This window comes from Sporanaerobacter acetigenes DSM 13106 (genome assembly GCF_900130025.1).
GTDB lineage: Bacteria > Bacillota > Clostridia > Tissierellales > Sporanaerobacteraceae > Sporanaerobacter > Sporanaerobacter acetigenes.
The window spans coordinates 1-57,671 of sequence record NZ_FQXR01000002.1; the positions used below are offsets into that span (position 1 = coordinate 1).

Sequence of the window (57,671 nt, forward strand, 5' to 3'; positions counted from 1 at the left end):
TGAAGTTTTTTATTTTGTCTGTGTTTCTTAAATTTAAATTTTCTTTTAGTTTTCCTATTACTTTTATTCTTTTATTTTCTTTATTTATTCCTAAGGATATTTGTAAATTTTTATTCCCTATTAGTTTAAAACCTTTGTTTGGTTCATCATAATATAGTGAAAACCAATGTTTTTTCCATGATTTGAATTTAGGATATCCTGTTTCATTGTTGAAAAATTTTTTGTATGTTTCTTTTAGTCTTATTGCTGTGTTTTTGAGTGGTGATGAATGTACTGAATTCAAAAAAACAAACTCTTGTTTTAGTATTGGAACTTGATTTCTTAAGTTCCTTCCTGCCAAGAGTTTTTTGTCATTATTATTTTCTCTATAATCTTTTATTGTCATTTCCAAAAGATAATTGTATAGCCAATTACATATTTTAGATTGTCCATCTAGAATTAACTCATCTTCTTTTGTAAAGATAACTTCTATTTTTCTATTGAATATCATTACATTCATACACCGCCTTCGGCTATTTGAATAGTTCATCTTCCCATCTTCTTAGAGTTGATTTTGAAACTCCTAAATATTCACTTGCTTCTTTTATAGTAAGTTTTATAATAATCACCTCTTACTTATAAAGTATAGTATAAACTTATTTAATATGCAAAGTTTTTAAGTAACTTTAATTAGTTTTAGGTATACTGTTTTATTGCCCCAAACTTTTAGCTATTCTAATTGATGGAATATTATTCTTATCCACTAAATATATAGGTAATATATCATTATCAAAACACCACTTGATTGCTTCTAATGTAACTGATTTTCCATAGCCTCTTCCAGCATATTCTTTGGATGTTCAAACAAAAATATTTCCACAATTAAAATCAATGTCTGATATTACTGCATATGATACTATCTTTTTACTATCTACAATATTATACTAACACCACATTATTTGCTGGCAGAATAGATGAAGTCAAAAGCAGCAAAGAAATAGCTATTAGAGAAAGAGCAAAAAATTTGAGATAAAAATAAATAAGTCAAGGAAATATTCCTTGACTTATTTAGATAAAAGCAAAATTACCACAATGATTATAAATGGAAGTATCATAAAAAACATTCCCAATGGTCTTCCTACATTGACAGTCCAACCTACCCCAAATCTCTTTTCAATAAATATAGCTGGATCATCTGGATTGTAATATATCGAATTTCCAAGTTTCCAAAATACATCATCATCTCTATTCTTTTCTTCATACTCACCTTCACCATCAAGCTTAAGTCTACTGCCACCTTGCCCCACTTTTATGGAGATGACAATACTATATACTATTATAATTCCTGTAAATATAAAGAATAGACTTACAATAGTATTCACACTTCCACCTATTATCCCAAAAGAGTACAAACTAGCCAGTGTAAAAAGAAAATTCATACCTATACCCATAACTAACATATATATGGACCAAGTTCTTCTAAATATAATATTTCTCTTCACTGATTCTTCTGGATTTTTAGAACTTATTTCTTGTTTTGACCAACCTATGGTTTTATACATAAAAAAGTACAAAATTCCCATTCCGAATTGAAGTAAAGGCATGAACCATATAAAAGAAGTTTTATCCATATATCCATTTATATTGCCTTGGATATCCCAGTGGCTAGGAATTTTTTCAGGCAAAGTAGGAGCTAAACTTAGTCCAACCGCTAAATTCAATAGAGCTATAACTATTGGAATCAAAAACCACCAAGGCGATATATTGCCTGCTTTAACTTTTTCCTTGCTAAATTTCATATCTACTACTACTTCTTCTTTTAGTTTTTCCCAATTTTCTTCCTGTTTCAATTTCTTCACTTTACGATTTGCACGTAAATAAACTAAAAATAGTACTGCTATATAAATAAAAATAGGCAAAGAAGAAACAACAACTATATTGTCATAAAAATATGCCCAAAGAGAAAGCAACATTATTGATGGAATACTTGCTATTATGTTTTCAAATACATACTCCTTATATATTTTCTTGAGTTCTGTATTTTCTAATTCTTTTTCTGGTATCCTAATTCCAAAATATATGTTTTTTCTAGTCATTTTAGGTGTAAGTATTTGCAAAACCAACAAAATAATATAAAAAGACAAGTTCATAATTAGAATATAAATCCTATCTTCCATTTTCTCTCTCCCTCCTGCTTTCAATATACTCGTCAAAATAAATTTCGCATTGTTTTAAAAATTCATCTTTTCCCATTCCCCTACAATAAGCATCAGCAACAATAAATTTAAGTTCCTTTTCCAAACTATCATAGTATTCTTTAGTTGCTTTAGGAAATGTATCTTTGACCATAGCACCTTTTCTTCTATCTATAACTAGATATCCCTCATCTTTTAAAACATTGTATGCTTTGTTCACAGTATGCAAATTTATGCCAATATCTTCTGCCAACTGTCTAACTGAAGGCAATTCCTCTCCTATATTTAATTCTCCCCTAGCTATACCTTCAATTATTTGTCTCCTCAGTTGCTCGTAAATGGGCATTTCTGATTCAAAGTCAATTTTTAGAATCATATTGTTTCACCCTTTCTATTTGTTATATATATTATATAACAGCAATGATGACATTGCAACTATTTTTTTCATTTTTTTGAAGGATTTTATTAACTATTGTAGAATATACTACTAGTAGGTGATAAAAATGAAAAGTTTAGCTATTGACTTTTTAGAAAATTTTGAAATCAGGACAAATATCAAATTCTCTAATAGAGAGCTACTTACTTCTTACAAAGTAAATAAAGATATAAATGCAAGAAATGAACTTATAACAAACAATATGGGTCTTATATACACAGCAGCTAAAAAAAGAGCAAATTTAAATTCTTCTTTCACTTTTGAAGATTTAGTGCAAGAAGGAGTAATAGGAATGATAAAGGGAATAGAAAAGTTTGACTTAAACAAAAATACCAGCTTCTCCACATACATATATTATTGGATTACTCATCAGATGGATAGAGCTATTATGAACAATGGTAGACTCATAAGACTTCCTGCCCATATATGCGAAAAGGTAAATCAAATTAATCAAATAGAAAATGAAAATCAATCTCTAAACAAAGAAATCAGCCCAAAGTGCATACATCAAGAAGTAAAAATGAACGAAAAACAATACAATGATATAAATTACTATAGAAAAACTTATTATAGTTTTGTTTCCCTAAATACCACTATGAATTTAGATAATGAAGATTCTTATGCTGAACTTCAAGACTTTATTCCTTCAGATGAACCTTCTATTGAAGAAATAACTGTAGAAGAAGACTTAAAAGAAAATTTAAATAAGGTGTTAAATACCCTATCTCCTAGAGAAAAAGAAATATTAGAGCTTAGATTTGGTTTCAATGACAATGAGCCAAAAACTCTAGAAGAAATAGGAGAAAAATATCATCTCACAAGAGAAAGAATACGACAAATTGAATCCAAAGCAATAAATAAAATAAAATGCTCAAGCAACAAAAATATCCTTCAAGAATATTTAAGCTGCCCTTAACTAAGGCAGCTTATTTTCATATTCATAGTTTAATGCAAATTTTACTCTTTCTTCACAAGATGGATGGCTATAATACCATATTTTATATATATTACTTGGTCTAGGAAGTGCTAGACTTCCTTCATGAAGCTTTATAAGCGATGAAGCAGTAGCTTCTTTGTTCCTTGCCAATTCCAATTCAAACTTATCTGCCTGCCATTCCAATTGCCTAGAATAAGTACTCACAAAAGGTGAAGCAAAAAACATATAAAAGTTCAACACAAATATTAAAAGAGGAAGACATGCAATATCGTAGAGATACCTGAAACCAAAATCCCCATTGGAACCCCTTAGCATCCAAAGAGCAGTCTTATCTACTAAAAATAGCAACAATATAGTAGAAATCCCCCCTAAAATTATGCTTTTCCAAATATGTCCCTTTACATAATGACCTATTTCATGAGCTGTTATAGCTACTACTTCTTCTCTTTCCAGATTCTCTATGGTAGTATCCCAAAGTACAATTCTTTTAGACTTTAAAACTCCTGTCATATAGGCGTTCATCTCTTTTGTATCTGTACTTTTATCTACTTGATAAATTTTTGCATTTCCCACTTTAGCCTTCTCAAGTAAACCTTCTATATCTCTTTCAAGTTCCTTATCTTCCAATGCAGTGTATTTGTTAAATAATGGATCTATATACATAGGGCTTATGAAACTTGAAAAAAAATATACAGGAATTGATATGAGTCCTAAATACAGCCACCATCTATTTGGGCTCTTGTATATAAGATAAAATGGAAACCATATAAAAAGTAAGGATAAAACTAAATTTAGACCAAATCCTTTAAATACAACTTCAGCCCATCTTCCAATAGATTGATTTGAAAGGCCAAATCTATGCTTAACTACAAACCCGCTATAATAACCAATAGGAAGAGTCAATACGAAATCTATGAGAATATATAAAACTAAATATATGAGTATTATGTAGAATCTATTGTTAGCCCTATGTTCAGCAAATATTTTGATTTTACTTGACAATCCAGTAGTTAAGATTAAAAATGGAATCAAAAAACTTACAATTAAATTTACTGCCCAAATTTTCAAATTGGTTTTTCTGTAAGCATAGGCTTCCTTTGAAATATCGGGATATTCCAATTTTAACTTTCCCATATTCTTGTTTTCATTGACAAAAACTAGTGTTATGAAAAGTATTAGAAATAAAAAAAAGAAAACAAAAAATAATACTATTTTTTTATCCAATTTATCACTCCCTCTCTTATATATTATAAGTAACAATAAGGTCTCCTATTACATATTTTATATTAGAAACATAAGGAGGTGTATCTTCTATGATACAAAACAATATTGAAGCATCTGGATGTACTCCAGATCAACAATCAAGTCTACTATTTTTCTTTCTACTATTAGTAATCTTGTTCCAAGGACCATTGGATTGGTTATTTGGAAGTGACGATAGCTTATTGTTTTTCTTCTTGCTATTAGTTATTCTATTTTGTAACCCTTGTAGTTTTTGGTAATTTTCTAAATAGCCCTTGTGAAAAACAAATTTCACAAGGGCTTCTCATCATAAACCAAGATTATAGATCAATTTTGTTTTCTATCAAATATCCAGTACTCAAGAAAGCAGCTACTCCTATGACAATGGTATAAACCAAAGAACCAATATTCATAAAAGTTCTACCTCCAGCTGAAACTATCATACTTGCATTGTTAATACTCATAAAGTTCATGCTTCCAAGCATACTCATTTGATCTATAGCTCTTTGAGTAACCACCTTGAAACTGTTTAAATCTAAATAGTATGGAACTGCTTGGGTTATTTTTAAAGTAGTATATCCTATTAGACCATTTAAAATTAAAAATATTACAAACCACATTCCACCGATTTTTTTATTTCTAAAAGTAACTCTACCTAGTGCCATGGAAAAATAAATAAGTATCAAAGTCACTACTCCACTAATAAACATAGTCATTCCAACAGCTACAGTTTCCGTATTAAATACAGAAACTATTTCCCTAAAGCTTATATCAAATTCTATAAATCTTGAAAGCATAAATCCATTATATAATAGTATTACAACTCCTAATATAATGAACCACATAAGTGCCACCAATAATTTTGAACCTAATATCTGATTTCCTGTAAGAGGCAATGTAAAAGTTAAATATCCTCTGTCTTCATATAGTTCTTTTCTAAAAGAATCTACTATATATAAAAATGCTGCAAACAATGCTACAAACATGATGAGATAAGCCACACCACCTATAACTCCCATATTGGCCTGCTTAAATTGATAAGAATAGAATACTGTAGTAAGTATCAAAACTATTGCCAAAACTCCCAAAATAAATTTATAACTTCCTTTTATCTCATATTTCATATATCTGCCCATAATTATCCCTCCTATTCTCCAAATACTTCTTTATAGATTTCATCAATAGATTTGCCTTTTTCTTCTCTTAAAGCTTCCGCATTTCCCTTAAGCGCTATTTCTCCTTCCCTCAAAAACACTACATCATCAAATAAATTTTCCATATCTCTAACTAAATGAGTAGTTATAAGCATTGAACTACCTTCGTTGTAATTGTTTATTATAGCGTCTAATATTTTATCTCTAGCTACAGGATCTACTCCTGCAATTGGCTCATCTAATATATATAGTTTAGCTCTTCTAGACAATACTAAAGTTAAATTTAATTTTTCATTCATACCCTTTGATAGAGAGTTTATCTTCATATTTTTTTCAAGCTTCATAAAATGGAGAAGCTCTTCTCCCCTTTTTTCATCAAAGTCAGAGTAAAAATCCTTGTAAAATTCAAATGCATCTTCTATCGCCATCCAATTGTATAAAAAGTTTCTATCTGGCAGATAAGATACTATAGATTTTGTATATACTCCTACATTGTGCCCATCTATAAGTACTTCTCCTTTAGACTGCCTTAAAAGTCCAGTGAGTATTTTTATAAGTGTAGTCTTTCCACTTCCATTAGGTCCAAGTATTCCTACTACTTTTCCACTTTCAATATCTAAACTTAAATTGTTTAGTGCTTTTTTATTCAAATAATTCTTTGACAAACCCTTGATTTCAACTAAGTTGCCCATTTCTATTCCTCCTTTTCTTTGTTGTCCAATATTATTTCAACTATCTCTTTATATTCAAAACCCAGTTCCTTCATTTCGGAAATAAAGTTGTTGACAATATCTACTGCCATATCGTTTTTCAAACTTTTAATTATTTGGGCATCTTCTATGACAAAAGTCCCCATTCCTCTTTGAGTAAACACTAAATTTTCTCTTTCAAGTTCCTGATAAGTCCTCTGGACTGTATTTGGATTTACCTTTAATTCTGATGAAAGTTCTCTAACTGATGGCAATTTACCACCTCCGTTTATTTCCCCTGAAACTATTTTCTTTTTTATATAGTTCATTATCTGTATATAGATAGGTAGCTTATCATCAAATTCCATTTTTTCACCTCCATAAACATTACTGTATGTTAGTGCACTAACAATATAGTACACTAACATACACCTACTGTCAATAGGAAAATAAAAAAATGTAAGGGATTTTTTACCCTTACATTTCATCTATCTTGGATAATATCCATACCTCCAAGAATTATATGAGCTAATCCATAGCCAATCAAACCAGTAGCTACCATTGGCAATATTTCTTCTTTATCCATTCCATTCTTCTTCACATCTGGAACTCTCATTGCTATTCCACCTGCTGTAACTATTGTTCCAAGTATCATTGGAATTGTTCCTTGTCTCATAAAATCACCCTTTGTGAATTTATTTAAATCTTTATTTATTATATTTCAATATAGTTTATATATACCTGTTGCACTATCGTCACATTTATGAATTTAAGCTAATTTTTTCTTTAAAATAATATTAACACAATAGTATTTTAAGCATATTTTATAGTGAGAATAATTTCTTATTTCCTTATTGGGAGGTGTAAACAATGGCTGATAAACAATGTGGTCTATTTGGTGGAAGTTCTGATGATTCTCTACTATTTTTCTTCTTGCTTTTAGTTGTATTGTTCTGTGGTTCAGGATTTGGATGTGGCCGCTAAACGGCTAAAATAAATTAAGGAACCAGGTTTCGGTCCTGGTTCCTATTTTATTTTTTGTTTTTCTGCTCTTGGATCAGATACCACTTCATAGCCACCCATAGCGGCAAATGAAATCAATATAGCATTGATTAAAGTAAGTATCACTCCCTGAACTCCACTACCTGATTTTGCAAATACAAAAGTCAAGATAAGAGATATTATAAAAGTATAAAATCTTACAGCACCATCTCCAAAGCCTTTTTTTATAAAGCTTTTGGTAAACTGTACTATAATGCTGGTAGCAACCACCAGACCTGTAAAAGTGCCCAAAACATCTGGAGTCATAAAATTGTCATACATATCTTCACCACCATATTTTCATTATATATAAATAATATTTTGGCAAAGACCTCAATATGACAACAATTATATAAGATATTGACAAATTAATAGTTTGGGAGTAAAATAGAGATTAATATTTGTTAACTTAATACTGTAAAGTGATGAGGGAGATAAAAATACTAGTCTTCTAACTACAGAGAGCTGATATTTGGTGGAAATCAGTGTTAGAAATGTATATAATGATCACTCCTTAGCTTCCGATTTGAAATATTTTAAGTAAATGACGACGGTTTCCACCGATAAATGGATAGAGTTCAAGTAATTTTAAATTTATATTTACTTCGACTTGATTAAAGGCGATTATTTTAATCGTAAAATAGGGTGGTACCGCGAAAAGCTTTCGTCCCTATGAATATTTATAAATATTCATAGGGACGAAAGCTTTTTTTATATTTACTATTTTAGAGGAAGTAAAAAATAACTTTACAATAATTATGAAAGGAGATTTAAATTATGAAAAGAGACAGTTTTAGTTCAAAATTCGGAGTAATAGCAGCAGCAGCTGGCTCTGCTATAGGATTGGGAAATATATGGAGATTCCCATATATTGTTGGTAAAAATGGAGGAGCCGCATTTTTATTTGTTTATTTGATTTGTATAATTCTAATAGGTACTGTCATAATGATTTCAGAATTATCTTTAGGTAGAAAATCTCAGTCAAATCCATTTGGAGCATTTAAGATGCTCAAATCATCAAGCAATTGGAAATATGCTGGATTTCTAGCCATAGCTACCTCATTTATAATACTATCTTTTTACACAATCATAGCAGGATGGGTATTTTCTTATTTCTGTAGTTCCATAACTGGAAAGTTAGCAACTATAGCACCAGAAAATTTGGCCCCATACTTTCAAAACATTGCAAGTAATACTCCTGTTGTGCTTCTTTTTAATCTATTAATTATAGGTATTACAGCTTTCATAGTAATATCAGGTGTACAAGATGGAATAGAAAAATACAGCAAAATATTAATGCCAATACTGTTTTTTACCTTAGTGATACTAATTATTAGATCTGTAACTCTTGATGGTTCAATAGAAGGATTGGAATTTTTATTTAAGCCCGATTTCTCTCAACTTACTACAAAATCTGTACTAGAAGCTTTGGGACATTCTTTTTATTCTTTGAGTTTAGGAATGGGTATAATTATTACTTATGGAAGTTATACAAAAAATGAAGAAAACTTAGTTTCTCTATCATTGAAAGTCATAGCAGCAGATACAATTATTGCACTTATGTCTGGAATAGTTATTTTTCCAGCAGTATTTGCTTACGGTTTTGAACCAGAAATCGGTCCTCCACTTATATTCATCACCTTACCTGCTGTATTTCAAGAAATGCCCTTTGGTACAATTTTTGAGACTTTATTTTTCTTGTTGGTAGGTATTGCAGCTATAACTTCTACTATTTCACTTTTAGAAGTATCTGTGTCTTTCTTGACAGAAGAATTTAATTTAAGTAGAAAAAAAGCTACCTTATTGTTATCTATAGGACTATTTCTTCTATCAATTCCTAGCACATTGTCTTTTGGAGCATGGAGTGAGTTGAAAGTATTTAGTTTGACTTTATTTGACTTATTCGACTACGTAGCATCTTACATATTTTTGCCAGTAGGTGGCATACTCACCTGTATTTTTGTTGGATGGGTATGGGGTACAAAAAATGCCTTCAAGGAAATTTCAAGTAATGGAATGTATTCTTTCAAAGGCTATAATATATATAATATTATAATTAAGTATCTAGCACCTATAGCAATTTTTATTATTTTACTATATTCAACTAATATAATTAAACTTTAAATTGACGTATGACATGGGACGGTTCTTTGTAAAATCTATTCATTGTTATCGCAAACTTCTTCCAATTTTTCATACTGAATATTTTGCTCAATACCCCATTTTTTAAGTACTTCTTCCGTCCCAATCCATACTTTTGTTTTTATAGGTATATATTCATATAATTCTTCTACATCTTGATTTATCATTCTAATACATCCATGAGATATATATTCTCCAATGGAAAAAGGAGATGAATTTCCATGTATGCCATAGCCCTTGTGTTTCTCAGTGGAAAGACCTAACCATCGCTTTCCTAGAGGGTTGTTAGGTGCTCCACCTTTTATAGGCTTATACTTGCCACCCATTCCTCCCCAGTAAGGATTTTGGGTTTTATTAACTATAGTGAATTTATAATCTGGAGTTGGAGTTTTGGATTTTCCCAATGCCACTGGGTATTTTTTATATACTTCTCCCTTGTTATATACCGTCAATATCTTTTTAGTTTTATTTATGACAATGAACCATTCAGCTTTCTCCATCTCTTTTGGAATTGTATCTATAACCTTTTTTTCTGTTTCTTCCAATGCCTTTTTGGTATCATCTCCAATAATTGGATTTACAATTATATTATTTTCTGCTTGAAATCTCAATAATGCATATCTCTCATCCAGCTGTTTGGCATTAAATTCTTTTCCAATATAGTTCTTTAATATATCTTCATTTTCTAAAGTTTCTCCATAACAAACATTACAGGACAACAAAAAAATAATTATGATTGCTCCCGTTCTCTTTAGAATATTATTTAACATAGCAACAATTCCCCCTTTATACATTCTATTCACTTTCCCTAAAAAAGACTCCTATTGAATAATTAAAACACAAAAAATGCTTCCATTGGAAGCATTTAAAATCAAAAATTAAATTTGGCGCGCCCTGAGGGACTCGAACCCCCGACCAACTGATTCGAAGTCAGCGACTCTATCCAAACGTGTATATATCAACGTTTCTCAAGGTTTTTTGGTCTATAGATACAGTGATTATCAATCATTTTCAGTATCTATATTATACCCATATTACACAAAATAAGTCAACTTATATTTACCTTCCACACATTAATATTTCTTTTTCAATTGCAATTTCACCTGTTTCAACATCAGTTGCAATTAATTTTATATTTTTCTTTCCTACAAAATCATTTGCTATTATACTTGCAGAATTATCTGTTGTTTCTGTGATATTTGCAATAGTTGTATCAGTTACTTCGAAGGTAAACTTACCACTTGTTTCTACTCCATCTACAAATTTATGTACAGTATATATTGCAGGTGGGTCATCTAACCATATTTCATTATCAGGAACATCTGCATATGGCATTTTCGCTGTTATTGTGTATGTTATTGGTGAAACTGGTTCTTCTTCTTTTACAGTTAATAATATTGTTTCAATTGTATCTCTTTGTATATCAATTTCTCCTGAAATAATTTCATATCCTTCTTTTTCTATTGTATAAGTATATATTCCTTTTGGAATTTGATAAGATTGATTTGCTATTATATACATTTCATTTTCATCTTTATCTGTTAGTTTTATAATTACATCTGCAATATTTTCTTCTGTTTCTATATCCTTACAAATAAATGTAACCATTGCATCTGTATAACTTTCTTCTGAAGTGTCGAATGGCATTATAGGAATAATGTTTCCTTGCAATCGGTCTTTTTTCAATCCTCCATCCTCTGTCCATCTATCTGCAATTTCATTAATTTTATCGTCAAGATGTGAATTTAATACCCACCATAAACTAATTTCCATGATATTTTCTTTTGTTTCATTCTTTCCCCAAATTTCATATTTATTGTTAAATTTTAATATATTAGTACCTACTGTTATTTTCCTTGAAACCTGTGTAATTGGTAATAGTGCTTTATAATAATCTCCCCTTGTAACCCAAATTTTACTCTCTCTTATTGCCATTTCTGCACTTGTAAAAATTACTGGAAATGCATATAATTTCTCATCAATTATAATTTTTAATATATTATCGCACTTCCTTATTGTTGCCTTATTATATATATTATATCTTTTATCATTTGTCGCTGTAATTATCATCCACCACTTGTCCATATAAAATACATACATACCTTGCCGAATAGGAAATTTTGTTATTATTTCTTTATCATCATCATTATTGTCTACATTTTGCATTAACACTCTTGCAGGTTCATTATTTATTTTAATATCTTTACCAACTTGTTTAATTAAAAAATCCATATCATTGTCTAAATTTATATTAAATATACTCATATAATCATCCTTTCTAATTGATTTATAAAATAGGGGTATGAATAGGTCAAAGAAGAAATAAAAAGCCCTCTAATCGCCTCCTGTGGAAATACCCCTTTTTTGTCATTTTTCCACCCTCTACAAATGGCATGGTTGACACGTTTATTTAAATTGAAAAAAGGGCATATTTTAATAAAAATACACCCTCGACCCCTATATTTTATATGTAATATGTATTATTTAAAAACCCAAACAAATGTTGCATCATTTTCTGATACCATTTCATCTGTAACCATATTTGCAATTTTCTTCCTTAAATCGTCTATCCTGTTTTGTATATTAGTTGCAAAATGTGTAATTGAAATATCATCTGTTTTGTAATTTTTCATTGATTGGGGATTATTTGCAATTGATTCTAAAACATTTAGTGCTGTTTGATATATTGCCTTTTTATTTGTGTTAGATTTTGGATTATATTCAGTTATATCTGTAAGGTCATTCTCCATCAGGTAAACTATTAATTTTTCATCCTCAATGTTAAAACCTTCTATTTCCATTTTTAATCTTTCTAAATTATTCATATTATCATTTCCTTTCTTTTAATTTATTTTCAATCTTCCGAATGATTTTCGGAAGAGATTTTAACGGAATCCTCAAGTTGAGGAAACCGAACTACTACGGTTCTAGTTTTGAATAGACAAATTCTGTCTAAACAAGTTTTCGACAATTCTGTCCATAACGCTAATTAGTGATACCTCTACAGTTACACATATAAAAAAGGACTGGGAAAATTATATCCTAATCCTTTTAGACCTTCCTGTATAGAAGGTATGAACTTATTTAATTAACTGAATACATCATCACTATCTTCATCTTCAGGTGTTTTTTCTATTCCTTTTAATACTCCAATTTGATACTTTTACTATATTATACCATAGTTGGAATATGTAGTGTGGACAATGTGATATTTTTCAAGTCAGGTCAGAGCGACACGAGTTGAATAATAAGGTTATCTGAATATATTATTTCATAATTGGAATTGATATTTTTTTGAATGTGTGTAATAAGGTTTGCTATAATAATATTTTATGGACAATGGGGTAATGACTATATACCCCTGTACAGTATATTATATATAAATGTCATTATATCCCATATATATTATCAGAATATTCATAATAGTTTTAATGTCACAAAACATAGTTTTTATGACTAATATATATATGATACTGTATATAATCTGTGTTATATATACTATTATATACCCTTTTTACCTAATGTTTACCATTTACATAGATATCCTTCACTATACTAAAGTACATTGTTATATACTTATCAATATAATCCCATATATTACCTTATATGCCCTTGTATTATCCATATATTCCCTTATATATAGATGTATATAATTTACATTTATATTACATTTATTGTATATTTACATATACCCCCATAGAGTATAGATATATTACATATATTTACAGGGAAATAATGGTATATAATTGGTATATTTTACCTTATATATTGCCATATTTTAGGTGGTATTATGTATATTATTTTAATTCCTACTGTTTTACTAGGTTATATAGTAACAGGCGAGTTTTTACAACTCAAATATCTCTAACTGATAATCGTTATCAATTAGCCATCCTACACCTACTCAACTGCCGAATATTCGTCACTAACTAACTAAAAAATATAAATCAATCGTCAACCTAACCAAATCTACAAGTTTACAATACAATATATAATACAAACAAACCAACACTATCACTATACACATATACTATATACTATTGTATATACATTAATATAGGTATAAGGATATATAATTACCCTAATACATATGTAAATAGTTTATACACCCTTATATACCTATTTTATGCCATTCTTTAAAACCATTAATAATGTATTATATATTAATCTTCTACATTAACATTAACCTTATCCTTATTATCCTTATTGCTCAACTTCTCTAGTTCTGCATTAACATCTACTGTATATGGATTAACCTCCACTGCCCTTTCTATACTCATTATACCACTTTCTGTTGCTGTAGATAAATTAGTTATTATCTCACCTTGATTTTGTGGTATGTTCATATTAAAGTTGCAATCTATATATGCATCCTCATCAACTTCATATCCCATTACATTAAGTAACTTCTTCATCTTACCCCATCTTTTCTCAAATCCTTGTTTAAGATATAAACTATTCATAGCCCCTTTTATTTCTGCCAAACTATACATCATACGAATAGAAGTTTCACTTAAATTAGATACGTCTTGTGAATTAAGTGCAATTGATGGAGTCATACTAATATCTAACATACTTTGTTTAAGAGTTTTAAATAATTCTTTGAAGGATTGATAATCCATCTTAGCACCTACAAATTCAAAACTTGCATCCTCTGCTAATTGTAGTGCATACCCTACTGCATTTTCATCAATTCCTCCATCCTTAGTGTTTAACTTTGTTCCCTTAAATAAAGGTATGGGACTTAATCCTAGTTTAAAAAAACTGTCCATATATTTACTGATTAAATCTTCCATCGAATCAAGTATATCTATGTATTCATTCAAACTTGCTTGTCCTATTAATTCATCTTCTTCACTACTTAATACATAAGGTATAGGTAACCCACTTAAATTATTGTATTGTCCTGTGCAATGTAAATCTCCACCTATATCAGAATATTCTTCTACAGTTGTATCTGTATATATAGTATAATAACTTACACCATCCCAAATATAATAATGTATGAAACTTATCATTTCCCCTGTATGGTCATATACTGGATAACTGTCCTCTGCATTAAATATCATACTTTTAATTCTCTTATTAGAATCTATATATACATACTCATAACATTCTCCATACTTAGTCATATTAGATAGAATAGAATAATCTAATTGATTGTATTTACCTTCTCTGTACACTGTTTTATATTCATCCAATGCATCTAAATCATTACTAATTAATGTAACTGGATTTTTAAGTAAGAACGCTGTTTCAAATTGTAATAGAGTTTTTGCATAATTAAGACAAATTTTTCTTGTTGTAAATACCTTACCATTATATACTTCATCAACTCTCTGTTTTATCTTATGTTTACCACCCAAATAATCACGATTATCAAGTATATCCCTTACACGATTAATATGCCAATAATCTTTAACCTCATCAGTAAACCAATACATATCATTATCATATTTATCCATAATATATTCTTGTAATTTACTCATCTGTATTACCTCCTTCTTTTAGTTGTACAAGTTTATTCATTAACTTTGTTGGTAAAGGAATACCACATTTTCCTACATTCTCAAGAATAGATATACCTTCATTTGCTATAAAAAAATAACATACAATAGTTCTAAATATCCAACCTTGTCCAAATAATCTATCTAATAGTACTGCAACAATTAAAACCACCATTATTAATAATTTTCTACATATTCCCCTGAATCCTACTCTGCTATCAACTGTTTTATTTATGTATGCAACAATTACACCTGTCACATAATCTATTGTCATAAAACTGATTAATATTTGTATTGCCAAATCCCATCCCCCAAATAAATATGTAAGAAATGTACCTATACAAGCAAAAATACTATTAAATATTGTTTTATTTTCCATTATCATTACCACCTTTCTTATATAATTAAACGGGTCACTTTAAGTTACCTGTTTAAATTGTTTCGTGGTTAATCCCAGTTACCTCGAACGTGTGGGTTAAAACAACACGTTGTAAGTACCCCACCTTAAAATTAAGGACACCCATAAAACATGCGATAATCGCACCTTAACTGGCTGTCCTCTTACACATAATATCTACCTAATTTAAGTGATTGTATTGCTAAAAATAATGCATCACATAAATCATCCCTATTTCCTTCACCTTTTGTATTACCAAATTTACCATTCACCTCTTGATATATCTTTAATTGTTCAAGTGTTTCTTTATCATTTACAATTACAATTCCAGTTTCTATTGCTTCTTTTGCATCATTGACAAGGATTGTTTTTGATACACTATCTTGATACCATCCATGTTGCCATTTTGCTCTACCAGTAATTTTATCTTTTTTCTTTGTTTTAGATAAATTGATATATTGTTTTTCTTTCCATAAACGTTGTAATATGTCTATTCCATAAGAGTTACGTTCTACCATCAACATTGCATAGTTGTAAAAATATCCTATTTCTGCCACTATATCCGTAAATTTATATGTTGGTATATCATTTCTGTTAAATGTTGCCACTTGTTCCCCATTGCTATCTAATATACATATTGTACTATCATCACCTTTTCCAGTTCCTAGTGCTGTATCTACACCACCAAAATACCATTCTTTAGGTTTAGGCAATTTATAGATATTTAATCCATTTCCTATGTACCTTTGTAAACTTAATGGTAAATCAGGTACATTTTTTAATGGTTCAGGTACATAATTCATACGTTCAGTTATTATATTTGCATCAAATACACCAACATTACTTGAAACAAATGCCTGTTCAGGAAATGCAGGATATTCTTGCAAAAATAATTCCTCTGACATTCCTTGTAATTTCCATTGTCGCCACATGAGTTGTTTTAATGTAACTTTAGTTTTTTTAATTAACATTTGTTCATATTTAGTTAATTCTAAAGGATCGTTATGTAATGGTTCGCCATGATTAGTACTTTTATACCATTCTACTGCCAAATCTACTTCATACCTAAATAAATCTAAATGGGCTTTATCTGTCCATCCATAAAAGAATGGTTTATATCTACTTCTCCCTTTAGAACTATCTTGCCAAATTTTATAATGATTATTTTGTACTCCTCTTGCTGTGGATTCTATAATTATCATACTATTTTTGTTTTTTGCAAGTGACTGTTCTACTGTTGATAGCCCTATAAGTTGTTGCGAATCACTATACAGTGCATACTCGGATAAATGTACCATTTGTAATGTCATTCCTGCTCCTAATCCATCTGAAGGACATTGAACTATAATTCTACTACCATTACTTAATCCTAACTCATCTCTGTTGTTTTTATCTTCATCAAGTCGAATTTTATCAGGAATACTATTTTGCATTGTTTTTAACCTATTGAATAATTCCCTTAAACTTGTTTTATTATGACAAACCATTAAATATGTACTATTTGGTATTCTATATGCATAATACAACATAATACCTAAACTTAAAGTACTAAATCCTAATTGTCTTGACTTTAAAATTATATTGTACTTGTCCCTATTCTCTAAAAAATCCTTTTGTGCTTTATTTATTTTAAATGGAATAAGTTTATTTTCTGCATCTAATATCTTAACAAAATTCAATAGCCACAATTCTATATCATCATTAATTATCTTCAATTTTTCCTTTGTAGTCATTTTCTTCTTAGCCATATTACCACCTTCCTATAATATCACCTTATATTAAACATAAAAATAAGAGGTATAATTGGTCTACTGCCATATTAAAACCCCTTACAATCCAATCTGACACGTTACATCTATGTCTATATGATTAGCCCATCATCTTCATCTTCTTTTTCTTCTTGTTCCTGAAAATCATCTATACTCTTTCTATATTTCTTTATTTCCCCTTGCAACATTATTACATTTTTAATTGCTTGACTATCTGTTTCCTCTATTGCTTTTTTCTTTGTTGCAGAATATATTGCTAACAAATCTGTAGCAAATTTATCTTCTTGATATAAAAATAATAACCTTTTATATTCTGGACTACTTTCCCATCTTTCCATATTTCTTAAAAAAAATTCTTTATCTGTGATTTTTCCACCCATCCAACTTTTACTACATTGCTTAATAAAATCATCTTCCGTCATTGCACTATAATCTATTTTTAAATTTTCAATTTCATTTTTCCACTGAAAATAAGCCCTTCTACGCAAATTCTTAACCTTACTTAATTCTTTCCAAAATGTTGTAGTTGCTGTTGCCATTTTATTCACCATCCTTTTTTAATATTTCATTCAAGTCAAGTTTCATTTCATGCAATACACGTAACATTTCCGTCTGAACTTCCTCAATTGTCATGTTATGTAGTCTTTGTTTCTCTTGCTCTGTCAAAACATATCGTAAATTAGATTTTATTTCTTCTAAATCTCTATTCAATTTTGTATAAAACTCCTCATTTTCTTGTTGATAATCTTCTAATGCTTTTAAATTCATCATGTTTAAACCTCCTATGTTTATGTTTTATTTAAAAACATGTTGCTCAAAGTGACCTCGACACATATAAAAAAGACACCTACTTTTGTAAGTGCCTAACTTAATAAATCTAACCATTCATCATCTGTAATATCAGTTATTTCATATCTTTTATCATATTGTTCTTGCTGTTCTTCCGTAAATTGTAAACTTTCTGGTTTATATTTATTTATTACATCTACTGTATCTTCTTTTTTAATATTATGTTTCTTTTCAAATTCATTCCAAAATTCCTCTTTTTCTTCTACACCATTCAACCAATCTAAATTATCATTATCAAGTTCATTTACTGAACCTGTTTTAGTTTCTATTATTTCACCTGTTTCATAGTCAACCTTTTTCATTGGATTAGGTTTGCCAAAATGTTTTGGTTCTTTTTCAGTAGTCATTTCTTTAGTGATTACTTCATCTACCATTGGATTAAACAATACAAATTCATCAATTCTCTTTTCAAGTAAATCTTCATCATTTTTTATTAGATTATAATATTCTTCTTCTTTTTGCCTTAATTCTTCAACCTCATCATCAGAAATAGAATCTTCTTCAAATAAACTAACTAAATAATTTATTCTACCTTTTATACTTCTTTTCTCGTTTGCTGTTTTATTTGTAGTAATTTTTATACCATCTTCAATTAATTCTTGTTTGTATTCTTCTTTCTTTGTTTTTAGCAATTCTTTAGAACCTTTATAATTTAGTGCATACATATAATTACTTTCCTTAACACTACCATCTTTAAATTTCTTTGTACCTACATTATCAGTAATTATTAATTTTAATTCCTTTTCTAATACATCTACCATTCTACTAACTACTTTTCTACTTTTTAAACCAATTGAATATGCAATATCTGTTTGGTTCCAATAACAATATCCCTTAATGCCAATTCTATACTTTAAAAATGTAAATAAATTAAATAGATTATATACATTTTCTTCTTTACATTTTACTATTGCATCCAATTCAAAATCATAAACAACTGTATAATTAGTTTCTGGAATATCAATATTAACATAAATTAATTGATTATTATTTGCTTTAGAAATATCTACATCAGAAATAATAATATTATCCTTTTGTAATTGTACAAGGCAATCTTTAATTTTCTTTTGTTGTGTACTATTGTTTTTCTTAATATCTAACACATCAAATAAATATTGTAGATTATATATATATTGTCCTCTAACGAGTAAATTTTTCTGTATAAGTGCAAGAATTAATATACTTGCAATTCCATATTGTTCTTGATATTCTTTAGTAAAAAACTTATTATCTACAAAAACAAACTTTTCATTTTCTAACTGTTCATATGTTTTCATTATGTATACCTCCTAAAATTTTATTAAACTTTATATGTAAACACAAACATATACAAATAAGAATATATATATTTGTTGTTGAGAAAGGAAAAGATACTACCACTATGTATTGATATGTAACTAAATTAATTACAACTACAAAACTAAAATATACACTAATAAACAAAAAAATAACATTGTACACTCTTTAGAGTGTGCATAATACTTTAGTTATATTATTTATATATTTAGTTATAGTATTTATCTGTCCATATTTTTATAAGATTTTATAAATCTATTCGAGTACCACTTGATTATTTTTATAAGAATTTATAAATATATACACATGGGTTATAATATAAATATATCATACCTTATAGTGTTTGTCAAATATTTATAATATCTTATAATTTTATACACATCGGTTACATATTAATATTGTGTTTTGCTTTAAGATAATCTTTTAATTCTTCCGTTTCTTGAAACATAAATACTGTCCTGTTTCGATTCTTTGGATTTGCTTTTATATCCTTTATAATAAAATTGTTCTTCAATAAATCTTTTGTAACTGTATAAGAATAAATGTAAATATAATCCATCTTCCATACCTCCTATAAAATAAAAGTAACGTGTTGTTTTAATCCACACGTTACATAAAATAAAAAGACCAATCCATTTTTGGATTCGTCTTATGCCATAATATCATCCATATTTACTTTTCTATTTTGCTCATGTATGTTATCATATTTTTTAATTGCTCTAGTTGTTCTTGTCAATCTTCTTTTTTCTTGCTTAGTGAGTGCCTTTCCTTCAAATCTTTTGTTTAGTACCTTTATGTTTTTATTATCTAAGTACACTCAATTTCCCCCTTTTATTTTTAAACTCTTAATGATAATTTCACATAATCTTTATTTGTTATTGCACTACTAAATATAATATTATCAGTTATGTTTTCTTTTTGCAACTGAAAGTAATTGAATCCTACATTTTGATATTGCTGTATTGATATAAACTGTTCTTTTGGCAATGATAAATCTATATTAAATATATCTCCTAATTCATTTAATTTTATATATGTATTAAGATAACCTTCTTCATCAATTTGTATTTTACACTTTAAATTATATATTCTTTGCAAACGTTCAAATTCCTTCTTGCTTGTGTTTTTTGCTATGTCTATAAATTGAGGATATTGTAATACATCTTTATAATAATATGTAAATAAATCCTTGTTAAAGTGATATTGTAAATAACCACTATCTACTGCAAGTAATAATTGTAATTGTTTATTAGATAGTTTGTCCAAGTTTACATTATATAAACTTAAAACTGTAATTAATGTACTACCTGCAAACTTATCATAATAATTTGCTCTTGTAATACCTTTATTTAAACTTATAATTTCTGGATTCTGTATGTATGTTACGTGATTACTAAATGCTTTATGTTTTGCTAAATCTAAATCTACACCAACTAACTTTTCATCTGTTCTGTTTTCACTTAAGTAATATGTATCAAAACTAAAAAAGCCATATATGTCGATTTTAAATATCTCATTTAGGACTTTACAACTCGCCAAACTATCTAAATCATCTGTTAGACATAACCCAACACCATCTAGTTTTTTATACCAATCCTTAAACTCCTTTTGTTTTATATAATCTAAATTCATTTTTAAACAACCCCTTTGTTAATTATGTATTCTTTGTATTGTTCTATTTTTTTTTGTTTCATATCTGCCTTATCATTTTCGAATTTGCTTAATAAAGACACTGAACAATAAATACTATTCGCTATTTCTGTTAATGTAATATCTTTACTAATTCGCCTTAATTTCCATTCTTTTCTATCCATTTCTATCCCCCTTTTCAATAGTTTGAATTATAAAGTATTAAAAAAAAGATGAAGGGACTAAATCCCCTCACCTTAATTTGTCTTTGACTTACTTTGACCTTCTATATAAGATTATGCACCAACTTTTTCTGTAAACATTGCAACTGCTTTTGCATTTAATAATTTAATTGTTGGCTCTGCAATTACTTGTGCTTTAACACTATCTCCAGTTTTTGCTAACATTTCAAACTGTGGTGTTCTCAAAAATGCAATTCTTACAAATGAAGGATCAAATATTAATATTTTGTCTGCATCCATATGTCTGTCTAATATTAAATGTACATTTCCATAATTAGTTTGAATTGTATTAGCAACTATACCAAACTTGTCATTTTGTGCTTGATAGTAATATTTGTCCTTGTAAAGTGCATCAATTTTTTCTTTTAAATCTGCATTCACTAATGCAACATATTCACCAGTTCCTAAACCTGCATCCCAAAGTTTTCTAACTGTTGCTTTAAATGTATCTTCACTAAATACATCAGTTATTTTGTTTTTAGTTGTTGTAAAATTCTGAAGTCCTTGTAATTTTCTTATTCCTGATGTAGAACCATCATCTTTTACAGAATTTAAAAATGCCTTTTCCATGTTAATTTTCATCTCAATTAATCTATCATTTAATTCTTCACCTAACATATCTTTAATTCCTACAACATCTGATGCCATTGCTGAACCTGATACTGAAACTGCCCTCTTAAATATAGAACACACGTTATTCATTTCTTTTCTTACAGAATTTTGAAATTCAGTTGTTTCACTACCTTCCTCAACTGTCATATCTGTATCTGCATTTAATTCTCTTTCTCTCCATGTTACAATCTTTGAAGTTGCTTTATCATATTGTCCTGCACCTAAAATCAAAGTAGTTAATGGTGTGTCCATTGGATGTATTAAACTAATCTCATTCATTAAATCAATATTTTCATTTTGTGTAAAATTATTTGTCTTTATCATTATAAATCATCCTCCAATTATTTTTTAATTATTGAAATAATCTTCCTAGTTTGTTACTTATCATACCTTGTACATTACCTTCTTTTTCTGCTTTGCTATAATCATCATCTTTTCTTTGAGTTTGTGGTTTGTAACCTGTATCTTTGTTATTCTTAAATACCTTTTTCAACTCATTAATTTCTTCCTCATTCTCAATATCAATATCAATCCATTTTGCAAGTTGTGAAGGGATATTGTTCTCTTTTAATACATCTATTGTCTTATAATATTTTTCCTTTTGTTCGTATTCCTTTTGTTTTTCTTCATATTCTGTTATTTTACCTTCTAAATCTTTAACTTGTTTACTGTAATTCGTTCTAACCTTATCAGTTTCAGATTGTATCAGTTTTTGAAGTTGCTCATCTGTAATGTTAAGCCCCTCCATATTTTGTTGTTGATTTTTGTTAGTGTTATTATTTTCCATTTAAACATTCTCCTTCCTAGTTGCCTTGTGCTTGTCCCTAGAATAGTTACAAACATTTAGCCCCTATCAATTATTTTTTGTAATTGTAATTCTTTTTCATTACTTAAATTCTTATGATTATTGAGATAATAACTCATCATTGCATCTGAAATATCTAATTTCCCTGCAATGAAACATTGTTTAATACCATTTTCTTCTATATATTGTTTTGTTGCTTGTCTTATATCACCATGCACCTCATATCCCCCTCATTATTGATATTGATATTAATTAAAATATATTAACTTATATATAAAAAACAAGGATACAAACTATTGTTGCACCCTTGCCTTATTGTAAAAAGGAATTGTATGATATCCTCGTCATACACATCTAGTTTTGCAAGGAGAAGGAAACTAGCAACCTTCTTATGTTTAAAACATTAACTATTTTATGTTAAAAAATGAAATATTAAAAAATTTAACAAACGTTTTGGCGTAAACATTTGTAAAAATCAAATTAGAACCCATAAATAAGTTCTACAAAACATATAATTTTTATATATTTTATACAACTTACTTACAATTTTTGTCATTGACATATATTTTATTATATACTATAATGTAAATTGGATAAGTGTTTGTGTAAGTGGAAAAGGGTATTAAAAAAAATTAACCCTTTCCCTCCCTCACTATATTATAAAGTCAGGGTGTACACTTTTCTAGTAAATATCTCCAAATAGATTAACTGTATGATATTGTGTCTTTCTTGCTTTCTTCCAGTCCATCCTGTCCTCTGCCTTATTAACATATACAAGATAATATCTCTCATTATGTATTACTTTTTCACCTTGTTTTTCTACCTTAATACCCTTCTTTGCATATTCTTTTTTATATTCATTTGTAAATTTATCATCTTTAATATATAAGTATGTATTAGTATCGACTTCAAATTCAGGTATTACTGGTGCTGGTTGTGTTGCTTTAATCTTTACCTTTTTAACATCCATATTCTCTATTTTGTTATCTAATGTTTTTATGTAATTATATAGTTCTTGTGTGATTATGTCACATATCTCTTTAGTTGTTTTGCTAAACAACTTGTCCTCATTATATGTATGTATAAAATTCTTGATTAAAAATTGTCTATGTTTGTCATCTATGTCATACATTATATTTAATATGTATTCTTCTTTTAAATTATCTAATATGTACTGTATTACACTTTTATTTGTTGTATCACTTTTTAAAAACTCTTGTATTCCTTGCTTTTCTTCTTTTAATCTATTTATTTTTACAACCTTTTCACTATCAATATTTTTATTTATCTTCTTTATTATTTTATCTTTTTGCCTTTTAATATGTACTCTATATGCATCATCAGATGTACGTGGTTCTTTACCTTGTAAAATTTCTATTTCCTTTAATATTTTTCCTGCTTGTGCATTGTTATTATCGCTAATTGCTAAAATATGTAATATACTTTTTTCATATTCTGTTAATGTATCTTCTATTGCTTGTTCTATTGTTTGTAATGTATCAGTTTTTACATACTCGCTGTAATCGTGGAAATGCATAATATTTTGTTCTTCTTTTAGTAATGTAACAAGTTCTACTGTAAAACCATCAGGGTCACGAACAAGTTGGTATATACTTTCTTGTAATTGTGGAGTATATATATGTTCTTCTCCATTTACTCTACTTCTATAAGATTCTGTCCAATTGTTTATGTAATTCATCATTTCATTTTCAATACACTTTAATATGTACGCATATAGTCGATTAAATACTTCTCCTTCTCTTGTATCTTCTTTTATTTCATAATTATCTACTGCTTTAACTATAATACTATAACATATATCCCTTATTTCATCTTCCATCAATATATCTTGATATTTCATTACTTGATTTTCTACTGCTCTCCATACACCACCATTTAATATTTTTACTTCATGCTGGAGGTACGCATTAGAACTACTGTCATTTTCATCTGTTTTAACTATGTGCGTGCCACTTTTCCTTTTTTCTTCTTTTACCCAACAAATTTCTTCCTTAATTAGTCCATCTAAAAACCTTTGTTTCCAATCTAATGCAACTAAATCCCCACTTTTTGCTCTGTTAATCCTTTCTACCTTTTTGTTAATTTCATTTTCTAACATAAAATCTCTCCTTTTTTTTGTTTTATATATTCTGTTTATGCAAAAAATTAGACATGGCACTATCTGGTTTACGAACAACGTTTTAAGTTGCCCCTCAAAATAGCACCTGTTTAAAAAACCTATTTAATTGTCCCCTTCTATAATATATATCGGCACGTTTGTATAATAACTTTAGTGTTTTTTGTTAAATACTATTTACATTGCATATAATATATGTTATACTAAAAGTTTACCCCTTTTCCCACCCTATACTAATATCATAACATATATATTTTTATTTGTCAAGCATTTTTTGATAAAAAGTATTGACATCGTATATAATATATGTTATTATATAATATTACCCTTTTTTCATCACGATAAAATATGGGTTTTAAGTTAATATAAGTTAACCATATTATTTAAACTATTGTAATAGCACTTGTGAGCCATTCTACAAAACTACTATACCTATTATATATAAACAAATATAAAGTGCCCCTAAAGGCACTCTATACTAAAAGAACTTGATTATTTCATCTGTATCATTATCGAATATTACACTTTTGCCGATTCGCATACCCATTTTTAATGCATCTTGATATTCATCTGAACTTGTAAAAAATATAATTTTTCTTAATTCTCCACTCATGATTTTTATATATAAACTATTGTAATCATATACATCTCCTACCATTACTTTCTACCCCCTTTCATAGAAATATAATTTGTATTAGTAAATTCTGAAAGGGGATTATATTTGTCATAGTCCTGTCTAATATCCTCACTAAACATATTTATATATTCTTTTACCATATCTAATGAACTATGTCCCAATATTTTTTGTAAACTGAAAATATTTCCTCCATTTTGTATCCACTTTTTTGAAAATGTGTGTCTAAAAAGATGTACACCAGTTTTCATTACACCATGTCTATTATTGTATTTTGCAATAGATTGTCTTAATGAATTAGGATTAAGTTGTTCTCCATATACACTAATAAACAAATAATCTTCATCACTTTGTGGTTGTCTATATGACAAATATTCTTGTATTATAAGGCATAATTGATTACTAATAGGTACAATTTGCTGTTTCTTATTTTTAGTTGTAATATACATAACAACACCATTTTCTAAATCTAAATCTTTTATTTGAATATTGCAAAGTGTATTTGCTCTACATCCTGTACCTAATAAAAAATTTACTATAACCCATGAACGATATTCTACAAAATCACATTGTTTTAAATGAGGTTTCTTTAGTAATATTTCTAATTCTGTATCTGTATATGTTTCTTTTATTTTCTTTTCTGCCTTGTGTATAGTAATCTTAAATTCTTCTACATATCCCAACTTCATAAAGTAATATAAAATCACTCGTAAACCTCTTTTATAGGTGTTTAAACTAACATCATTCATAGTTGTATTCTTTTTTAGATATAGAATATAATCATCTACTGTATCAGTTGTAATATCTTCCATTTCACCATGATAAAATTTTTTAAACTTGCTAAAACAATCTTCATAATAATTTGTTGTTGCATTACTTAAATTTTTAACTCTACAATATTTAATAAAATCTTTAAAGACATCGTTAATGTTTTTGTTTGTAATACTGTTCATTTTAATCATTTTTTTAGCCACTTTACACCCTCCAATATATAAAAATAGATACTCTGACTACCGAAAATTTAACCGATAATCAGTGTATCTATTTTAAGTTGAAACGTGTAATTTTAGCCTACTGGTGCACCCTGAGGGACTCGAACCCTCAACCGACTGATTCGAAGTCAGCGACTCTATCCAACTGAGCTAAGGGCGCAAGAAGAACTAATTACATTATAAATGTAATTAGTTCTTTGGTCAAATATATTACCATCTTTTTAAATTATTTATGCCCTTTTTACAGAAATGCTACTTATTTGAACTCTGTTTAGAAATCGAATGGGAAATACACTATTTCCAAGACCACTGTCTATATATAGGGTAGTATTCCCTATTTTAAACAATCCTTTATCATACTTTGGAAAATATCCCTGACCTGGCGCTACTATAGCTCCTATTATAGGAAGCCTTAACTGACCTCCATGAGTATGTCCTGCAAGAATCAAATCTTCCAACCCTGCAGAATATGATATAGGTCTATTTGGCGAATGCGAAAGCAATATGGTATAATTTTTTTCATCTATTCCTTCTAATGCCTTGTTGTAGTTAGCCCTATCTATATAAAAATTTACTCCACATATGTTTATTTCAGTATTCTTTATATAAGTCATAGTATTTTCATTTTCTAATACAAAAACACCAGCACCCTTCAACCTTTCAACAAATTCTCTACCTCTATTATTTCTTATCTCATGATTTCCCCAGACAAAATATATTTTATCAGTTATACTCCTTAAGTCTTTTATCATATCTATTGAACAATCAAAGTCTTTGGTCTTTGCATCTATTATATCTCCTGTAAGTACTATAATATCTGGATTTATGCCTTCAACTTTCTTTATGAGCGTTCCTTTGTTTATTCGTTTATTATTGTGAAAATCTGAAATCTGCACTATTTTTATATCATCTTTTATTTTTTCACTATTTAGTTCTACCTGATTTACTTTAAAAAAACTAATTTGTATATAAATATATGCAACTAATATTACCAATAAAGAAATAAATATAAAAAGTTTTATTTTCATCCCACATTTTTCCTCCTGATTTAGCAACGTAAAAAGCGAGCAAAAATTCCTATATTAATATTCATTATATCAAATATCCAACACCTTAGGTAACAAAAAATATTTATTGAAATTCCATGTTAAATGTGTGCTATATTTGAATATGTTGACAAATTTATTATTTCATGTTAAGATAAATTTAAATTCAGCATGAAGCTGATTTAGTTGATGAACAACTAAAGTTTCCTATTCAGAGATTAAAATAAAATATTCATTAAGTATATCATGAAGGTATAAATTTTTCTGTAGAAAATTTATACCTTTTTTTACTTTTATAATCTCTGAATAGTCATTATTTATAATATTTATTTTAAAAGGGGGATTTAGTATGGCTTGTTTTCTAGTTCCTGCAGCTGAAGCTGCTATAGTTACTGTAGTTGCACAGGTGAACAAATCCAAAGAAAAAAACAAAGGAGAGCTTAATATCAACACCAATGGTGTAGCAACCGCTCCTGAAACAAAAATCAGTTTTTCTACTAAACTAATGTGGTTAGCTCGTCTTTTGTGGGGTGGCGCTTTCCTTTTGGCATATGAACATATCTGGCATGGTGAAGTTGTACCATGGTTCCCATTCTTGACTGCAGCAAGCAATCCTGCAGATACTGCTGAGATGTTGTCGGAAATGAGAACAGTTGGTGTTTCAATGGCCATTCTTGTCACATTAGTCTGGGCAATAGTTGTTTTAGTTACAAATTCCATGACTAAGAAAGTTTTAAAAACTAAATCTACTGCTGCATAGGGGGGAATTTCTGATATGACATTACTTACTACTGTTTTTGCGGCAATTATCTGTACAATTATTTGGTACAAAAAAGCACCTAATGATGATATGAAAATCAACGTTCTTTGCTATATGTACTGGGGTGCTTCCTTAATGTGGTTCGTTGATTCAATTTTTGAATATGCCGAATTACATGAAAAATTTTTTAGACCTGCAATCGAAGATATGATTAATGATTTCTATCTTGGTCTTTCCGTAATAGCTCTAGGGTTAATTGTGTGGCTTATAATTCTTCTTGTAAAAGATCCTCGTGGTGCCGTAAAAGCATCATTATCCAAAAAAAACAATAATTAATAAACTAATAACGGTTCTACTGAAAAACAGTAAAACCGTTATTAGTTTATTAGAACATAAAAAAACCATAAACAAACTTTTTTGGTTTGTCTATGGAAAATTTGGTGCGGGAGAGAGGACTTGAACCCCCACGTCAATGACACTAGATCCTAAGTCTAGCGCGTCTGCCAATTCCGCCACTCCCGCAAGTGGTGACCCATCGGCGACTCGAACGCCGGACACCCTGATTAAAAGTCAGGTGCTCTACCGCCTGAGCTAATGGGTCATGTTTTTTAAGTTTATCGCAGTATCTGTTTTGTTACTTTGATGACAATTAGTGGTTCGGACTAAGCGATTCACACAAAATCGAAACACACGATTTTGGTTCTCTGCTTATACCGCCTGAGCTAATGGGTCACGTTTTTTAAATGGGGTGGATAGTGGGATTCGAACCCACGACCTCCAGAGCCACAATCTGGCGCCCTAACCAACTAGGCCATATCCACCATGTCTAGTGTTGGTGCACCTAGGAGGATTCGAACCCCCGGCACACGGATTAGAAGTCCGTTGCTCTATCCAACTGAGCTATAGGTGCTCGTATATTGGAGCGGGTGAAGGGAATCGAACCCTCGCTGCTGGCTTGGGAAGCCAGTGCTCTACCACTGAGCTACACCCGCAAAATCTTAGGCTTGCTACTAGGTATTTATTCAGTGCCTTTTAGCAACTGTACCACTAAGCAATGTACACAAAATCGAAATGCACGATTTTGGTCCCCTGCTTATACCACTGAGCTACACCCGCACTGCTCAAAATGTTTTGCTCCCAAGCTTTTCCGCTAACAATTTTAAATTATAGCAGATAAAAAACAGCTTGTCAATATATAAAAATCATATTTCTATTATTTTTGGTATTATTCTTTCTTGTATTTCTAAAATGCCAAAACTTTTTTTAGACATATCCCTTGGAATAGTTGGACTTCCAGGATTCATGAAGAGTATCCCACCATATTCTTCAATAGTAGGAGTGTGGGTATGTCCAAAAAGAACTACATCTGCTCCTTCTTCTTTAGCTTTGTAAGAAAGGCTAAATAAATCATATTTTACATTGTATTTATTGCCATGAGTTAAAAATATTTTCTTTCCGTTGATATTTAATATTTCCTCCTCATTGACCCCTTTACATCCAAAATCACAATTTCCTTTTACTCTTATAGTATCTATATTCATTTGTCTTTCTATTTCAAAAGAATCATCTACATAATCGCCTAAATGTATTATGAGATCTGGCTTTCCCAATGCCTTCGCAAATTGTATAAACTTATCTGTCTTTCCATGAGTATCACTCACTACAAATATCTTCACCATTAGTCTCCCCTATAATATTCTTTAGTTCTTTTTTTAATTCTTCCAAGGCCTTAGCTCTATGGCTTATTTTGTTTTTTACTTCTTCTCCCAGTTCTGCAAAAGTCTTGTCATACCCATCTACTATAAACAATGGATCGTATCCAAAACCACTATCTCCTTTAAATTCAAACCCTATCTTTCCTTTGCACTCTCCATATACAGTTTTTACTTGTTTATCTTCTGTGACTATGGCAATAACTGTTTTGAAAGTTGCAGTACGCTCTTCTAAGGCTATACCTTCCAATTTTCTTAAAAGCTTTTTATTGTTTTCTTCATAGCTAGCATTTTCTCCTGAATATCTTGAGGAATAAATCCCAGGTTCTCCGCCTAGTTCATCTACAAATAGGCCTGTATCATCAGCAATAACTATTCCATCTACTTTTTGTGAAATAGCCACTGCCTTTTTTATTGCATTTTCTTCTAATGTAGTTCCATCTTCTTCAACATCAATGTCTCCAAAACCCAAATCTTTTTTAGAGCATATATTTACAGGCAATTCTTTTAAGATATCCTTTATTTCTTCTACTTTATGAATATTTCCAGTGGAAAGAATTATATTCTTATTCATTTTGGTTTTCCCCTTCCATATTGTTAGACTTTTTTCCTACAAGTTCTCCTATTTCTCCTAATGCCTTTTTTTGCATTGATATAATTTCTCTATTACCTTTTGTTGCCAATGAGATTAGAGTATTCAATTCTTCCATTGAAAAAGTATTTTCTTCTCCTGTTCCTTGAATTTCAACAAATCTATTATTATCTGTCATGACTATATTCATGTCTACATCTGCCCTAAAATCTTCTTCATAACATAAGTCTAGCACTGGAACTCCTTTAACTATGCCTACACTTACAGCAGAAATAAAATTTTTAACTGGAATATATGGAATTTCACTTTGCTTGTAAAGTGTATAAAACGCATCTACAAGTGCTACAAAAGCACCCGTAATAGATGCAGTTCTTGTTCCACCATCGGCTTGAATTACATCACAATCTATCCAAATGGTTTTTTCTCCTATAACTTTTAAATCCACTACACTCCTCAAGGCCCTTCCTATAAGTCTTTGTATTTCTTGAGATCTTCCCTCTACTTTTCCTCTAGAAGAATCTCTTACCTTTCTTGTAATAGTTGAACCTGGTATCATAGAATATTCTGCTGTTATCCAGCCTGTATTTGTACCCTTTAGAAAAGGAGGAATCCTGTCATCTATCATTGCAGTACATATAACCTTGGTTTCTCCCATCTCCATAAGAACCGACCCTTGTGGGTGCTTTAAAAAATTTCTAGTTATATTTATTTCTCTCAATTGATCATGTTGTCTTTTGTCTATTCTATCCATCAAAACATCTCCTATATTTAATGTTCATTATTTATGATAGCAAAAAAACAGTCTTTTTTCCACATATAATGAAATTTTACTCACAAAATAAGCTGCCCCATTTGGCAGCTTAATATTCATTTGCAAAAGCAGGTATTGTTTCATTGTAATCAACTTGTATTCCTGCTTCTTCTAATGTTTTACCTTCAACTAACAATTCAACTTTTTCTATCTTTTCAAATTCACTTAGTGTAAGTCCTATGCTCTTAGATATTTCATCAAATATATATTTTTCGTTTATTGAATCTATAGAATTAAAAGATAAATCTACATAAGCTATTCCATCCCTTATTTCTATGCCCTCTAAAGTTACTCCTTGCGGAACACTAGAATAAAGACTTGCCTCAGCTGGAGGACCTTTAAACAGCTCTTCCAATGCTGTAAAAACATTTGGCATTGGTGCAAGAGTCGGAATAGTCACAGGTATAAAATACTCAAATTCTTCATTTCCACTACCCTTAAAGTATACCACAACTTTCGACCTATATTCTTCTGAATTTTTCACAAGATTTATATCTTCTCTCCTCATTGGTCCATTTACCTGTATTCCATATTTAAAAACAGGTGCAGAATTTCCTTCTATCAAAATTTGTACTTCTTTTATAGCAGGAAATTCTGTCAGAGTATATACTACACCTTTAATTAGATTTTCTTCATCTTTTTCTGATTCGTAATTTAAAATTTCTTTTGAAAAATCAACTTTACAAACTCCTGTTTCTCCATCAATAGTCATTCCCCTTATCTCAGTACCTGCAGGTATTATGGGAACAAGTCCCGTTTGATTTAAACTTTCCCTCAAAGAAGGGCTATCAATCATGTTTTTAAGAGCTAATTTTGCAATACCCTCTTCCCAAGGAATTTTCTTCATCACAGGAACTAGAAAACCTTCAGCATTTTTAAAATAAAGCACGGTTTCTCTTAAACCTTCATCTTTTGTCATATCGTATTCTTCACTGTCACTTCTGATTATTTCTATATCATCATCTTTTGAAAAAAGTCCTTTAAATCCACCTTTTCCATTGCAAGCACTTATATTAATTCCAATAGCCAAAATAAGTACAATAAGTAAAATTTTCTTTATATTTTCCATCTCCCCCACCCTCCTTAGCTTTTCTAATACATTATATTAGACGGCAGAGGATACTATGATTATTTCTTTTTTATTGGAACAAAATAACCACCACTAATAGGTTTTGTACTATTTACAGTGATAAATGCTTCTTCATCATGTTCATATACTATTTTCTTCAAACTATCTAAATCTTTCCTGTTTAATGCAATATTTAAAATTTGTCGTGTTCCTTCTTTTCCATAACCTTCAACTACTGTAATTCCAAATCCTTCTTCTCTCAATTTGTTTAAAAGTTCTTCATTTTGAGTACCTTTAAGTATTACTTGAGCAAATAAATTTCCCAGTGCAATCTTTCCTTCTATAGTTATCCCTACAAAGTTTCCACAAGCAAAGCCCAATGCATAAGCAAGTAAATTCCCCGGGTCACTTAATCCATTGACAACCTTTCCAAGAGCCATTACATATATAATTATTTCAAAAAAACCTATAATAGCAGCTTGAACTCTCCTTCCCTGTACTACCATCAAAGTTCTAAAAGTAGACATGGATACATCAGCAATTCTAGCAAAAAATATTAATAGATATCCTGAAAATGTTCCCATTTTTCAACCTCCATTAGTTTATATATTTAAACAAGCGGAGAATTCTCCGCTTGTTTAGTATTCAGCAAAATATCTTTCTATACCTTTTATTATACCATCTACAACCTTATCTTGAAAAGCACTGTCAGTAATAAGTTTTTCATCCTCTAAATTACTTATAAATCCAACTTCAATCAATGCAGCTGGCATATTAGAAGTCCTAAGTACTGCTAATTTTGGCCTTTCCACCATTCTTTTATCTTTAAGCCCTGTAGATTTGAGTACTTCTTCATGTATCATTTTTGCTAATTGGTAGCTGCTTCCATCTCCTTCTTCTTTGCTAGGATGATATAAAGTTTGCAACCCTGAAATACTTTTATCATTGTGAGCATTAGAATGAATACTCACAAATATATCTGCATTTATCTTATTTGCAATATCTGTTCTCTCATATAGTCCTAAGTAAGTATCATCATATCTTGTCATTTCAGTATTATATCCCAATTCTCTCAATCTCTCGTTTAATTTATTTGCAATACTTATGGTTACATTTTTTTCATAATAGCCATTCTGTGAAATTGCTCCCGAATCTTTCCCCCCATGACCTGGGTCTATAACTATAAGCCTTTCTTTAGGTTCAATTTGAGTATCTCTTGAAAACTTTATCTTTATTTCACTATCTACTTCTTTTGAAAGTACAGCATATTCTATGCTCTTTTTAAAATAAATTTCCACTTTATTATTTCCAGAGTTGTCACTTATAACTATTCTGTCTACAAAATTATCATTCACATTTATTGTACCACTGGTTAAGTTTACATTTTCTCTTGGTACATTTATTTCCATAACTCTCTTGAAAGTATCATAATCTATAGTATATCCAGTTTCATTTTTGGCCATGATAAAAAATATCTTTTCATTGCCATTGTTTTCATATTTAAGCCCTTCCCAAGAATTTTTATCTGGCATTATGATTATTTTATTTCCATCACTTGATATTTTTACATTGGATGTATTTATTCCATCTTGAATATCAAACACTACTCTAACCACTTTGTCATCGGGTTTGTAAAGACTATCAGGTGAAAATTGTGAAACTCTCACGTTTTTTATAATTCCCAGTTGATAGTTATAGTTTATCTGATTTTCCAAGTCTACCGTGGAATCTAAAAGATCTAGTACAATTCTATTGGGATTGCTAAGTTTCAATGTATTGGTTCTAGGCTTAAAACTATTATATATGACAATTGCTTCTTGCCCATTTATGGTCTCCATTTTTACATTTTCTACTTTATTTAATTTGGTAAATCCAATTTCAATAGTCTTTCCATCATTGGTAGGAACAATTTTATATTCTGCATTTTCATTTAAATTTATAACTATTCTTGTAATACTTGGATTTGTGGAAAATTGAGAAGCACTAATTTTGTCTACATAAGCTTTCCCTACAGAAATGTTAACTATTCCATCTTCATCAGCCTTTGAACCATCTTTTAAATTTAATTTAGTATCTGGAATATCTACAACTATTCTTGAAGGATTGGTTAAATCTGTAGCCTGATATTTAAAAGAACTTGAAGCTGATATTTTTATATTTGAATTAGAATCTACTACGATGCTATTTATCTCAGTTTCTTTTATCTCTTTATCTATATCTTTATTTTTCTCTATATATGCTATTCTCTTTTCATTATCCCATTTGACATTATGTCCTAAAGTTTCTGATACAAATCTTAAAGGTATCATAGTTCTAGAATAGTTTGCATTGGAAGTGTTCACAAGTTTGGGAGAAGGAACTCCATTGGGCAATTTTTGTTTTTGCCCATTTATGTATACATAGGAACTATTTATCCCAAGTACTATTTGCTTTTTACTATCATTTATAGTTACGGTTTTGCTTTTCCCATTCCAATTGACCTCTGAACCCAAACTTTCAGCAACAAATCTTATAGGCACCATTGTATAATCTTTATAGATAAATGGTGGAACATCCGAAGTGATAGCTTGTCCGTCTACAAGTACTGGCACTGTGGAAACACTTTGTTTCTTTCCATCAATAGTGACAGTTGTATAGCTGTAATTTTTAGCTGCAATACTAAAAGAATTAAACAACAATAAAACGATTAAAAGTGATAAGATGCTTCCCCATTTTTTCATAAATATTGCCCCTTTCTAAAGCCTTTCTTCTTTATAATCTTAAATAATTTATATCATTAGTGCATTTACTATGTCAATCAAATAAGCCATTTGTAATCATAATGTAACATAATTTATATGTGAACAGGGCAAAATACTCTTTACAAAATACATTGAGGAGGTACATTTCAAATGCTTATCAACTGTAGTGAAAACTGCATCTATCAAAATGAAGGAATCTGTACTCTCAAACATGTAACTAATTCTTCAGGAACTCCATCAGAAGACTGTCCTTATTTTAGAGAAAAAGTGAAAAAAGTGCGACAAGAAGAATTGCCAGATGTATATAAAAACAGATAACCATTTTAAATTAAATTTTTAGTTATTATGCCCTACATTGATATGCTTTTGTAATCATATGACACGTTTTAAAAATGAGAAGATTGGAGGTGTTTCTTATCTGTCAACCTCCTCATTTTTCTTTTAGTAATAGTATATTTAGTACTTTTTCATATTATGAGCTAAAATAATCATTTAAGAACTATTTACATTATTCCTTTTTTATGCTAATATTGTATTATAATATATCTAATGCTAGTTATTTATTTAAATATTCTAATTTTCCAAAGTATCTATCATACTCCATAACATATAAATAAATTTTAAATATATATATCAAAAAACTTCAAAGGAGGTGAAACTTATGGATAAAATTAAATTTTTCAACTACAAATCTAGTTCAAACCATAAACTAATTCCTCTATGTATGGAAGGAGAAATAAAAATTCATCGTGGTAATTAATTAAGCTTACTATATTTGTGTCAATATTATAATGTATAACAAAGCAGAGATTAATCTCTGCTTTGTTATACATTATAATAAACGCTTTATTGGTGAATATGTGCCATAATTTACTTTTGCATATAAAGTTTCAGCTTAAAATTTTATATGAATGGAGGCAAAAAAATGTATCCTTTTGTTTTAAAAAATAGCATTTTACATTATTTTGATGATCATGGAATTTTACTTACAAACATAGGAAACTATAAACTAAATGATGTTGAAGTGTATATCATAGAAAATTTCGATGGAACTAAATCTATTGAAGAAATCACTAATAAAATTGCAGATGAATTAAATACTACTGATAAAATTAAAGTTAAAAATATCATTATGGAATTTATTTGCAATAAACCAAATTTTATATTTTTGAACAAATTACCAAATCCCGTCTATTTTAAAAAAACTGGAGTTAAACATGCAAAAGTACCAATTGATGTTACAATAAGTCTTACAAATAAATGTAATCTCAAATGTATTCATTGCTTTAAAAATTGTTCTAACAAAAATGACAAATTTATTTCATATGATATGTTAATTGATACACTAAAATTTCTCAATAATAAGTCTAATAATATTCAAATTACTGGTGGAGAACCTATGCTCCACGATAATTTTTTTGACATTCTAAAATATTGCATTTATAACTTTAAAACCACAATAACTACTTCTGGAACATTGATTAATTCTAAAAATGTTCATAATTTCAAAGGGATAAATAATGTACAACTTTCTCTATATTCTTATGATAAAAAACTACACGATTCAATTACTACAGTTCCAGGCTCCTTTAACAAAACAGTAAATGCTATAAAAGAACTTTCCGAAATAAAAATACCTTCAACAATTGCTACTATAGTAACAAATTCAAATATTAATCACATGGAAGATATGATTAATTTTGCTTACCAATCTGGTGCAAACTCAATAAGATTTGGAACTCTAACACCACATGGAAGAGCTACTAAGTTAAATTCATTGATTTTATCTCAAGAAGAAATTAATAATATTGAAATTAAACTAGACAAACTATCTAAAAAATATGAAAAAAAAATACATGTTGAAGTATGGACTCGAGATGAAAATTATACAAACATAGATCCTAAATATAAATGTTTAGAATGTGGTGCTGGTCTTTTAAGTTGGTGCATAAGTGAAAATGGTATTATTAAACCTTGTGAGTATTTAGATGATGATGTATATCCTATGTTAAATATCACAGAAACAAAAGTTGAATATTTAATAAAAAACTGCAATTTTGAAAAATTACCTGAAAGTTTAAGTAATTTTGAGAAAATTTTAAATCAAAAAAATACCAGCATCAAAAAAATGTGTAACCCAATAAAAAATTATTATTTACAATATTGTTCTGAGCAATAATTAATTCATCAGCAACACATAAAAAACGGGAGTAAAAATATTCTAATATTTTATCAAAATAATATTTACCTGTTGATATGATAAAATTTGATTAATGAAAAAAGAACTTCTCAATGCTATAAAAATTCAAATCTATACAACTTTAATAGTGTGCCTACTCTTATATATTTTCAAAATAAAATTAAATTCCAAATTATTAATGCTAGTTGTTGCTAGGATTATAGGAGTAAATACATCAGAAGATTACAGTGAAGATATAGAATATTTGTTAACAGAATAATTCATGGATAAAACTAGATAACATTTATTTTCTTTATAGAACTTTCAGCTATATGTATGGCATAATAATGCAGATTTATTCTTTTATAGAAATAGGAAAATTCCTTGGATAAAAGTTGTATATCCAAGGAATTTTTTCTTTTGTCAAAAAATCAAATTTTTCTTAAATACAACAATAGAATGTTAAAAACCCCACTGTCGCATAACAATTAATGTTCTATAATATAGGCCCATTTGAAATCTATATCTGAACCAACTGGGAATCTAGCAACATCTTTTACATAAGTTCTTTGAACAAAGTTTCTAGCTCTATAGAACACTGGAAATACTGGCATTTCTTCAGCAAGAATATTTTCAGCTTCTAACATAGCATCTATTCTTTCATCTCCCATGCCTGTTTGAGCTTTCTTTATAGCTGCATCATAGCCTTCATTTGACCAGTATGCTGTATTGTTTCCTCCACCTGTTACAAATAAGTCCATAAATGTAAGTGGGTCATTGTAGTCTCCACCCCAACCAGCAAAGGTTGTAGTATAGTCTTTTCTATCATAGCGATCTATACGAATTTTAAACGAAACTGTTTCAATTTTAACTTCTATACCAAGATTTTGTTTCCACATATTTTGAATAGCTGCAGCTCTCTTCTTAGCTATATCATTATCATCTGTTAAAAATGTCAAGTGTTTTTGAATTTCTTCTGCACTAACACCTAATTCTTCTAGCGCTTTGTCAAAATATTCTTTAGCTTTTGCTGCATCATATTTTGGCAATATATCTCCACGGTTTTCAGCAAATTCTTTTCCATCTTTTCCTGGCAACAATGTAGGAGTAAGTCCTCCTGCTGCTATAGAACCATTGTTTAATACATTGTCAACAAAAGACTGAACATCTATTGCATAAGACAATGCATATCTTAAATTCTTGTTTTGTAGATATTTATCTTCACAATTGTATTGGATATACCAAGTTGTAGCTTCAGCTAAATTTATGAATTCTTCAGTATCTTTGTAATTATCCAAAAATTCTGGTGGAACTCCAGTGATGTCTAATTCACCAGTTTCATATAGATTTATAGCAGTGTTGCTGTCTGTAATCATATCTCCACGAACTTCTTCAAGTTTTACATTTTCTGCATCCCAATAGTTTTCATTTTTCTTCAATACTAGTTTTTGTTCATGTTCCCATTCACTGACGATAAATGGTCCACTGTATATCATTTTATCTGCTTCTGATGCAAATGTATCTCCAAAGCTTTCAACAGCAGCTTTTTGTGGTGGTATAAATGTTACGAATGATGTCAAACTCAAGAAAAATGGTATTGGCCTTTCAAGTTCTACCTGAAATGTCTTTTCATCAAGAGCTTTTATACCAACTTGTTCTTTGTCAGTAATTTCTCCATTAAAATATTTGCCAGCATTTTTAATTGCTCCTGTATCTGTAAGCTGATATGAATATTGAGCTGCTACTTTTGGATCAATAGCTCTAAACCATGCATATTCAAAATCCTCTGCAGTAATTGGTGTGCCGTCTGACCATTTTGCATCTCTTAGATGGAAAGTATAAGTCAATTGATCATCACTTATGTCCCAGCTCTCTGCAAGACCTGGAGAAACTGTTCCATCTGGTTGCAGTCTTACAAGTCCTTCATAAACAGCATTTAAAATTTCAATTGATACTGCATCAGTTGTAGTTTGTGGATCTAGATCTGGTGGTTCTGAACCCCAGTTTAACTTTAAAATTTGCTCATCTGCAAGCTTTTCTCCATCTTCAACTACTTCTTCTTCACTTCCACCTTCTTCTTCACTGTTGGCAGGTGGTGTATCTTCATCTTTTCCACAACCAGTTAAAGCAAGTGATAATACCATAGCCAATACTAATAGCAAAACTAACCATTTGTGTTTCCTCATGAAGCTTTCCCCCTTATCATTTATATTTTATGCGTTAATGCTCACAATATAAGTTTTCAAGTATCACCTCCCGATATATTGTCTCACTATTTAAACTATTCTAGATATTTTTTAAAAATCCTCTATTTTAAAAAATATTTATTAATAAAAGTTAGATTCTTTTCGACATTTTTTTTATGTTTGTTATTATTTTGTAATTTTATAGGCCTATATGATAATTAGATTTAATAAAAGTATAAATAAAATTTAATGTATTGTCAAGCTAAAGTATGATCTTATATATTTTTATGTCTCCTATATTTAATACATGACTTATTTTTATTTAACCATGTGGCATGCTACAAAGTGATTAGGTCTCATCTCTTTTAACTCTGGAGTTTCTTTTTTACATATATCTTGAGCGTATTTACACCTTCCTTGAAATTTACATCCAGGTGGTGGATTTATTGGGCTTGGTACATCTCCTTCCAATATGATCCTATGCCTACTTTTCTCTATTGTAGGATCTGGTATTGGCACTGCAGAAAGCAAAGCCTGAGTATATGGATGAAGAGGATAATCATATAGTTCTGCACTTGGTGCAGTTTCAACTATAGCTCCCAAATACATAACTGCTATTCTGTCAGATATATGTTTAACCATAGAAAGGTCATGAGCTATAAATAAATATGTCAGTCCTAAATTTTCCTGCAAATCTTCAAGAAGATTTACTACTTGAGCTTGTATAGATACATCAAGAGCGGAAATAGGCTCATCACATACAATAAATCTAGGTTCTATGGCCAATGCCCTAGCTACTCCTATACGCTGTCTTTGTCCCCCACTAAATTCATGAGGAAAGCGGCTAGCATGTTCTCTATTTAACCCTACCATTTCAAGAAGATCATATATTCTCTTTTGTCTTTCTTCTCCTTCATATAATCCATGAATATCAATACCTTCACCTATAATATCCGTAACTGTCATTCTTGGATTAAGTGATGCATAGGGGTCTTGAAATATCATTTGTGCAGTTCTTGTAAACTGTTTTCTATCATCTTTATTTAATTGGTTCAAATTCATACCATCAAATATTACTTCTCCATCTGTAGCCTCATAAAGACCTATAATAGTTCTTCCAACAGTTGACTTTCCACATCCAGACTCGCCTACAAGGCCTAAGGTTTCGCCTTCATCTATATGAAAATTAATTCCATCTACAGCCTTTAATGTAAGACCTTTCCCCACTTGAAAATATTTCTTTAAATCTCTTGCGATCAATAAAGGTTTCTTTTCTTCAGTCATGATTATTTCGCACCCCCTTCTGCTTTCTGTCTTTCAATTTTTGGTGCCATCTCATGTTCTAACCAGCAATGAGTATAATGAGTATCTGATAGATCAAATCTCATTGGATAGTGATCCTTGCAAATTTTCATAGCATAGTCACATCTAGCTGCAAATGGACATCCTGGAGGTGGTGCAAACAAATCTGGTGGAGTTCCATATATAGGAATCAGTCTTTCTTTTTGTGCTCTATCAAGTCTTGGCACAGATTTTAAAAGTCCCCAAGTATATGGATGATGTGGATTGTGAAATACTTCTTCATTTGTTCCACTTTCAATTATGACACCTGCATACATTACAGCTATTCTATCTGCAATCTTTGCAACTACTCCCAAATCATGAGTAATAATGATGATGGATGTATCTAATTTAAGCTGCAATTCTTTCATAAGTTCTATTATTTGAGCTTGAATAGTTACATCCAGTGCTGTTGTAGGTTCATCAGCTATGAGTAGTTTTGGATTGCATGCTAAAGCTATAGCTATAACAGCTCTTTGCCTCATCCCACCACTAAATTCATGAGGATATTGGTCCGCTCTTTTCTCTGGATTTGGAAGCCCTACAAGTCTAAGCATCTCTACAGCTCTTTCTTTAGCCTCAGCTTTAGACATGTTTTGATGTTTTACAAGTCCTTCCATGATTTGCTTTCCCACTTTCATAGTAGGGTTTAAAGATGTCATAGGGTCCTGGAAAACCATACTTATTTCCTTTCCTCTGACAGTTTCCATCTTTCTATCACTATATTTAACTAAATCTTTTCCTTCAAATAGAATATTTCCTTCTTTTATTCTTCCCGGTGGCATAGGATTTAGTTGCATTATAGCCTGAGCAGTAACTGATTTGCCACATCCAGACTCTCCAACTATAGCTAGAGTTTCTCCTCTATTTACATTAAAACTAACACCTCTTACCGCTTTGACTTCCCCCGCATAAGTGTCAAAAGAAACATGCAAATTTTTTACATCTAATAACAATTTATCATTTTCAACTCCCACAGTTCTTCCCTCCTTATTTTCTCAATCTTGGGTCTAATGAATCTCTAAGTCCATCACCTAAAATATTAAAAGCAAGCATCGTTATAGAAATAAGCAATGCAGGGAAGAGCAATTGATATGGATGGATGAGAAGCATCCTCGTACCCCTTTGAGCCAATGTGCCCCAGCTTGCTATAGGTTCTGGAAGTCCCAACCCAATATAACTAAGCATAGCCTCTGTAAATATGGCTCCAGGAACTTGGAAAGTTAAATTTATGATTATTGGTCCCATAGTATTTGGTACTAAATGTTTGGTTATAATTCTTGAAGTATCCGCTCCCAATGTCTTGGCCGCAAGCACATATTCCATCTGTTTGATTTGTAGTATCTGTCCTCTAACTATTCTAGCCATTCCACCCCATCCAGTTATCGATATAGCCAAAATAATTGTTCCCAATCCTTGTCCTATAACTACCATAAGTAAAATTACCCATAGTAGTTCAGGTATGGAATATATTATTTCTACTATACGCATCATGATCATATCTGTCTTTCCACCTAAATATCCAGATATACCACCGTATATAATACCAATAGTCACATTTATTATTGTAGAAATAAGCGCTATAAAAAGAGAAATCTTAGCACCTTCCCAACATCTTACAAATAGATCTCTTCCTAAATCATCGGTTCCAAACCAATGCACACTGTCAGGTCCTTTGTTTATAACAGAGAAGTCCTGATCATCATACGCCCAAGGCCTCAAATGAGGTCCTATAAAAGCCATGGCTACTACTATAATCAATATAATAATACTCATGATAGCCAATTTATTTTCTTTAAGTCTTCTCCAAGCATCTGCCCAATAGGTAAGACTTGGCCTGACTATTTTGTCATAATTCATTTCATCTTTTCCAACAATTTCAAACATATCTTTAGATACATTTAGTTTTTCCGGCTGTTTTACATTAACGTCTGACATTTCTTCCCCTCCTTTACTCTAGACGGATCCTTGGATCAACTAATCCATACACAATATCTACTATAAACATCATGACAACTAATATAATAGCATAGAATACAGTTGTACCCATGATAAGTGTGTAGTCCTGCTGAGTAATACTTTGGACATAATGTTTACCTATGCCAGGTATTGCAAATATACTCTCTATAACAAAGGAACCTACTACTATTCCAGCTATAGAAACTCCCAATATTGTAACTACGGGAAGAATAGCATTTCTAACAGTATGTTTCCAAGTCACCTGATGGCGCGAAAGACCTTTTGCCTTAGCAGTTTTTATATAGTCTTGTCCCAATACATCAAGCATACTTGTTCTCATCATTCTTGCTATATAAGCTATCTGCCTTAATCCCAATGCTAATACAGGCATTACATAGTGAGCTGGCGTTCCCCATCTTGCCACAGGAAACCACTTCAATTTAACTCCAAAAGCATATTGAAAAAGTGCTGCAAATACAAAACTTGGTACCGAGACCCCTATTACCGCTATTACAATTACAAAATAGTCAAAGAACTTCCCACGATTGAGCCCAGCAATTATTCCAAATAGTACTCCCAATATTCCTCCTAGAGCTACTGCCATCAAACCTACCTTGGCTGAAACTGGAAAACCCTCCTGCAAAATTGTATTAACTGATCTGTTTTTGTATTTCATAGATATTCCTAAATCGCCTTTAAGAAGATTTTTAAGATAAGTTCCATATTGTACTATTAGTGGTTTATCTAATCCATATTTTATTTTAATTTTTTCCATGATTTCTGGTGGTATTTTTTTCTGATCTGTAAATGGATCTCCAGGTATTGCATGCATTAAAAAGAAAGTAATGGTCACTACAACCCAAATGGTTAAGATGGCCATCCCAGCTCTTTTTAAAGAGTAATTTAACATATGAACACCTCCAAAAAAATTTGTCGAATTTTATTGAATATTGCGATAATTCGCTTTGCCTATAGCCCTCCCCCCTTTAACTATAACTTTGTGGATTTAATTAAAGGGTTTCCTCCTTCAGTATTTTCTGAAGTTTGAGTTAACCCTTATAAAAAGCTTCTTTAATTTAAATATTCAGAAATTTTAAAATAGCATAACCTTTTGTTTTTTCTTATTATATTACTCGCTTTTGCATTTTATTTCAATTAAAAAAGCTTTAATATTCTATTAAGAAATTGTAATATATACTTGAAATTATCTCTCGGAGATAATTTCAAGTATCATTTTATTAACAAGTTGTGGATTTGCCTTGCCTTTGCTCATTTTCATAACCTGACCTACTAAAAATCCCAATGCTCTATCTTTTCCATTTCTATAATCTATTATAGACTGTTCATTTTCATCTATTACCTTTTCTACTATGTTTTTTAGTTCTCCTTCATCACTTATCTGCATAAGTCCTTTTTCTTTGACAATATCATTTGCAGGTTTCCCAGTATCAAGCATGTCTTTTATAACTTTTTTCCCAATATTGTTACTTATTTTGCCTTCATCAATAAGAGAAATGAATTCAGCCAAATTCTTTGGAGTAAGTTTAAGTTCTTCAACTTCTTTATCTTCATCTTTTATCCACCTTAAAACGTCTCCCATAATCCAATTGCTAGCTTTTTTGGGATCAACTTCGTATTTAACTGTTTCTTCAAAGAAATTTGCCAATTCTTTTGTCTGAGTAAGTACTCCTGCATCATACTCTGGGATATCATATTGTTTTATAAATCTTTCTTTTTTGTCATGGGGAAGTTCTGGTAATTTACTTCTTATTTCTTCAATCCAATCATCCTCTATCTTCATTTTAACCAAATCAGGTTCTGGAAAATATCTATAATCTGCAGCATCTTCCTTACTTCTCATGACTATAGTTTCATTTTTTAGTTCATCCCATCTTCTAGTTTCCCTTACAGCATCTTTTCCTTGTTTTAAAAGGTTGATATGTCTCTTTTCTTCATATTCCATGGCTTTTACAGCAGCCTTAAAAGAATTTAAATTTTTAAGTTCTGTAATAGTAGTCCTTTTTCCTGTATCCTCATCAACTACATTTATATTTATATCACAGCGAAGGGAACCTTCTTCCATTTTACAGTCTGAAACTTCTATATATCTTAAAGTAGCTTTTAGTTTTTCAAGAAATTCTCTTGCTTCTTCTGGAGAATTCATATCCGGTTCTGTGACTACCTCGATTAAAGGCACACCACTTCTGTTGTAATCAAGAAGGCTTCCTCCATCTTCCGAGTGAATTGATTTTCCTGTATCTTCTTCTATGTGTATTCTTCTAAGTCTTATTTTTTTAGGCTCATTTTCATTTTCTATCTCTACATATCCTCCATCACAAAGAGGAATATCATATTGAGAGATCTGATATCCTTTAACTAAGTCAGGATAAAAATAATTTTTTCTGTCCATTTTAGTTTCATTTGCAATTTTTGAATTGAAAGCAAGTCCTGCTTTTATACCATATTCAACTACTTTTTTATTTATAACTGGAAGTGCTCCTGGAAGACCTAAACATACAGGACAACAGTGAGTATTTGCTTCTCCACCAAATTCAGTAGTACAGCTACAAAATATTTTTGATTTTGTCATGAGTTCAGAATGTATTTCAAGACCAATAATAGTTTTATAAGTCATTTTCTTCACCTCTATTTTTTTCATAAGTATAGGCAATGTTGAGAATTTTTTGTTCTTTAAATCTATCTCCAATAATTTGAAGTCCTACTGGAAGTCCATTTAAATTTCCACAAGGTACCGATATAGCACAAACTCCTGCTAAATTGACCGAAACTGTTAAAATATCTGACATATACATGGATAATGGATCATTTATTTTTTCTCCAATTTTAAATGGAAGTATTGGTGCTGTTGGAGAAATTATGGCATCATATTTTTCAAAAGCTTTGTCGAAATCTCTCTTTATAAGAGTTCTAATCTTTTGAGCTTTGTTGTAATAGGCATCATAGTACCCACTACTTAAGGCAAAAGTTCCAAGCATGATTCTTCTCTTTACTTCTTCACCAAATCCTTCACTTCTAGTATTTATATACAATTCATCTAAGTCTTTATAATTTTCAGCTCTGTATCCATATCTTATACCATCAAATCTGGCTAAATTGGAGCTAGCTTCTGATGTAGATATTATATAATAACAAGATAGAGCATATTCTGTATAAGGCAAAGATATTTCTTCAACTTCTGCTCCAAGGCCTTTTAAGACCTCTACTGCTTCTAATACCTTTGCTTTGACTTTTTCATCTATTCCTTCTCCAAAATATTCTTTAGGTAGTGCAAATTTCATTCCCTTTACATTTGAATTAAGTTCCTTTGTATAATCTATGCTTTTATTTTCTACAGATGTAGAATCTTTTTCATCATATCCTGCCAAAACACTCAACAATAGTGCAGTATCCTCTACATTTCTGGCAAAAGGCCCTATCTGATCAAGGCTTGATGCAAAAGCTATAAGACCATATCTGGATATAAGTCCATATGTAGGCTTAAGTCCCACAACTCCGCAAAAACTTGCTGGTTCTCTTACAGATCCTCCTGTTTCTGAACCTAATGATAGTGGTGCTTCAAATCCAGCTACTGCTGCTGCAGAGCCACCACTTGAACCTCCTGGGACCCTTTCTAAATCATGAGGATTTTTAGTTTTCTTGAAATAAGATGTTTCTGTAGAAGAACCCATAGCAAATTCATCCATATTGGTCTTTCCTATGATTATTGCGTCTTCTCTTTTTATTTTTTCTACTACTGTAGCATCATATGGAGAAACAAAATTTTCCAATATCTTTGAACCACATGTAGTCTTTATACCACGAGTTGCAATATTATCCTTAACAGCTATTGGAATACCTGCAAGCAATCCAACTTCCTCATTGTTGGCTATTTTCTCATCTATATTTCTTGCTGTTCTGAGAGCTTCATCTTTGGTCAAAGTAATAAATGCATCTATGTCTTTTTCAGTTTCTTCTATATTCTTGTAGTAGCTTTCTACAATTTCTATACTAGATATTTCTCTATTTAAAAGCTTTTTTCTAAGTTCTACAGCTGAAAGTCTAGTTATATCCAAAACACTCACCTCTCTAATCTATTACTTTAGGTAATTTAAAATACCCATATTCACTGTCTGGAGCATTTAATAGAGCTTCTTCTCTACTAAAGCTTTCTTTTACTTCATCTTCTCTCATAAATTGATAATTTGGATTTACTTGATAAGTAGGCTCTATATTTTCTGTATCTACTTCTTTTAACTTTTCTACATATTCAATTATCTTAGAGAACTTAACTGTAAAATCTTCCATCTCATCTTCATTGAAATTGAGCTTTGAAAGATTTGCTATATGCTTTACATCTTCTTTTGAAATCATTTTAAAACCTCCTTTACCTTATGAAATCAAGGTCATGTTCTTATTTTACCACTTGTTTAGCGAAAAAATCAAATAATGGTTTTTAGCCTATTTTCATCTATTATTTCAATTCCTAAACTCAATGCTTTTTCATATTTAGAACCTGGGTCTTCTCCTACTACAACATAGTCGGTTTTCTTGCTGATACTGCCTGATACCTTACCACCCATTTTTTCTATAATCTCTTTTAACTCATTTCTAGAAATCCCTTCTATAGTTCCTGTCAAAACCACAGTCTTTCCACTAAAGAAAGTATCCTCAAGGGTTTCACTTTCTTCATATTGAGGATTGACACCTTCATATAAAAGCTTGTCAATTCCCTCTAATATCTTTGAATCGTGGAAAAACTCTATGATGCTATTTGCTATAACATCTCCTACATCTGGAATAGTTATGAGTTCTTCATATTCGGCATCAAGAATTTTATCAAGAGATTTGAAATGATTGGCCAAATCTCTGGCAGTTTTTTTGCCAACATTGGGTATGCCTAGCGCATAGATAAAAGAATCTAATGTACATTCCTTGCTCTTTTCAATAGCTGAAAGCAAATTGTTAGTCTTTTTTTCTTTGAAACCTTCCAAATTTATGAGATCTTCATATTTTAGTTCATAAATTTGGGGTATATCAGTCAAATCCAGTTCCTCAAATAGTTTTTCAGCTGTTTTTTCATTGAATCCTTCAATATTCATAGCATCTCTACTAGCAAAATGTACCATTCTAGACACAAGTTGAGGTTTACAAGTCAGTGAATTTGGACAAAATATATGAACTCCATCTTGAACAAGTTCACTGCCACAAGAGGGACAATATTCAGGTTTCTTTATTTCTTCTGTTTCTTCCTCCGTATCCATAGTGCCCATTATTTCTGGTATGACATCATTGGAACGCCTGATTAATACATTGGAATTTATACTTACTTTTTTTCTTTGTATATCATCCCAGTTGTTTAAAGTTGCCCTTTTGACTGTGACTCCTCCAATTTCTACAGGAGATAAAATGGCTGTTGGAGTTACTTTCCCAGTTCTTCCTACATTCCACTCAACTTCTAATAGTTTTGTAGTTGTCTCTTCCGCTTCAAATTTATAGGCTATGGCCCAACGAGGAAATTTTTGAGTATACCCAAGAATTTCTCTAGTTCTCATATCATTTATTTTGATAACTATTCCATCTGTCAATACATCAAGTTTTTTTCTTTCAGTATCTACTCTTTCTATTTCCTCCACTACTTCATCAATTGTTTCATAAAGTTTTAAATATTTATTTACTGGGAGCCTATTTTCTCTTAAAAATTCCAACATTTCTATATGGGTTTCAAACTTTTTGCCTTCTATATATCCTACATTGTAAAAATACCCTATAAGATTTCTTTCCTTTGTAACTTTTGGATCTAAATTTCTAAGAGCTCCTGCAGCAGCATTTCGTGCATTTTTTAGAGGCTCAACATGAATTTGGTTGTATTTTTCCAGAGCAGATAATGGCATGAGGCCTTCCCCTTGAATCTCAATTGTCCCCTTAAAATCTATCTTAAGTGGAATAGGCTTTATAGTCTTTATTTGAGAAAGTATGGCTTCTCCAACTTCCCCATTTCCCCTTGTAGCACCTTCTACAAGCTCTCCATTTTTATAGGTAAGATTTATAGTCAGCCCATCAAATTTGTATTCTACTACATAAGTAGGTTCAGGCAATTTGTCCTCATGGATAGTATTGTATTCCTCTATCAATTTTCTCACTCTTTTGTCCCAATTCTTTAGTTCTCCTATGCTTTGACTTTTATCTAGACTCCATAGTTTTCCCAAATGGACATGCTTTTGAAATTTTTCAAGAATTTCTCCACCTACTCTTTGAGTAGGTGAATAAGGTAGTACTACTCCTGTTTGTTTTTCCAACTCCACCAATTCATAATAAATCTTGTCATATTCCCCATCGCTTAATTTAGGATCGTCTAATGTATAATAATGATAATTTAAATCCTCTATGATATCTATAAGTTCTTTCATTCTCTCTATATTATCCATAGTATCCTCTCCTTAAATAACTTCTATGGGAGCAATAGAAAGTAGCAACTTCTTTAACCCTTTGTCTTCAAAAGCAACAACTACTTCTGTATCCATCCCTTTGTCTTTTAATTGAACTACCGTACCTACTCCCCACAATTTGTGTCTAACTTTTGACCCAACTTTTACCTCGTCTTTGTTGTCTTTTAAATCAGGAGCCTTTGTATCTCTTCTTGTAAATTCTTTCACAATTACATCTTTTTTAGTCATTTCTTTATTTTTGTCATTAGTCTCTACATATTCCAAAGGTATTTCTTTTAAAAATCTAGAAGGTACAGAATAAGTAGTACTTCCATATATGGTTCGCATATTTGCATAGGAAATAAACAATTGCTCCTCAGCCCTTGTTATAGCTACATAGCATAGTCTTCTTTCTTCTTCCAATTCACTTTCACTGTCAATAGCTCTGGCAATAGGAAATAGTCCTTCTTCCATACCCACCAAAAATACTACTGGAAACTCTAATCCTTTGGCACTGTGGACAGTCATCATTGTCACAGCTTCATTTACATCAGCTGTCTTGTCTGTATCAGAAAGAAGGGAGACATTGGCCAAGAAATCTTCCAAATTTCCATCTACATTTTGCATCTCAAAATCTACTGCAACAGAAATAAATTCCTTCAAGTTCTCTATTCTGCTGGTAGATTCAACGCTATTCTCTTCTTCCAGCTCTTTAATATATCCAGTTCCATATACTACTTCCTCTATAAAATCCTTTAAGCCCATAACTTGACTCATAGCAATATATTTATTTATCATATCCGTAAATTTTTTTAAATTGTTCATTGCTCTTTGTGAAAGACCTTGTACATCTTCTATATCTAAAAGAGTGCTATAAAGGCTTTCTCCTTTTCCTTGAGCATGTTTCGCTACCTTTTCCAATGTCACATTTCCTATTCCTCTTTTAGGAACATTTATGATTCTCTTTAGAGAAACATCATCCAATGGATTTTGAATAAGTCTCAAATATGCAATGATATCCTTTACTTCTTTTCTATCATAGAACTTAAGTCCCCCTACAATTCTATAGGGTATATTTCTTCTCATGAAAACTTCCTCAAAATTTCTAGATTGAGCATTTGTCCTATATAGTATAGCAAAATCCCTATACCTGCATTTCCCCTCATCTGTCAATTCCATTATTTTTTCAGCTACAAGACTACTTTCTTCACGTTCATCAAAAGTCATATTTATACCTATAGGATTTCCTTCCTTATTAGTTGTCCAAAGAGCCTTGTCTTTTCTTTCATTGTTGTTTCTAATGACAGAATTAGCTACATTCAATATGTTTTTAGTAGAACGATAATTTTGTTCTAATTTAATTATTTTCGTATTGGGAAAATCCCTCTCAAAATTCAAGATATTCCCTATATCTGCCCCTCTCCATCCGTAAATCGAATTATGGACTACAATATCTTCACAAACATATTGTCTAAAATTAGGAACTGAAATATCATATACAAATCCACTATATTCTTCAACCGAAGTTTCACTTACTATATCTTCAACTATTTTCCCATTTTCATATACTGGAATACTCATATTGGGTCTTATATGAGAAGCAGGAATATAATTAAAATAATTATCTTCAGTTAATCTAGCTCTTTTTACAACTTCTATATTTGCATCTAAGGCCTCAATTTTCTTTACATAATCCACTGCCTCATCATATCCTACTCTTTCCGTCTCTACCCTCCAAGTTTCCCTATTTCCATTTCTCGTAGGAAAGCCTGAATCTATGAACCTTTCTTTTAAATTTTCACCACTTGTATTAAAACAAATTTTATGGCTATACCATCCTGATTCTATACCACTTTTTTTCCCACTAAAAAAACTTAAATTGACAATTCGTCTTATAGACTGCCCCCTAATGATAGCATTTGCTCTATGATGTGGATATTCTTCAAACAGCAGCAAATCATCCATTAGTTTTACTACATTATTCCTTGTATCTATTCCCTCAAATAATCTATCTATATGCTTTTGATCCATAGTTAAATTTCTACCTACTGCGTGATAACAACAAGTGGGTATTTGATACTTTAAAGAAAATAATTGTTCATAAAATACTGCTTCTTGTTTGCTTTTACATGTTCTTATAATCCAGGCTTTATCTCCATGTTCCTGATTTAATCTAACCATAAGTCCATTTACTATCTCCTTGTCCCTTGACCTTACTCCTTGAGTCATACCTATTCTATATCCTTTATCTAGTCTATACATCAAATAAACATAGTAAACACCTGGTTCTGGATTAAGTTTGCCAAACATTATGTGATTTGGGGTAGTTTTAATTATCTTTCCTGATTTAGTTTTTATCTTTATTACAGGCCCTTCATACCTTTTCTTCATTATTTTCTCAATAGTTCCTTCTAAAATTTCTCCCTTGCCAGCAGCTGAATAAATTTTATTGCATTCTTTTAACTCTTCCACAGAGATATCTCCATTTACTGTAGCAATTTTAGAACCTTCAACGACACACTGATCATCATCCCCCACAACACATAAATTCTTGTACCTTTGAGAAAGTAAATGAACAAGTTCATATTGAGTGCCATTTGTATCTTGGTACTCATCTACATAAATATATCTGAATTTCTTTTGATAATATTCAAGTATCTCAGGCTTTTTGCTTAGTAATTCAACAGCTTTCAAAATCAAATCATCAAAATCCAGTGCATTGTTCTTCTTGAGTTTTTCCTCATATAGAGCATATAATTCTCCTATATTTCTTTTATAATAATCTCCATAATTTTCATTTATATAAGAATCTGGTTTGACCATAGTATCTTTTAATGAACTTATAGTACTCAATATAGACTTTTCTTTAAATGTTTCAGTATTGAGATTTTTTTCTTTTATACACTCTTTTATGACAGTTTTTTGATCATCAGTATCATATATGACAAAACTTCTATTGTATCCTATCTTATCAATATCTCGTCTTAAAATCCTCGCACATATAGAGTGAAAAGTCCCTATCCATATATCATCTATCTTGTCTCCAACAAGACTTCTAACTCTCTCTTTCATTTCATTGGCAGCTTTATTTGTAAAAGTTATGGCCAAAATATTTCCCGGGAAAACTCCCTTTTCTTCAATCATATAGGCTATTTTGTGAGTAAGTACCCTGGTCTTTCCACTACCTGCTCCAGCCAATATAAGTAGTGGCCCTTCTGTATGTAAAACCGCTTCCCTCTGTTTGTCATTTAAACCTTCCAAAAAATTCATTTACTTCACCCTTCCTATCAAGGGGACAGTTCTCCTGTGTCCTTTTTGTCCCCTTTTCTTATACATACTATTATAATGGAAATAATGAAAAAACCCTAGCCTAAATGACTAAGGTTTAAAAAAATATTATTTAGCTTTTATTCTAGCAATATCCCTCCAGTTGTCAGCGGTATTAATTTCTATTCTGGAGAGATCTGATTTCATATCTTCTATTTGCCCAGTAATTTCCACATGCCTATCAGCATTGTTTACTTCAATATCGTCCATTTTATTTTCAAGTCTATCAAATCTTTCATTTGTTTCTTTTCTAAAATCTTTTACTTCAACTTCAACATTATCAATTCGTCCGTTTACTTCTTTAAATTTATCTGTTGTTTCTTTTCTAAAATCTTTCATCTCAACTTCAACATTATCAATTCGTCCATTTACTTCTTTAAAGCCTTCTTGCATTTCGCCTCTTACATTCTTAAATTCTTCTTGCATTTCGCCTCTAAAATTTGCAAATTCTTTTTGCATTTCATTATACATTTTAGTCATCAGTTCAAATAATTTTTCTTCATTATCCATAGTATTCACCTCCTGTTTTGTATTTTTATAAGCCATTTTTCCCAATCTCATCTTTCACCATCCGAAGCAAAGTTGTCTGTTTTATATTTTTATTATATACTATATTGTCTCTAAAATAAACATTCATTGAAAAATATGTATATCAAATAAGTGGAAATAAAAAACCCTAGTCTAAATGACTAAGGTTTGAAATCAACAACACTCCCTATGCTTCGTGCAGATATAAGGTCTACACCTGTATTTAAAATATTTTCAATGACGATATCTCCTTCTCTAATAGGAGGTTCTATTTCAACTTTGTTTATGACTTTCATACAATCAAACATTTTTCCTTTGGGTATGCTTCCTTTGGTGACTACAGGTAGTCTCTTATGAGAACTATTTTTCAATTTTACAGTGCTTGTCAAAACTCTGGTAGGATTTGTGACTTCTTTTATTCCATATTCTTCTCCTCTTTTGCAGGTATTCCCTTCTACAATATATCCCCATTCCTTTGTATCATCTTTGGTTATAGTGAGCCTACATCCCCTTGGACATACTATACATGTCTTTTCATATTGTTCCATATCCTACACCTCGCTTTCCACATACACTGTCAAATTGTCTATATCTTTACATTTGAGCATTTCCCTATCTAGTATTATCTCTTCCATTTCTCCAGGGGTTAATTGTATCTTTTTTATTTCTTTTAATACAGTGTCATTTTTCTTTACAACTAATTTAGAATTTTTATATATACCTGTGACTCTCATGAATAAACTTATATCATCTTCTACATTTTCTACTCTTATCTTTTGAGGCACTATATATCTAATTCCTTCTCCAGGAATTGTTTCAATTGTCCTATCATCTTCTTTTAATTCACCTTTTACATATTTTGCAGCATATTTTCCTGCTTTCAAACTTTCCATAGTCACATTGTCTACTAAATCATGGACATGAACTACATTTCCACAGGCAAATATTCCACTGACACTAGTTTCCATGGACTCATTGACTACTGGTCCTCCTGTCACTGGATGAATTTCTACTTCTGCCTTAGTAGAAAGTTCATTTTCGGGAATAAGTCCTACTGAAAGAAGCAATGTGTCACATTCATAATAGCGTTCTGTACCAATTACAGGATTTTTATTTTCATCAACTTCTGCAACTACAACCCCTTCTATTCTATCTTTTCCCTTTATCTCTATAACTGTATGGTTTAATAAAAGAGGAATATCAAAATCATGTAGACATTGTACAATATTTCTATTTAGTCCACTGGAATAAGGCATTATTTCTACTACCGCTTCTACTTCGGCTCCTTCCAGCATAAGCCTTCTAGCCATGATAAGACCTATATCTCCTGAACCAAGTATGACTACTTTTTTGCCTACTTGATATCCTTCTATATTTATAAATCTTTGAGCAGTACCAGCTGTAAATATTCCTGCTGGTCTTGTTCCTGAAATCGATATAGCTCCTCTTGGTCTTTCTCTACAGCCCATAGCAAGAACTATTGCCTTTGCATTTATATTTATAAATCCATCAATTCCATTTATAGAACTAATAGTTTTATCTTTGTTTATATCTAAAACCATAGTATCTAATTTATATTCAATTCCCATTTTCTTCAATTCATTTATAAATCGTTCTGCATATTGAGACCCTGTAAGTTCTTCTTTAAATACATGAAGTCCAAAACCATTGTGAATACATTGCTTAAGTATTCCTCCAAGTTCTTTATCTCTTTCTATGACAAGGATATTTTCTATCCCTTCTTTTTTTGCTTCAATGGCCGCTGCAAGTCCAGCTGGCCCTCCTCCAATGACTACAATATCATAATCCACCAAAATCACCCCTTTCTTAAACTTCCTTTGTTTGTCCGATTAAAATATATGAATCCACTCCATCTTTAACTATTTCAGTCATATCTTTATTTAATTCTCTTGCTAATATTTCCATGACTCTTGGAGAACAAAATCCACCTTGGCATCTTCCTGTACCCGGTCTAGTTCTTTTCTTGACTCCATCTACAGTAGTAGCTCCTGCATTTCTATGGATACAATCTACTATTTCACCCTCAGTTATACTTTCACATCTACAGATAATTCTTCCATACCTTGGATCTTTTTTTATCAACTCATTTTTTTCTTCATCACTTAACTCATTAAATCTTATGACTTTTCTCCTTTTAGAGTTGAAATTCTCTTTTTCTTTTAATCCTCCTGATATCTCTTTTAAAAGTTCTACTACATACTCTGCAATAGCTGGTGAAGACGTAAGTCCTGGAGATTTTATTCCTGCTACATTTATGAATCCCTTAGCGTCTATTGCTTCCCCAATTATGAAATCTTCTGTACTAGGTTCGTTTCTAATTCCAGTGAAATTGGTGATATTCTTGCCAAAAGGTATTCCCTCTACGCTCTTTTGTGCAACTTTCTTTATCTCATTTAATCTATCTTTTGAAGTTTCTTTTGATTCTTTTGATTCTGCTATTTCATTGTCCGGACCAATCATCAAATTCCCATGAACAGTAGGAGTGACTACTACTCCTTTTCCATAAGACTTTGGACATTGAAAAATCACCGTGTTAACCATGTCTCCTACACTTTTATCAAGGACAAAGTATTGACCATTTTTAGGTATTATATCAAATTTCTCATTAGATACCATGCTATTTATCTTATCTCCATATACTCCTCCACAGTTTATAATATACTTTGCATTAAGCTTCTTTTCTGTAGTTTCTATAAGATATCCTTCTTCTACTTTAGATATATTCAACACTTCGTTGTTTAAAAGCAATTCAACTCCATTATCAACTGCATTTTCTGCAAGAGCTATGGCCAATTCCCAAGGACTTATAATACCTGCTGTAGGTGCATAAAGAGCTTTTGTCACTTTTTTGCCGATATTGGGCTCTAATTTTTCTATTTCTTCTTTATTTAATATTTTTAATTGAGGCACACCATTTTTTTGTCCTCTTTCATACAATTCATCTATAGTTCTCTCATCTTCCTCATCAAAACCAAGTACCAATGAACCTATTCTCTTGAAGGGCACATCCAATTCCTCACAGACTTTGTCAAACATAGGATTGCCCTTCACATTGAATTTAGCCATATTGGTCCCAGGTTTTGCATCATAGCCAGCATGAACTATGCCAGTATTTGCTTTTGTACAACCATTTGATATATCGTTTTCTCTTTCTATAAGCACAATTTCTAAATCATATCTTGACAATTCTCTGGCTATAAAAGTCCCAACAATTCCCGCCCCTATTATTGCTACATCATACATAAAAATCCCCTCCTTGTTTCACATATACCATACTTTTTCATTGCTTGTAGATATAGCTATAGCTCCTGAATTTAAACTTTGAATCACATCCTCTTTATCCATTATGAGTCCACCAGTGATTATAGGTATATTTGTTTCTTTAAAAATCTTCTTCACTATTTTAGGCATTATTCCAGGCAATATCTCCACAGCATCTGGCTTTGTACTTTTTATAGACCTTATTCCTGTGTCTAGAGACAGAGAATCCAGTATAAATAATCTTTGTATTGTTAAAATATCCAGTTCTTTGGCAAGTTTAATTAAATTGCTTTTTGTAGTAATAATTCCATCTGGCTTCACATTTTTGACTATATACTCCAGTCCCCAATTGTCTTTAGAAATACCATCTACTAAATCTAGATGGACATAGACCCCCTTTTCGTGAGATTTGATTTTATACACTATGTCTTCTAGATTAAATATATTTCCCGTTAATAGAAATATATTTTCACAAGGCGAATTTAATGCACTATTTAAATTATTTAAATCATTTACCGCTGCTATAATAGGGTTTTGTGCTATTCTAGAATAAAAGCTATCTCCCATTTTTAGCCCTCCTATTTTCATCTCCTAAAAAACAAAAAAGTGCACCGCCAAACCTGTCCCCAAGTTTTTTGATACACTCTCATTTTCTCATTTTATATTTAATTTATGCTGATTGTATTTATTATATCATCTTTATGATTTAATGTAAATATAACAGCAAATTTTCTATATATTTTCTTTCATAAATTTTAAATCTTCTTCTGTATAATTTTTATTTGTAAAATCCCCATGTTTGACAAACAACATGCAGAAAAGTGCTGCTCCAAAGGCAATACATGAATAGATAAACAATGGCTTATAGCTATGAGCCATATCTCTTATCCAACCAAATAATATAGGGCTTACAATTGCAGCACAAGATGAGAAAAAGTAATAATAACCCGTATAAGTTCCAACTCCACCTTTTGGGGCCATTTCTACTACCATTGGATAAGAATTTATATTTATAAAAGCCCAGAACAT

General features: G+C 30.5%; 60 protein-coding genes, 6 tRNA genes, 1 pseudogene and 1 other annotated feature (1 of these 68 running past the window's edge). Of the genes and pseudogenes, 7 read left to right on the forward strand and 60 right to left on the reverse strand.

The window, feature by feature from the left end:
- The 3 genes and pseudogenes from BUA21_RS00010 to BUA21_RS15305 form a co-directional block, all read right to left on the reverse strand.
- Positions 1–499, reverse strand: a 499-nt coding sequence (locus tag BUA21_RS00010) for a hypothetical protein (RefSeq protein ID WP_200796479.1), incomplete at its 3' end; no start/stop codon positions are given.
- Positions 500–512: 13 nt separating this feature from the next.
- Positions 513–608: a MerR family DNA-binding transcriptional regulator gene (locus tag BUA21_RS00015; protein ID WP_072742494.1), complete on the reverse strand. Its 96-nt coding sequence runs from the start codon at positions 606–608 to the stop codon at positions 513–515.
- A gap of 81 nt (positions 609–689) precedes the next feature.
- Positions 690–824: pseudogene (locus BUA21_RS15305) on the reverse strand (GNAT family N-acetyltransferase); the annotation flags it as partial.
- Between the two features lie 65 nt (positions 825–889).
- On the opposite strand from BUA21_RS15305, the gene BUA21_RS15155 reads away from it, so the two are divergent.
- Positions 890–1,012 (forward strand): hypothetical protein, encoded by a 123-nt coding sequence (locus BUA21_RS15155; protein WP_268801870.1) that lies wholly within the window; start codon positions 890–892, stop codon positions 1,010–1,012.
- 31 nt (positions 1,013–1,043) lie between these two features.
- Here the strand turns inward: BUA21_RS15155 and BUA21_RS00020 are convergent, their stop codons facing one another.
- Positions 1,044–2,156: a DUF1648 domain-containing protein gene (locus tag BUA21_RS00020; RefSeq protein WP_072742495.1), complete on the reverse strand. Its 1,113-nt coding sequence runs from the start codon at positions 2,154–2,156 to the stop codon at positions 1,044–1,046.
- Positions 2,146–2,550 carry a GntR family transcriptional regulator gene (locus BUA21_RS00025; protein WP_072742496.1) on the reverse strand — a complete coding sequence of 135 codons (405 nt, stop codon included), beginning with the start codon at positions 2,548–2,550 and terminating at the stop codon, positions 2,146–2,148. The genes BUA21_RS00020 and BUA21_RS00025 overlap by 11 nt, the downstream gene beginning before the upstream one ends.
- A 127-nt stretch (positions 2,551–2,677) precedes the next feature.
- Here BUA21_RS00025 and BUA21_RS00030 point away from each other — a divergent pair, with 127 nt between their 5' ends.
- Complete coding sequence (locus BUA21_RS00030) at positions 2,678–3,526, forward strand: sigma-70 family RNA polymerase sigma factor (protein WP_072742497.1); 849 nt, start codon at positions 2,678–2,680, stop codon at positions 3,524–3,526.
- Here the strand turns inward: BUA21_RS00030 and BUA21_RS00035 are convergent, their stop codons facing one another.
- The 7 genes from BUA21_RS00035 to BUA21_RS00065 form a co-directional block, all read right to left on the reverse strand.
- Positions 3,527–4,771: a M48 family metallopeptidase gene (locus tag BUA21_RS00035; RefSeq protein ID WP_072742899.1), complete on the reverse strand. Its 1,245-nt coding sequence runs from the start codon at positions 4,769–4,771 to the stop codon at positions 3,527–3,529.
- A gap of 130 nt (positions 4,772–4,901) precedes the next feature.
- Positions 4,902–5,084: a hypothetical protein gene (locus tag BUA21_RS14595; RefSeq protein ID WP_159429076.1), complete on the reverse strand. Its 183-nt coding sequence runs from the start codon at positions 5,082–5,084 to the stop codon at positions 4,902–4,904.
- A gap of 25 nt (positions 5,085–5,109) precedes the next feature.
- A complete protein-coding gene (locus tag BUA21_RS00045; protein ID WP_072742499.1) occupies positions 5,110–5,925 on the reverse strand; it encodes a hypothetical protein in 816 nt (271 codons plus the stop codon).
- Between the two features lie 11 nt (positions 5,926–5,936).
- On the reverse strand, positions 5,937–6,635 hold the full coding sequence (locus tag BUA21_RS00050) for an ABC transporter ATP-binding protein (RefSeq protein ID WP_072742500.1): 699 nt from the start codon (positions 6,633–6,635) through the stop codon (positions 5,937–5,939).
- A gap of 2 nt (positions 6,636–6,637) precedes the next feature.
- Positions 6,638–7,000 carry a GntR family transcriptional regulator gene (locus tag BUA21_RS00055; RefSeq protein ID WP_072742902.1) on the reverse strand — a complete coding sequence of 121 codons (363 nt, stop codon included), beginning with the start codon at positions 6,998–7,000 and terminating at the stop codon, positions 6,638–6,640.
- 116 nt (positions 7,001–7,116) lie between these two features.
- Positions 7,117–7,308, reverse strand: coding sequence for an asparagine synthase (locus BUA21_RS00060; RefSeq protein ID WP_072742501.1), 192 nt, complete (start codon positions 7,306–7,308; stop codon positions 7,117–7,119).
- A 350-nt stretch (positions 7,309–7,658) separates the two neighbouring features.
- Entirely contained in the window at positions 7,659–7,955 is a 297-nt protein-coding gene (locus tag BUA21_RS00065; protein ID WP_072742502.1) for a hypothetical protein, read from the reverse strand.
- Between the two features lie 134 nt (positions 7,956–8,089).
- Positions 8,090–8,348 (forward strand) — a binding site (T-box leader).
- 102 nt (positions 8,349–8,450) lie between these two features.
- Here BUA21_RS00065 and BUA21_RS00070 point away from each other — a divergent pair.
- The gene (locus BUA21_RS00070; RefSeq protein ID WP_072742503.1) at positions 8,451–9,797 is read left to right on the forward strand and encodes a sodium-dependent transporter; all 1,347 of its coding nucleotides are present in this window, start codon (positions 8,451–8,453) and stop codon (positions 9,795–9,797) included.
- A 35-nt stretch (positions 9,798–9,832) separates the two neighbouring features.
- Here BUA21_RS00070 and BUA21_RS00075 read toward each other — a convergent pair whose 3' ends face one another.
- The 21 genes from BUA21_RS00075 to BUA21_RS00165 all read right to left on the reverse strand — a co-directional run bounded on the left by BUA21_RS00075 (position 9,833) and on the right by BUA21_RS00165 (position 27,712).
- On the reverse strand, positions 9,833–10,585 hold the full coding sequence (locus tag BUA21_RS00075) for a L,D-transpeptidase (RefSeq protein WP_072742504.1): 753 nt from the start codon (positions 10,583–10,585) through the stop codon (positions 9,833–9,835).
- 289 nt (positions 10,586–10,874) lie between these two features.
- Positions 10,875–12,080, reverse strand: coding sequence for a hypothetical protein (locus tag BUA21_RS00080; protein ID WP_072742505.1), 1,206 nt, complete (start codon positions 12,078–12,080; stop codon positions 10,875–10,877).
- 215 nt (positions 12,081–12,295) lie between these two features.
- Positions 12,296–12,640, reverse strand: coding sequence for a hypothetical protein (locus BUA21_RS00085; protein ID WP_072742506.1), 345 nt, complete (start codon positions 12,638–12,640; stop codon positions 12,296–12,298).
- Between the two features lie 1,338 nt (positions 12,641–13,978).
- The gene (locus BUA21_RS00090; protein ID WP_072742507.1) at positions 13,979–15,304 is read right to left on the reverse strand and encodes a phage portal protein; all 1,326 of its coding nucleotides are present in this window, start codon (positions 15,302–15,304) and stop codon (positions 13,979–13,981) included.
- Complete coding sequence (locus tag BUA21_RS00095) at positions 15,297–15,701, reverse strand: phage holin family protein (protein ID WP_200796480.1); 405 nt, start codon at positions 15,699–15,701, stop codon at positions 15,297–15,299. The genes BUA21_RS00090 and BUA21_RS00095 overlap by 8 nt, the downstream gene beginning before the upstream one ends.
- A 182-nt stretch (positions 15,702–15,883) precedes the next feature.
- Positions 15,884–17,467 carry a hypothetical protein gene (locus BUA21_RS00100; protein WP_072742508.1) on the reverse strand — a complete coding sequence of 528 codons (1,584 nt, stop codon included), beginning with the start codon at positions 17,465–17,467 and terminating at the stop codon, positions 15,884–15,886.
- Between the two features lie 113 nt (positions 17,468–17,580).
- A complete protein-coding gene (locus BUA21_RS00105) occupies positions 17,581–18,027 on the reverse strand; it encodes a hypothetical protein (RefSeq protein ID WP_072742509.1) in 447 nt (148 codons plus the stop codon).
- A 1-nt stretch (position 18,028) separates the two neighbouring features.
- The gene (locus BUA21_RS00110; RefSeq protein WP_072742510.1) at positions 18,029–18,259 is read right to left on the reverse strand and encodes a hypothetical protein; all 231 of its coding nucleotides are present in this window, start codon (positions 18,257–18,259) and stop codon (positions 18,029–18,031) included.
- A gap of 92 nt (positions 18,260–18,351) precedes the next feature.
- Entirely contained in the window at positions 18,352–19,614 is a 1,263-nt protein-coding gene (locus BUA21_RS00115) for a hypothetical protein (protein WP_072742511.1), read from the reverse strand.
- Positions 19,615–20,018: 404 nt separating this feature from the next.
- Positions 20,019–20,192 (reverse strand): hypothetical protein, encoded by a 174-nt coding sequence (locus BUA21_RS14600; protein ID WP_159429077.1) that lies wholly within the window; start codon positions 20,190–20,192, stop codon positions 20,019–20,021.
- 90 nt (positions 20,193–20,282) lie between these two features.
- Positions 20,283–20,450, reverse strand: a complete 168-nt coding sequence (locus BUA21_RS14605; RefSeq protein WP_159429078.1) for a hypothetical protein — start codon at positions 20,448–20,450, stop codon at positions 20,283–20,285.
- 20 nt (positions 20,451–20,470) lie between these two features.
- On the reverse strand, positions 20,471–21,265 hold the full coding sequence (locus BUA21_RS00120) for a hypothetical protein (RefSeq protein ID WP_072742512.1): 795 nt from the start codon (positions 21,263–21,265) through the stop codon (positions 20,471–20,473).
- A gap of 2 nt (positions 21,266–21,267) precedes the next feature.
- On the reverse strand, positions 21,268–21,447 hold the full coding sequence (locus tag BUA21_RS00125; RefSeq protein ID WP_072742513.1) for a helix-turn-helix domain-containing protein: 180 nt from the start codon (positions 21,445–21,447) through the stop codon (positions 21,268–21,270).
- A 111-nt stretch (positions 21,448–21,558) separates the two neighbouring features.
- Positions 21,559–22,440: a DUF5309 domain-containing protein gene (locus BUA21_RS00130; protein ID WP_072742514.1), complete on the reverse strand. Its 882-nt coding sequence runs from the start codon at positions 22,438–22,440 to the stop codon at positions 21,559–21,561.
- 28 nt (positions 22,441–22,468) lie between these two features.
- Positions 22,469–22,903, reverse strand: a complete 435-nt coding sequence (locus BUA21_RS00135) for a hypothetical protein (protein WP_072742515.1) — start codon at positions 22,901–22,903, stop codon at positions 22,469–22,471.
- A gap of 56 nt (positions 22,904–22,959) precedes the next feature.
- Positions 22,960–23,139 (reverse strand): hypothetical protein, encoded by a 180-nt coding sequence (locus tag BUA21_RS00140; RefSeq protein WP_072742516.1) that lies wholly within the window; start codon positions 23,137–23,139, stop codon positions 22,960–22,962.
- A 464-nt stretch (positions 23,140–23,603) separates the two neighbouring features.
- Positions 23,604–25,040 (reverse strand): hypothetical protein, encoded by a 1,437-nt coding sequence (locus BUA21_RS00145; RefSeq protein ID WP_072742517.1) that lies wholly within the window; start codon positions 25,038–25,040, stop codon positions 23,604–23,606.
- Positions 25,041–25,536: 496 nt separating this feature from the next.
- Positions 25,537–25,716: a hypothetical protein gene (locus BUA21_RS00150; protein ID WP_072742518.1), complete on the reverse strand. Its 180-nt coding sequence runs from the start codon at positions 25,714–25,716 to the stop codon at positions 25,537–25,539.
- On the reverse strand, positions 25,716–26,666 hold the full coding sequence (locus BUA21_RS00155; protein ID WP_143147114.1) for a tyrosine-type recombinase/integrase: 951 nt from the start codon (positions 26,664–26,666) through the stop codon (positions 25,716–25,718). The genes BUA21_RS00150 and BUA21_RS00155 overlap by 1 nt, the downstream gene beginning before the upstream one ends.
- A gap of 101 nt (positions 26,667–26,767) precedes the next feature.
- A tRNA-Arg gene (locus BUA21_RS00160) sits at positions 26,768–26,844 on the reverse strand.
- Between the two features lie 70 nt (positions 26,845–26,914).
- Positions 26,915–27,712 (reverse strand): metallophosphoesterase, encoded by a 798-nt coding sequence (locus tag BUA21_RS00165; protein ID WP_072742519.1) that lies wholly within the window; start codon positions 27,710–27,712, stop codon positions 26,915–26,917.
- A gap of 367 nt (positions 27,713–28,079) precedes the next feature.
- Between BUA21_RS00165 and BUA21_RS00170 the strand changes: the two genes are divergently transcribed.
- Both BUA21_RS00170 and BUA21_RS00175 read left to right on the forward strand, forming a co-directional pair.
- Positions 28,080–28,490, forward strand: coding sequence for a hypothetical protein (locus BUA21_RS00170; RefSeq protein ID WP_072742520.1), 411 nt, complete (start codon positions 28,080–28,082; stop codon positions 28,488–28,490).
- A 15-nt stretch (positions 28,491–28,505) separates the two neighbouring features.
- Complete coding sequence (locus BUA21_RS00175) at positions 28,506–28,826, forward strand: hypothetical protein (RefSeq protein WP_072742521.1); 321 nt, start codon at positions 28,506–28,508, stop codon at positions 28,824–28,826.
- Between the two features lie 102 nt (positions 28,827–28,928).
- Here the strand turns inward: BUA21_RS00175 and BUA21_RS00180 are convergent.
- The 11 genes from BUA21_RS00180 to BUA21_RS00230 all read right to left on the reverse strand — a co-directional run bounded on the left by BUA21_RS00180 (position 28,929) and on the right by BUA21_RS00230 (position 35,394).
- A tRNA-Leu gene (locus tag BUA21_RS00180) sits at positions 28,929–29,012 on the reverse strand.
- A 3-nt stretch (positions 29,013–29,015) separates the two neighbouring features.
- Positions 29,016–29,091 (reverse strand) — tRNA-Lys (locus tag BUA21_RS00185).
- Between the two features lie 143 nt (positions 29,092–29,234).
- Positions 29,235–29,311, reverse strand: a tRNA-His gene (locus tag BUA21_RS00190).
- A 12-nt stretch (positions 29,312–29,323) separates the two neighbouring features.
- Positions 29,324–29,400, reverse strand: a tRNA-Arg gene (locus BUA21_RS00195).
- An 8-nt stretch (positions 29,401–29,408) separates the two neighbouring features.
- Positions 29,409–29,482, reverse strand: a tRNA-Gly gene (locus BUA21_RS00200).
- A gap of 210 nt (positions 29,483–29,692) precedes the next feature.
- Positions 29,693–30,169: a metallophosphoesterase gene (locus BUA21_RS00205; protein WP_233242620.1), complete on the reverse strand. Its 477-nt coding sequence runs from the start codon at positions 30,167–30,169 to the stop codon at positions 29,693–29,695.
- Entirely contained in the window at positions 30,144–30,776 is a 633-nt protein-coding gene (locus BUA21_RS00210; RefSeq protein WP_072742522.1) for an XTP/dITP diphosphatase, read from the reverse strand. Before BUA21_RS00210 ends, BUA21_RS00205 begins: the two co-directional genes overlap by 26 nt.
- Positions 30,769–31,545: a ribonuclease PH gene (gene rph, locus BUA21_RS00215; RefSeq protein ID WP_072742523.1), complete on the reverse strand. Its 777-nt coding sequence runs from the start codon at positions 31,543–31,545 to the stop codon at positions 30,769–30,771. Before rph ends, BUA21_RS00210 begins: the two co-directional genes overlap by 8 nt.
- A 109-nt stretch (positions 31,546–31,654) precedes the next feature.
- The gene (locus BUA21_RS00220) at positions 31,655–32,674 is read right to left on the reverse strand and encodes a GerMN domain-containing protein (protein ID WP_072742524.1); all 1,020 of its coding nucleotides are present in this window, start codon (positions 32,672–32,674) and stop codon (positions 31,655–31,657) included.
- A gap of 59 nt (positions 32,675–32,733) precedes the next feature.
- The gene (locus BUA21_RS00225; RefSeq protein WP_072742525.1) at positions 32,734–33,258 is read right to left on the reverse strand and encodes a DUF2179 domain-containing protein; all 525 of its coding nucleotides are present in this window, start codon (positions 33,256–33,258) and stop codon (positions 32,734–32,736) included.
- A gap of 54 nt (positions 33,259–33,312) precedes the next feature.
- Positions 33,313–35,394, reverse strand: a complete 2,082-nt coding sequence (locus tag BUA21_RS00230) for an N-acetylmuramoyl-L-alanine amidase family protein (RefSeq protein ID WP_072742526.1) — start codon at positions 35,392–35,394, stop codon at positions 33,313–33,315.
- Positions 35,395–35,565: 171 nt separating this feature from the next.
- Between BUA21_RS00230 and BUA21_RS14505 the strand changes: the two genes are divergently transcribed.
- A complete protein-coding gene (locus BUA21_RS14505) occupies positions 35,566–35,733 on the forward strand; it encodes a hydroxymyristoyl-ACP dehydratase (protein ID WP_132996302.1) in 168 nt (55 codons plus the stop codon).
- A gap of 607 nt (positions 35,734–36,340) precedes the next feature.
- Positions 36,341–37,594, forward strand: coding sequence for a radical SAM protein (locus BUA21_RS00235; RefSeq protein WP_072742527.1), 1,254 nt, complete (start codon positions 36,341–36,343; stop codon positions 37,592–37,594).
- Between the two features lie 488 nt (positions 37,595–38,082).
- On the opposite strand, the gene BUA21_RS00245 is transcribed toward BUA21_RS00235, so the two are convergent.
- The 16 genes from BUA21_RS00245 to BUA21_RS00320 form a co-directional block, all read right to left on the reverse strand.
- The gene (locus tag BUA21_RS00245) at positions 38,083–39,780 is read right to left on the reverse strand and encodes a peptide ABC transporter substrate-binding protein (RefSeq protein WP_072742529.1); all 1,698 of its coding nucleotides are present in this window, start codon (positions 39,778–39,780) and stop codon (positions 38,083–38,085) included.
- A 318-nt stretch (positions 39,781–40,098) separates the two neighbouring features.
- The gene (locus tag BUA21_RS00250) at positions 40,099–41,064 is read right to left on the reverse strand and encodes an ABC transporter ATP-binding protein (RefSeq protein ID WP_072742530.1); all 966 of its coding nucleotides are present in this window, start codon (positions 41,062–41,064) and stop codon (positions 40,099–40,101) included.
- 2 nt (positions 41,065–41,066) lie between these two features.
- The gene (locus BUA21_RS00255) at positions 41,067–42,098 is read right to left on the reverse strand and encodes an ABC transporter ATP-binding protein (RefSeq protein ID WP_072742531.1); all 1,032 of its coding nucleotides are present in this window, start codon (positions 42,096–42,098) and stop codon (positions 41,067–41,069) included.
- Positions 42,099–42,111: 13 nt separating this feature from the next.
- Positions 42,112–43,059: an ABC transporter permease gene (locus tag BUA21_RS00260; RefSeq protein ID WP_072742532.1), complete on the reverse strand. Its 948-nt coding sequence runs from the start codon at positions 43,057–43,059 to the stop codon at positions 42,112–42,114.
- A gap of 13 nt (positions 43,060–43,072) precedes the next feature.
- Positions 43,073–43,990, reverse strand: a complete 918-nt coding sequence (locus BUA21_RS00265) for an ABC transporter permease (protein ID WP_072742533.1) — start codon at positions 43,988–43,990, stop codon at positions 43,073–43,075.
- 294 nt (positions 43,991–44,284) lie between these two features.
- Positions 44,285–45,715, reverse strand: coding sequence for an Asp-tRNA(Asn)/Glu-tRNA(Gln) amidotransferase subunit GatB (gene gatB, locus BUA21_RS00270; RefSeq protein WP_072742911.1), 1,431 nt, complete (start codon positions 45,713–45,715; stop codon positions 44,285–44,287).
- Positions 45,705–47,153 (reverse strand): Asp-tRNA(Asn)/Glu-tRNA(Gln) amidotransferase subunit GatA, encoded by a 1,449-nt coding sequence (gatA, locus tag BUA21_RS00275; RefSeq protein WP_072742534.1) that lies wholly within the window; start codon positions 47,151–47,153, stop codon positions 45,705–45,707. Before gatA ends, gatB begins: the two co-directional genes overlap by 11 nt.
- Before the next feature lie 13 nt (positions 47,154–47,166).
- Entirely contained in the window at positions 47,167–47,451 is a 285-nt protein-coding gene (gene gatC / locus BUA21_RS00280) for an Asp-tRNA(Asn)/Glu-tRNA(Gln) amidotransferase subunit GatC (RefSeq protein ID WP_072742535.1), read from the reverse strand.
- A gap of 68 nt (positions 47,452–47,519) precedes the next feature.
- The gene (gene ligA / locus BUA21_RS00285) at positions 47,520–49,505 is read right to left on the reverse strand and encodes an NAD-dependent DNA ligase LigA (RefSeq protein ID WP_072742536.1); all 1,986 of its coding nucleotides are present in this window, start codon (positions 49,503–49,505) and stop codon (positions 47,520–47,522) included.
- Between the two features lie 12 nt (positions 49,506–49,517).
- On the reverse strand, positions 49,518–52,775 hold the full coding sequence (locus BUA21_RS00290) for a UvrD-helicase domain-containing protein (RefSeq protein ID WP_072742537.1): 3,258 nt from the start codon (positions 52,773–52,775) through the stop codon (positions 49,518–49,520).
- A gap of 126 nt (positions 52,776–52,901) precedes the next feature.
- The gene (locus BUA21_RS00295; protein ID WP_072742538.1) at positions 52,902–53,342 is read right to left on the reverse strand and encodes a hypothetical protein; all 441 of its coding nucleotides are present in this window, start codon (positions 53,340–53,342) and stop codon (positions 52,902–52,904) included.
- Positions 53,343–53,521: 179 nt separating this feature from the next.
- A complete protein-coding gene (locus BUA21_RS00300; RefSeq protein WP_072742539.1) occupies positions 53,522–53,908 on the reverse strand; it encodes a DUF1667 domain-containing protein in 387 nt (128 codons plus the stop codon).
- A 3-nt stretch (positions 53,909–53,911) separates the two neighbouring features.
- A complete protein-coding gene (locus BUA21_RS00305) occupies positions 53,912–55,174 on the reverse strand; it encodes an NAD(P)/FAD-dependent oxidoreductase (RefSeq protein ID WP_200796481.1) in 1,263 nt (420 codons plus the stop codon).
- Positions 55,175–55,187: 13 nt separating this feature from the next.
- Positions 55,188–56,624 (reverse strand): NAD(P)/FAD-dependent oxidoreductase, encoded by a 1,437-nt coding sequence (locus tag BUA21_RS00310; protein WP_072742541.1) that lies wholly within the window; start codon positions 56,622–56,624, stop codon positions 55,188–55,190.
- A gap of 18 nt (positions 56,625–56,642) precedes the next feature.
- Positions 56,643–57,209: a glycerol-3-phosphate responsive antiterminator gene (locus BUA21_RS00315; protein WP_072742542.1), complete on the reverse strand. Its 567-nt coding sequence runs from the start codon at positions 57,207–57,209 to the stop codon at positions 56,643–56,645.
- A 165-nt stretch (positions 57,210–57,374) separates the two neighbouring features.
- Positions 57,375–57,671, reverse strand: partial view of an SLC45 family MFS transporter gene (locus tag BUA21_RS00320; RefSeq protein WP_072742543.1) — the end only. The gene runs 933 nt beyond the window's last position; 297 of the gene's 1,230 nt are visible here — the last part of the coding sequence; the start codon falls outside the window, past its right edge; its stop codon occupies positions 57,375–57,377.

Excerpts from the sequence above, each read along its gene's own strand:
- BUA21_RS15155 (WP_268801870.1), top strand. The coding sequence starts at position 890 with ATGATACTATCTTTTTACTATCTACAATATTATACTAACACCACATTA.
- BUA21_RS00020 (WP_072742495.1), bottom strand. The coding sequence starts at position 2,156 with ATGGAAGATAGGATTTATATTCTAATTATGAACTTGTCTTTTTATATT.
- BUA21_RS00025 (WP_072742496.1), bottom strand. The coding sequence starts at position 2,550 with ATGATTCTAAAAATTGACTTTGAATCAGAAATGCCCATTTACGAGCAA.
- BUA21_RS00030 (WP_072742497.1), top strand. The coding sequence starts at position 2,678 with ATGAAAAGTTTAGCTATTGACTTTTTAGAAAATTTTGAAATCAGGACA.
- BUA21_RS00045 (WP_072742499.1), bottom strand. The coding sequence starts at position 5,925 with ATGGGCAGATATATGAAATATGAGATAAAAGGAAGTTATAAATTTATT.
- BUA21_RS00050 (WP_072742500.1), bottom strand. The coding sequence starts at position 6,635 with ATGGGCAACTTAGTTGAAATCAAGGGTTTGTCAAAGAATTATTTGAAT.
- BUA21_RS00055 (WP_072742902.1), bottom strand. The coding sequence starts at position 7,000 with ATGGAATTTGATGATAAGCTACCTATCTATATACAGATAATGAACTAT.
- BUA21_RS00060 (WP_072742501.1), bottom strand. The coding sequence starts at position 7,308 with ATGAGACAAGGAACAATTCCAATGATACTTGGAACAATAGTTACAGCA.
- BUA21_RS00065 (WP_072742502.1), bottom strand. The coding sequence starts at position 7,955 with ATGTATGACAATTTTATGACTCCAGATGTTTTGGGCACTTTTACAGGT.
- BUA21_RS00070 (WP_072742503.1), top strand. The coding sequence starts at position 8,451 with ATGAAAAGAGACAGTTTTAGTTCAAAATTCGGAGTAATAGCAGCAGCA.
- BUA21_RS00075 (WP_072742504.1), bottom strand. The coding sequence starts at position 10,585 with ATGTTAAATAATATTCTAAAGAGAACGGGAGCAATCATAATTATTTTT.
- BUA21_RS00080 (WP_072742505.1), bottom strand. The coding sequence starts at position 12,080 with ATGAGTATATTTAATATAAATTTAGACAATGATATGGATTTTTTAATT.
- BUA21_RS00085 (WP_072742506.1), bottom strand. The coding sequence starts at position 12,640 with ATGAATAATTTAGAAAGATTAAAAATGGAAATAGAAGGTTTTAACATT.
- BUA21_RS00090 (WP_072742507.1), bottom strand. The coding sequence starts at position 15,304 with ATGAGTAAATTACAAGAATATATTATGGATAAATATGATAATGATATG.
- BUA21_RS00095 (WP_200796480.1), bottom strand. The coding sequence starts at position 15,701 with ATGGAAAATAAAACAATATTTAATAGTATTTTTGCTTGTATAGGTACA.
- BUA21_RS00100 (WP_072742508.1), bottom strand. The coding sequence starts at position 17,467 with ATGGCTAAGAAGAAAATGACTACAAAGGAAAAATTGAAGATAATTAAT.
- BUA21_RS00105 (WP_072742509.1), bottom strand. The coding sequence starts at position 18,027 with ATGGCAACAGCAACTACAACATTTTGGAAAGAATTAAGTAAGGTTAAG.
- BUA21_RS00110 (WP_072742510.1), bottom strand. The coding sequence starts at position 18,259 with ATGATGAATTTAAAAGCATTAGAAGATTATCAACAAGAAAATGAGGAG.
- BUA21_RS00115 (WP_072742511.1), bottom strand. The coding sequence starts at position 19,614 with ATGAAAACATATGAACAGTTAGAAAATGAAAAGTTTGTTTTTGTAGAT.
- BUA21_RS14600 (WP_159429077.1), bottom strand. The coding sequence starts at position 20,192 with ATGGATTATATTTACATTTATTCTTATACAGTTACAAAAGATTTATTG.
- BUA21_RS00120 (WP_072742512.1), bottom strand. The coding sequence starts at position 21,265 with ATGAATTTAGATTATATAAAACAAAAGGAGTTTAAGGATTGGTATAAA.
- BUA21_RS00125 (WP_072742513.1), bottom strand. The coding sequence starts at position 21,447 with ATGGATAGAAAAGAATGGAAATTAAGGCGAATTAGTAAAGATATTACA.
- BUA21_RS00130 (WP_072742514.1), bottom strand. The coding sequence starts at position 22,440 with ATGATAAAGACAAATAATTTTACACAAAATGAAAATATTGATTTAATG.
- BUA21_RS00135 (WP_072742515.1), bottom strand. The coding sequence starts at position 22,903 with ATGGAAAATAATAACACTAACAAAAATCAACAACAAAATATGGAGGGG.
- BUA21_RS00145 (WP_072742517.1), bottom strand. The coding sequence starts at position 25,040 with ATGTTAGAAAATGAAATTAACAAAAAGGTAGAAAGGATTAACAGAGCA.
- BUA21_RS00150 (WP_072742518.1), bottom strand. The coding sequence starts at position 25,716 with ATGGTAGGAGATGTATATGATTACAATAGTTTATATATAAAAATCATG.
- BUA21_RS00165 (WP_072742519.1), bottom strand. The coding sequence starts at position 27,712 with ATGAAAATAAAACTTTTTATATTTATTTCTTTATTGGTAATATTAGTT.
- BUA21_RS00170 (WP_072742520.1), top strand. The coding sequence starts at position 28,080 with ATGGCTTGTTTTCTAGTTCCTGCAGCTGAAGCTGCTATAGTTACTGTA.
- BUA21_RS00175 (WP_072742521.1), top strand. The coding sequence starts at position 28,506 with ATGACATTACTTACTACTGTTTTTGCGGCAATTATCTGTACAATTATT.
- BUA21_RS00205 (WP_233242620.1), bottom strand. The coding sequence starts at position 30,169 with ATGGTGAAGATATTTGTAGTGAGTGATACTCATGGAAAGACAGATAAG.
- BUA21_RS00210 (WP_072742522.1), bottom strand. The coding sequence starts at position 30,776 with ATGAATAAGAATATAATTCTTTCCACTGGAAATATTCATAAAGTAGAA.
- rph (WP_072742523.1), bottom strand. The coding sequence starts at position 31,545 with ATGGATAGAATAGACAAAAGACAACATGATCAATTGAGAGAAATAAAT.
- BUA21_RS00220 (WP_072742524.1), bottom strand. The coding sequence starts at position 32,674 with ATGGAAAATATAAAGAAAATTTTACTTATTGTACTTATTTTGGCTATT.
- BUA21_RS00225 (WP_072742525.1), bottom strand. The coding sequence starts at position 33,258 with ATGGGAACATTTTCAGGATATCTATTAATATTTTTTGCTAGAATTGCT.
- BUA21_RS00230 (WP_072742526.1), bottom strand. The coding sequence starts at position 35,394 with ATGAAAAAATGGGGAAGCATCTTATCACTTTTAATCGTTTTATTGTTG.
- BUA21_RS14505 (WP_132996302.1), top strand. The coding sequence starts at position 35,566 with ATGCTTATCAACTGTAGTGAAAACTGCATCTATCAAAATGAAGGAATC.
- BUA21_RS00235 (WP_072742527.1), top strand. The coding sequence starts at position 36,341 with ATGTATCCTTTTGTTTTAAAAAATAGCATTTTACATTATTTTGATGAT.
- BUA21_RS00245 (WP_072742529.1), bottom strand. The coding sequence starts at position 39,780 with ATGAGGAAACACAAATGGTTAGTTTTGCTATTAGTATTGGCTATGGTA.
- BUA21_RS00250 (WP_072742530.1), bottom strand. The coding sequence starts at position 41,064 with ATGACTGAAGAAAAGAAACCTTTATTGATCGCAAGAGATTTAAAGAAA.
- BUA21_RS00260 (WP_072742532.1), bottom strand. The coding sequence starts at position 43,059 with ATGTCAGACGTTAATGTAAAACAGCCGGAAAAACTAAATGTATCTAAA.
- BUA21_RS00265 (WP_072742533.1), bottom strand. The coding sequence starts at position 43,990 with ATGTTAAATTACTCTTTAAAAAGAGCTGGGATGGCCATCTTAACCATT.
- gatB (WP_072742911.1), bottom strand. The coding sequence starts at position 45,715 with ATGACTTATAAAACTATTATTGGTCTTGAAATACATTCTGAACTCATG.
- gatC (WP_072742535.1), bottom strand. The coding sequence starts at position 47,451 with ATGATTTCAAAAGAAGATGTAAAGCATATAGCAAATCTTTCAAAGCTC.
- ligA (WP_072742536.1), bottom strand. The coding sequence starts at position 49,505 with ATGGATAATATAGAGAGAATGAAAGAACTTATAGATATCATAGAGGAT.
- BUA21_RS00290 (WP_072742537.1), bottom strand. The coding sequence starts at position 52,775 with ATGAATTTTTTGGAAGGTTTAAATGACAAACAGAGGGAAGCGGTTTTA.
- BUA21_RS00295 (WP_072742538.1), bottom strand. The coding sequence starts at position 53,342 with ATGGATAATGAAGAAAAATTATTTGAACTGATGACTAAAATGTATAAT.
- BUA21_RS00300 (WP_072742539.1), bottom strand. The coding sequence starts at position 53,908 with ATGGAACAATATGAAAAGACATGTATAGTATGTCCAAGGGGATGTAGG.
- BUA21_RS00310 (WP_072742541.1), bottom strand. The coding sequence starts at position 56,624 with ATGTATGATGTAGCAATAATAGGGGCGGGAATTGTTGGGACTTTTATA.
- BUA21_RS00315 (WP_072742542.1), bottom strand. The coding sequence starts at position 57,209 with ATGGGAGATAGCTTTTATTCTAGAATAGCACAAAACCCTATTATAGCA.